The following is a 40,496-nucleotide window of genomic DNA, read 5'->3' as shown; positions in this document are numbered from 1 at the left end:
GCACTAGTCGTCGCCGGCGGGGGAAGGCGCCCCACCGAAGGTCATGTCGACCAGGGTGAGGTAGAGCCGGTCAGGCCGTGGCAGAAACCGGATCTTGGATAGGGCCTGGTCCTGCCCGGCGGACTCGACCACAAACTCGCCGTAGCCGAGCAGCCGCCCCAACGGATCCCGGTTGTAGGTCAGATCCGTGATCTTGGACAGCGGCATTGTCTGGACTTTACGGAAGAAGATCCCCGAAACTTTCAGCAGCCGCTTGTCGGTGATCATTAGATGATCGAACTGCCAGTCGGCGACCTTCCAGAGCATCCGCAAGATCATGAAGAGCGCGAAGTACCACAACAGTGTGGTGATGAAGCCCGCGTCGACGTCCTGCGTGGCGAACAGGACGTTCGCCGCCAGGGCGAGCAACACCGCACCCAGGGTCTGGAGGAGGACGGGAAGCAGGATGGCCCAGTGCAGCCGCACCATCATGACCAGACGTTCCTGCGACGCCAGGTACTTGGTGTCGCGCTGGGCCGGATCCGGGAGCTGAAGTCTCACCACGCCCGTAGTGTCCCAGACATCAGGGCCGCCTGGGCTGGCATTACAGGGCGGTGTCGGTGACGAACGTGGACACCCCGTCGGCCCATGACTGCAGCCAGCCGAACACACGGTCGATGATACTGGCGGCGCTGTTTGGTGCGGTCACCACGAAAAAGATGACGAACGCGATCGCGCCATACTTAATGATCTTGTCCACGGCGGGCCTCCGGGCCGATTGGTGAAGGGTGCGCACAAAGTATCGTCGCTGCGATCGGCCAAGGTCCCCGAATCGCGCCGATACGCTCAACCTCGTGGTCGGTGAGTGGTATGACGCTTCGGATACAGTCCGTCGGGTCTCGGAACGCCCGAAGGCTACACCTGTGCCACGGGCCCCGTTCGTACGGGACCGGGCTCGGGTGCTGCACTCCAGCGCGCTGCGCCGGCTGGCGGGAAAGACGCAGGTCGTAGGCCCGCTCGACGACGATTTCCCGCGTACTCGGCTCACCCATTCGCTCGAGACCGCCCAGGTGGGGCGGGAACTCGCGGCGGAGCTGGGAGCCGATGCGGACCTCGTCGATGCGGCGTGTCTCGCCCACGACCTCGGGCATCCCCCTTTCGGGCACAACGGTGAGCTGGCGCTGGACGAGGCGGCGGCAGCCTGCGGCGGGTTCGAGGGCAACGCACAGAGCCTGCGGGAGCTGACGAGACTGGAAGTCAAGATCGTTGACGAGGAGGGGCGCAGCGCGGGGCTGAACCTGACGCGGGCGAGCCTGGACGCCGCGACCAAGTACCCCTGGGCGCGCCGGTACGCCCCGCCAGAGCATGCGGGGAAGTTTGGCGCCTACGACGACGACCTGCCCATGCTGGAGTGGGTGCGCGAGGGTGCGCCGCCGGGGCGGCGGTGCTTCGAGACCCAGATCATGGACTGGGCCGACGACGTCGCCTACTCGGTCCACGATCTCGAGGACGGGGTCGTGGGCGGGCACATCGAGCTTGCCGCGCTCGACGACCCGGGGCACCGCGAGGAGCTGACCGCCGTCACCGCGCGGCGCTACGGCGTCTCGGCGGCGGCGGTGTCGGCGGCCCTGGACACGCTGTGTGCCCAGCCCTGGTGGATCCGCTCGGAGATCACGTCGGCTCGCGGCCAGGCGGCGCTGCGGGCGATGACGAGCGAGCTGATCGCACGGTTCTCCCGCGCGGCGGTGCGTTCCACCCGGGAACGCCATCCCACCGGGCCGCTGTGGCGCTACGGCGCGGACCTGACGGTGGATCCCGCCACGGTGGCCGAGTGCGCCGCCCTCAAGGGGGTCACCGCGTGGTACGTCATGGAGCGGCCGGGCGCGCGGACCCGGCAGGCCCGGCAGCGGGAGGTCGTCGCCGAACTGGTGGAACTGTTGCTGCGCGGCGCGCCGCGGTCATTGGACCCGTCGTTGCGCGCCTGTTTCGGAGCGGCACCGGACGACGCCGCCCGGCTGCGGGTGGTCGTCGACCAGGTGGCCCGCCTGACGGACGCGAGTGCCGGGCGGCGTCACGCCGCGCTGAGCGGACGGCCGGTGCATCGTGTGCTCTGAGCCCGTACGCCGGTCGGCGACAGTCCGCGGCGGGTGCGGGCGGCGCCGCCCCGGCTGGCGCGCGCCGCGGGGTGGCCCTGGGTCCCTCCGATGGGTGATCGTCGCTCCCCCGACCGGGGGAGCGACGCCGTCCCCGCAGGGGGTAGGGGTGCATCCCCCGCCGTAGGGAGGGCCGCCGCGGCCGGCCACGGGGCCGATCTTCCGCACAGGTATGCAGGTGGCGGCCATTGTCCTCAACATTCACGTGGCATGATCGGTACTGTCGTGCTTACGACACGTACCATCGCACCGGTAGGACCGATGCGAGCGGCGCCGTGTCCGCCGTCGCCGCCGACATCGGCCGGGGGTCCGGTGCCGGCGCGGTGGCGATCGGTTCCGCGGCGATGGGATGGCGCACTACTGGCGGGCGTTCTGCCCCGGGCGAGGTACCTCTCGCCCGACACGGACGAGGGGAGGGGCGGGTGGCCGGACGAATCCGTGACGCCGACGTCGCCCTGGTCCGGGAGCGCTCGCTGATCGCGGGCGTCGTCTCCGAACACGTCCAGCTTCGCCCGGCAGGGCGCAATGAGCTGGTCGGGCTTTGCCCGTTCCACGAGGAGAAGTCACCCTCCTTCTACGTCAACGTGACCACCGGTCTGTTCCACTGCTTCGGCTGCCAGCAGGGCGGCGACGTCTACTCCTTCGTCCGCGAGATCGACGGGCTGAGCTTCCGGGAGGCCGCCGAGCGGCTGGCCCGCCGCGCCGGGGTCACGCTGACCTTCGAAGGCGGTGGCACCACCGACCGGACCGTGTCCAGCCAGCGCCAGCGGTTGCTGGAGGCGCACCGGATCGCGGCCGAGTTCTACGCCGAGCAACTCGGCGGCCATCCCTCGGCCCGGGCCGGCTGGGACTTCCTCACCGCCCGCGGCTTCGACCTCACCGCGGCCCAGCGCTTCGGCGTCGGCTACGCCCCGACCGGCTGGGACGCGCTCACCCGCCATCTGCTGTCGCGCCGCTTCACCGGCGAGGAACTCGTGCTCGGGGGGCTGTCCAAACAGGGATCCCGCGGGGGCCTGATCGATCGATTCCATCACCGGCTCATGTGGCCGATCCGCGACCTCGCCGGTGAGGTGGTCGGCTTCGGCGGGCGCCGCCTCGCCGAGGACGACACGCCGGGCGCCGGTCCCAAGTATCTCAACACGCCCGAGACGCCGCTGTTCAAGAAGGCGAGCCTGCTCTACGGGGCGGAGCTGGCCCGCCGCGACATCGCTCGGCGTTACCAGGTCGTGGTGGTCGAAGGCTACACCGATGTGATGGCCTGCCACCTCGCCGGGGTCACCACCGCGGTGGCGACCTGTGGCACCGCCTTCGGCCCGGAGCACGTCGCCGTCGTGCGCCGGCTGCTCATGGACTCCGACGAGCGCCACGGCGAAGTGATCTTCACCTTTGACGGTGATACCGCCGGTCAGAAGGCGGCCCTGCGGGCCTTCGAGCACGAGGAGCGCTTCGCCACCCAGACATTCGTCGCGGTGGAACCCGCCGGGCTCGACCCGTGCGAGCTGTGGATGCGCGGTGGGGACGCCGCGGTGCGCGAGCTGATCGCGCGGCGCGTCCCGCTCGTGGAGTTCGCGATCCGTGAGGTTCTCGGCCGCTACAACCTCGACACCACCGAGGGCCGCCTCGCCGCCCTGGACGCCGCCGCACCGTTGATCAACAGGATCAAGGATGCCGGCCTGCGCCACGGCTACGCGGTGAACCTGGACCGCTGGCTGGGCTTCCTCGACGAGAGGTTCGTGGCGCGCCGGGTCGCCGAGCACCGGGCGCAGCAGGCCGGCGGCGGCCACTCCGCGTCCGTCGCGTCGGCCGCGGGCCGTCGGGAGCCCGCCGCAACCGATCCGGTCGTGATCGTGGAGCGTGAGGCGCTCAAACTCGCGGTCCAGTTTCCGGGACTTGTAGGGCCGATGTTCGACACGCTGGCCCCGGAGATGTTCACTGTTCCCGCGCACCGTGCCGTCCGCGAGCTCATAGCGGGTTTGGGTGGGGTGGGTGGGGGGCTGGCGAGGACCGGCGACGTCGCCGCGTGGGTGACGGAGCTGTCCGCGGCGGCGACGGAAGAGGGGCTGCGACGTTCCGTCACCGCCCTCGCCGTGGAAAGGGTGCTCTGCGACCACGATGTGGATGATCGTTATGTCGACGAACAGATGTCACGCGTACAGGAGTTGCATGTGACACGTCGGATCACCGACCTGAAGTCGCGGGTGCAGCGGCTCAACCCGGTGGCCGACGCCGAGGCCTTCAACCGTGTCTACGGTGAGCTGATCGCTTTGGAACAGCACAAGCATCAACTCCGGGAGCGGGGCGTAGGTGCCGCGTAACCTGGGTCGATCCCGAGAAGGAAGTGACGAGATTCCGCCCATGAGTCCTACCGTCCTACCCCGCGAAGCCCAGGTGGACGAGGTCAAGGACCTCATCACCCGGGGCAAGGAGATCGGTTTCCTCACCACCGAGGATGTCACGGTCGCGATCCAGGCGGCGGAGCTGCCCCCGGAGCAGGCCGAGACGGTGCTGCAGGTGCTCAACGACGAGGGCATCGAGGTTCTTGAGGCAGGGGGTGAGAACCCCGACGAGGCGGACCTGCTCGCCCGACGCCGCCGAGAGGAGGAGGAGCTCGCCCTCAAGGCACCGACCTCCGACCCGGTACGCATGTACCTCAAGGAGATCGGCAAGGTCCCGCTGCTCACCGCCGAGGAGGAGGTCGACCTCGCCAAGCGGATCGAGGCCGGCCTGTTTGCCTCCGAGAAGCTCGCGGTGGCGACGAAGAAGACCTCCCCGCAGATGCGGCGGGATCTCGAGGCCATCGAGCGCGACGGGCAGATCGCCAAGCGCAAGCTGGTCGAGGCGAACCTGCGCCTTGTCGTCTCGATCGCCAAGCGCTACGTCGGTCGCGGCATGCTGTTCCTGGACCTCATCCAGGAGGGCAACCTCGGCCTGATCCGCGCGGTCGAGAAGTTCGACTACACCAAGGGCTACAAGTTCTCGACCTACGCCACCTGGTGGATCCGGCAGGCGATCACCCGCGCCATCGCCGACCAGGCGCGCACGATCCGCATCCCGGTGCACATGGTCGAGACCATCAACAAGCTGATCCGCATCCAGCGGCAGCTCCTGCAGGACCTCGGCCGCGAGCCGAGCCCGGAGGAGATCGCCAAGGAGATGGATCTCACCCCGGACAAGGTCCGGGAGATCCTCAAGGTCTCCCAGGAGCCGGTCTCGCTGGAGACGCCCATCGGTGAGGAGGAGGATTCCCACCTCGGTGACTTCATCGAGGACTGCGACGCCGTCGTCCCGGTCGACGCGGCCAGCTTCATCCTCCTCCAGGAGCAGCTCGACTCGGTCCTGCACACGCTCTCCGACCGGGAGAAGAAGGTCATCCAGCTGCGCTTCGGGCTCACCGACGGCCATCCGCGCACGCTGGAGGAGGTCGGGCGTGAGTTCGGCGTCACCCGCGAGCGCATCCGGCAGATCGAGTCCAAGACGCTGTCGAAGCTCCGTCACCCGTCTCGCTCGCAGAAGCTCCGCGACTACCTGGAGTAGACGCACGAGGCACCCATCTCCGGTCGTTGACCGTAAGTGATGCCCTAGCTACTCTTGGCCAAAATGACGGCCGAGAGGACGACAGGCATGGCTGGCAGCAGATCCGCCACCGGTCAGCATGTGCGCCGGCTGGTGGCCATCACGGCGGCTTCCGCCGGTGAGCAGAACTTCCTGGGTGCCCGTTGGGTCCCGGTGGTGCTGGCCGCGACGCCTCAGCGCCTGCGGACGGACGCAGCGCTGCGGCTGCTGGCGCTGAGCCCGCACTACTTCGCTCCGGGTCAGCGTATCCGGCACAGCGAGGCGGAACGTAACCGCCAGACCCGGCAGGTGCTCGCTGACGAGGTTCTCGTCCGTTACCTGCACCCGGACGACGACGTCCTGGACGTCGGTTGCGGCCCCGGCTACCTTGCCGCAGCTGTAGCGCCGCGGGTTCACTCGGTTACCGCAGTCGATGTGTCGCGGGGAGTGCTCGCGTGTGCCCGGATCCTCAATCCGGCCCCGAACCTGGAGTACCGCACGGTCGACGAGTTCACCCGGACCCGGCGTGACGTCGACGTCGTCTACTCGTTCGCGGTGGTGCAGCACCTCACCGACGAGGTGTTCGCGCGGGCGCTGCGGGACTGGCATGCCGCTCTGCGTCCGGGCGGTCTGCTCATCCTCCACGTCGTGGTGGACGATCCGCAGTGGCGGACGGAGGCGCAGTGGCGCGCCGACCGGGGGCTCGTCGGGCGGGTCAAGTTCCGTTTCGGGCTCAACTGCTTCGGTCGGACCGCGGAGCAGGTGCGGGGCCTGGCGGCGGCGGCGGGTTTCGGCGAGCTGGAACTCGTCCCGATGGCGACGGTGGTCGACGTTGACGACGACGTGGCCCGCCAGCACCTGCTTCTCGCCCGCCGGATGGACGTCGCCCTCAGCGGTGATGCTCTCGCGCATGGGAAGCGGGCCGCCGGCTCAGTACCCGCCCAGCCTCGTACCCGCCCAGCCTCGTACCCGCCCAGTCCCGGGGGGCCCGCCGCGGAGCAGGCGGACCCGGCGGAGCTCAGCCCGACCTGAGTCCCAGCAGCCGGTCGAAGTAGGGGCCTCGGTCGAACAATCCGCTCCGGTACGGCTTCACCTCGGCGGTCAGCGCGTTGATCATCGCGATGGCGACCTCGTCGGGCTCCTCCCGCTGATAGGGCATCAGGGCGGCGCCGGCGATCTCGCGGTTATGCGGGGAGTCCGCAGCGATCACCGGCACTCCCATCACCCGGCCTTCGGCCAGAGGGTATCCGAACGACTCGAATTCGGAGGGGAAATAGACGGCGCTGCTGCGGGCGATCATGGACATGATCGCGGCCGGGGGCTGCTGCCCGATGAAGCGCAGTCGGGGATGGCCCGCCAGCGGGCGCGCCTCGGGGTGGTCGGCCGCTTCGGTGACCGCGAGAACGGCCTCGACATCGTGTGGTCGGCCCGCCAGCAGGTCGAGAGCATCGAGGGCGATGCGCAGATGGTCGGCCATCCGCTTGTAGGGACTGAACAGGATGGGACAGAGGATGGTGGTCGATGGGCTGTCATGGTCGTCCCGGTCGCGCGCGCTTCCCTGGCCACCACCCTCGGTGGCGTCAGGCGGGGTGACGGGGTTGAACGCGACAACAATCCGGTCGCGTACCGACGGCACGAGGTGGACGACCCGTTCCGCCATACTCGACGACGGGACGAAGATCAGATCGGCCCGGCGCAGCGCGGTGCGCACCACGGGCGCCTGCGCGTGGACGGACGGTTTGATCCGCCGGCCGAAGGCCCGCGCCTCGTCGAGGCGGAGGAAGTGCTGCGCTCCGTGCACCAGCACGTGGCGCTCGTCCCCGGCGATCAGGTGGCTCACATTGTTCAGGGCCACCGCCCGATCGAAGCGGCCGGTCGTGACCTCGCGGCGCAGCAGCCACGGCGCGGTCAGCGCCCGGTCCCGGCCGATCACCAGGAGCTGCGCGGAGCGACACTCCCGCAGGTAACGATCGAACTCGTTGAGCAGCCGCTTCGCTCCACCCATCTGCGCGCCGGCGCAGTCGACGAGGATCCTCATGATGCTCCCAGGTCTGTCGGGGCGCCGGGCCGTACTCCACCCCGCCGGGCGCCCGTCCCCGACGGCTGGTTCGGGATGCTCTGGTGGGCGTCGGTGGAGGAGTCGTGTCCGGTCGGGGGCAGCCGTCCGGCGAGGGTGGTGAAGACCGAGCGGGTGTAGTCCCCGGGCCGAGTGGCGGCCTCGGCCCATTCGGCGGCGCGTCTGCCGGTGCGGGCGAGTCGGGCCCGATCCGCCAGCATGCCGCGCAGGACGATTTCCAGCATCTGGGCCGATTCGTCCACCGGCGTCTGCCCCGTCACGCCCTCCTGGTATGCGTCGTGGCTGCCGCCCGAGGCGGGCCCGACCACGGCGCACCCGGCGAGCTGGGCCTCCAGCAGCACGATGCCGTAGCCCTCGCCACTGGCGTGTGGACCGCGCGGCAGGGTGCGGGTGCACAGGGCGAACAGGTCGGCGGTCGCGTAGAGCCGGGCGAGGTCCTTGTCGGTCGGGGACTCGTGCAACTCGGTGTCGGGATGGGTGGAAACGAGCTCGTGCAGCGCCCCCGGGGCCGGGCCCCGCCCGGCGAGCACCAACCGCACCGGGCCGAGGGTGGCCCGCACGGACTGCACCGCCTCCAGCAGCACCGCCGCACCCTTGCCCGCCCAGTCACCGAGCCGGAACACACTCAGGATGGTCGGCACGGGAGGCAACGGCCGGCGGCGGCTCGCCTCGGCCAGCAGGGTGGCCCGCCAGGTGGGGGAGATGCCGGGCGGCAGGATGGGGGCCGCGCCCACTGTCGACAGCGCGCCGGCGCTGTAGGAACTGATCGTGACCGGGCGCAGGATCGGGTCGGCGCGCAGAATCGCCCGATCCGTTCGCCGCATGCTCCAGATATCGGTGCCGTAGAACAGGACGGGACCGAGTCGGGCACGGGTCAGCCGGACGGCGGCCGCCGCGACGGGGATGAGGTTGGCGTGTCCGGTGATGACGCTGTCGGCATGGCCGAAGCGGCGCGCGGTACTGAGCGCGCGCAGCGCGAAGCGTGCCCGGTTCGCTGGGGTCAGCCCGATCCCCGGCTCGAGCATGTCCACCCGAAGAAGATCAGCTCCGCCGGCCCGCAGCGTCTCCTCGACCGCCGTCAGGTAGCGCTCGATCCCGCCGCCGAGCCCGCGGGAGTTGCACAAGAACAGGACCCGGGCCGGTTCGTCGAGGGGAGGTGCGGACCGGGTGAGGGAGCTGGGTCGCCGGAGGCTATTCACAGAAAGTGATATTAGTCGTTCTCTGTGAAGCGGTCTCGCGTCCTATCGCGTGTCATCGTGACGCATCGATTTTGAGATCTTACTTTTCGTGTGGATGGTGTTGCTGGGGGACGGTGACCCCGGGCCGCGCCGGCGCCGGTCGCTGGTGCCACGGCGGGCGCGGACGCACGTTTTTTCGACGCAGGCGCCGGCCGGCCCTTCCGTGGCGAACCAGCTCCCCGTGGCGAGCAGTGCCGTCACCGTCGAGGCCGCGGCAAGGTGGTCGACGGCGCCGAGTCGGTGCAGGCCGCGTACGGTCGCCAGCTGTTGGATCTCCCTGGCCTTCCGGCGAGAGGCTGGTGCGTGTCTAGCCGAAGTCAGGCCACGTCCCGTCTCATCAGTGTTACCCTATGTGCTCAATGATGCTCGCTCTGTACATGTCGAGAGATGTGGCGTGTGCGTCGGAGACAAGGAGTCGCGCATGGAAGGCGATCTGCGGTATCGCAACCGCGGCAATCCGGCTCTTCTTGACCTGATCGACATCCCGCAGGGCAGGGCGCTGGACTGCGGGTGCGGACCGGGGGACAACGCCCGGCTCCTGAAGAGCCGGGGCTGGCAGGTGACCGGGGTGACGATCGACCCGCTGGAGCTCGCAGCCGCGAGGACTGAATGTGATCACGTGGAGCTCGCCGATCTGACTGCCGGCCTGCCCTTTGCCCTCGACGGGGAGTACGGGCTCGTACTTCTCTCGCACATCCTTGAACACCTGGCGGACCCGACGCCGTTGCTGCTCGAGGCCCGGCGGGTGCTCGCCCCCGGTGGCCGGATCCTGGTGGCGTTGCCGAACGTGCTGCACTACCGGCAGCGCGCACAGTTCCTGCGTGGTCGGTTCGAGTACACCGAGACTGGTCTCATGGACTCCACTCACCTGCGCTTTTATACCGTCGACTCGGCCCGGCGCCTGATCGAGGACAACGGCCTGCGGATCGTGGCGGCCTCGGCGACCGGCGGCCTGCCGTGGTGGCGTACCCGCGAGTCGTTGCCGCAGGACCTGGTCCGACGGTGGGATCGCCGGGTTCTCGGCCGCTGGCCGAACATGTTCGCCTGGCAATCGCTGTTCCTGGCAGCACCCCATCCAGTGGATACGACAAACGACCCCGTGGGACGCCGGGTGGCGCCGCCGGCCCACACCTTCATGGCCGCCACGACGGGTGTCAGGACGCCGGCCCAGCGGGAGCCCTTGCCGGCTCCGGCCCAAGACGAGGTGGCCGCCGTCCTCGAGCGATATCGGAAACCCTGAACATCGGTATCCGAAAGATTATTTTTCCTACTGGTTCCGTACCGCACCGCCTTCCGGCCGTGTCGCCATCGCTGTCGGACGTTGCGTGAGGCGACGTGTGGTTCGCAGTCGCCTCCCGTGGCTCGGGACGATTTGAAGGGATATGGACCTATGCTGTCCCGCCGAAACCTGTCGCGGTATCGTAACGAGCGCGACCAGCTTTGGGTTAATGTCGCCTCTTCCTTCCTCGCGCAGGAGGGATTCGTCAACCTGGACCGTAGCGTCTTTCTGGCACTGACTCCGATGTATCCAGTGCTCGGCCGTCTTCTTTCGCCGGGCCATGCGGACCTTGTGCGCAAGCTGTGGAAGGGGCGACGGCGGGCGCCGTTGTTCTGGTTCGACTGTCGGAAACCGCTGCCATTTGAGGCCCGGAGCGTTGACCACATACTGTGCTCACACTATCTGGAACACCTGCCTCCGCCGACAGTGGAGCGTAGTCTCGCGGACTATGCCCGCGTCCTGCGTCCAGGCGGTACACTCCACGTCATCCTGCCCGACCTGCGCTACTCGATCGACCGGTACGTCACCGGTGAGATGGACGCGGACGAAATGCTGCAGTGGCAGCACATGCGTAAGGTGGAGGGGTTGCGATGGCGTACGAAGGTGGTGGATGCCGTCGCCGGTCTTGGTATCGAACATCAGTGGATGTATGACCGCCGGACGGCGGAACGCCGTATCCTTGGAGCTGGGTTCAAACTGACCGATCGAGCTACGCCAAGCAGCGATTTTCGGCGAGATGACCCCGAGTCGATGCACCTGTTCGGGTTTGTGCCCGCATGAGATACAAGCTGCCCGCTCGTGTGTATGCGGGCTCGCGGCCGAACTCGGAGGCCCCTGCGGTCAGCGCCACGCCGTCCAGCGGGCGGCGCGCGGCTCGTCAACGCGCGGCTCCCCCGGTGGGGGAATCGTGGCGAGGCCGTCGAGGAGACCGTGCAGGACGAGAAGTGAGCCTTCCGTGCCCCGCCGGTGAACGTGGTCCGCCACGGCGGTGCGCGGCAGGTCGACGGTCGCGATTGCGAGGGCGATCAGGGCGGTGCGCAGCCACCAGCCGTGGAGCCGCATGAACCAGAGCCGGTTGCGTACGAGGTAGTAGGTCTCACCGGGGGCCGGGAGCGCGGTGCTCCCGATACGCCAGGCACGGTGGGGACTGAGAACAACGCTCCATCCGGCTTCCCGCACTCGGTAGCAGAAGTCGATGTTCTCGAAGCCGACGAAGTAACGGCTGTCGAGGGAGACCCGGCGAAGGCACTCCGCCTTGATGAACATGACCGCTCCAGACACCCAGTCGGTCTCGTGGGGTCGGTCGCCCGGAGGTCGCCGGGCCCTCGACGCGGACCACAGGGGGTCGCGTCGGGTCAGACCGGACCGCGGCCTGACGCCGTCGACCAGGGTCGGCGCCACGACGCCGATATTCGTGCCCGCCAGCAGGTCCAGACAGGAGCTGATCGTCATGTCGTCGATCCTGACGCGGTTGTCGATCAGGAGGTAGGCGCCGGCGGCGGGATAGTCGCGGCTGGCGAGCTGGAAGCCTCCCCCCGTACCGAGGTCGCGGGGAGGCAGTATCCAGGCGACGGCGGCCGGCAGGTGGTCGGGCCGGGTCGAGCGATCGTTCGCGACGATCGTCACCTGGGCTACGGCGGGGCTGGCGTCGAGTCTCGTCGCGAGTTCGACGGTGGGGTGGTGCGGACCTCTGTGGACGATCACCGCCACGGTCTTCATCGCGAGCTCCCCTGCGTCGCGCGGACGGGAGCATCCGGTCCGACGGGATCTGGAACGTGCGGCGAGAGTAACAGAATGGCATCACACTATAACGCAGGGTGGTCGATGCGCCAGCCCGGTTCTCCGGGCGCAACCGGGCTCGCTGCTGCGCCGTCCTCGACGTGGACCGCGGTGTCAGTCCGGGCGGAGATTGGGATGCTCGGATCCGCTCCGCCCGTTGACTACTAGAAGTAGTAGCTCAATAACGTAGAGTGCTTCCATGGCTGGTGCATCTTCGGTCTCGGAGGCCGACGACGGACAGGACACCGAGTCGCCGGATCCGGCGGCGGACGTGCCGACCCTGTTCGCCGGGGGGGAGGCCGGCGTCACAGGGCGGGCGGGCTGGACGCCCCGCCCGTCCGGGTTTCGAACGCCGCGGCCGTCGCGGGTCGGCGGCGGCGTCGAACGGGCGCCCGGCCCGGCGGGCGCGGCCGGGCCGGACCACCCCGGTGGGGCCGGACGGCGGATGATCGTTGGCCGGGTCGCCCGCGGCCTCGGCGAGCTGCTGATCACGGCGGGCCTGGTCGTGCTGCTCTTCCTCGTCTACCAGCTCTGGATCACCGACATGTTCGCGGCCCGTACCCAGGACCGGCTTCATCACCAGCTCGACCAGGCCTGGGGGCATCCGCCGCCGCGGCAACCCGGCGTCGAGCGGGCCCGGCCGGCTCCGGCGTTGCCTCCCGTCGACCTCGGCGACGGACTGGCGATCCTGCGCGTCCCGCGATTCGGCCTGGACTATTCGCCGGTCATTGTGCAGGGCGTCTCCGCCGCCAACCTGCGCCGCGGGCCCGGCCACATTCCGGGCACCGCCCTGCCCGGCCAGCTGGGGAACTTCGTGGTTTCCGGGCACCGGACCACATACGGAAAACCGTTTAGTCGGCTTGATGAACTAAAGGTTGGCGATCCCCTCGTCGTCGAGGTACGGGACCGGTACTACACCTATCGCGTCACCGGGTCGGAGGTCGTCACACCGAACCGGCTGGACGTCACGTATCCGGTGCCGGGCAGACCCGGTGTGGTCCCGACCAGGGATCTGATCACATTGACGACCTGTCATCCCAAGTTCTCCGCGAGCCATCGACTGATCGTGTACGGGGAGCTGGCCGACACTACCGAGAAGTCGGCGGGCCTGCCGCCCGTGCTCAAGGGAGCGTGACCGTGTACGCCTGGATCTATCACCGGCTGCCGGGGCCGCCACCGGTCCGGTTGACGTTGGCCGTGTTGATCGCGCTCGCCGTGGTGGCACTGTTGATATTCGTGGTGTTTCCGGTGGTGGAAAGCGTGTTGCCGAACGGTCAGGTGACTCTGGGGCACTGAGCGTGCGGGTCGCCGGGGTGCGGTCCGATCCCCGCTCGCGCGACCGGTGCTGGGCCGTGGGGGACGACCCGGAATGGGCACGATGTGGTCCCGCCGGGTAGACGGCGTGGATTTCTCCGATACCCTCACCGTCATTAGGCTCCGGCGCGCGGTGGGACAGCGTCTACGACAACGGTGAACGGCGGAGCCGATGCCGGCAGAAAGTCGGGGATCGGATACCCTGCGAACCGGTGCACATTGCGCTCGGATAGCGCGGGGATGAACCGGACGCGTGCTGCCGGCGAAGCGTCGGCGGTGGGTGGGGTCGTGGCGGCCATCCCCGGCCGGCCATGGTGGGCCGTTCAAGGACATTGCGGGATCGGCTTCGGGGGAATTCGATGAAACGGCGGGACCGGGTCCGGCATGGATCGGCGATCTGGTGCGGTGGCGCGAGCCGCCCGCCGGCTGAGGGGCGTCGAGGGTCGTGTCGCAAGGCCGGGCGCCGGCTGGCGGGGGGCGTGCCGGCGCTGGTGGCCGCCGTCGTGGCGGTGGGCGCGTTGGCTGTGGTTCCCGTCGTCGGCACCGGGCGCCCGGTGCCCCCGCTCGTCGCGCTGTCCCTCGTGGCACCGACCGTCATTGCGGTCATTACGGTCATTGCGGTCCTGGCCATGGTGGTCATCGGGGTGAACCCGGCCGACCGACTGAACCCGGCCGACCGGGCTGGTGCGTTCGGCGTCGACGCCGCCGACCCGCCGGGGGATCCGGATTACCGGCCGGTCTCGGCCCGGCTCCGGCTCCGGCTGCGCCGCGGGGCCGTGGACGACCTGACCGGACTACCCGGCCGGCGGCATTTCGTCGACGTGGTCGGCCGGTGCCTGACGGGGGGCGAGCACCGCGCGCGGGGCACGACCTCCCTGGCGCTCCTGGTCATCGACCTCGACCGGATGCGTGACGTCAACGGCGCACTCGGGCACGAGCACGGCGACCGGCTGCTCGCCGCCGTGGGGTGCCGCCTGCGCGGCGCGTTATCCGGTTCGGACCTGCTCGCCCGGGTCGACGGCGACGCGTTCGCCGTCCTGCTGCGCGGCGTCGACCTGGCCCGCGCCGAGCAGGTGGCGCGGCGGCTGCGGGAGGTCCTGGAACGGCCCGTTCCGCTGGCGGACACGCCGGTTCGGCCCGAGGTGAGCGTGGGGATCGCGCACGCACCCGAGCATGGCCGGGACGCCCTGGAGCTGTTCGGCCATGCCGAGGAGGCGATGTACCTGGCCAAGCGCGGCCGCTGCGGACAGTCCGTCTATGCCGGAGGCCATCCTCCGATCAACCGGACCCGCCTGCGGCTGCGCGCGGAGGTGCGCCACGTGCTGGACTCGGGCCAGATAGAGCTGAGCTATCAGCCCAAGGCAGACCTGCGCAGCGGTCGGATCAGCGGGGTCGAGGCGCTCGTCCGCTGGCGCCACCCGGTCGATGGCGTACGGCCGCCCGACGCCTTCCTGGCGGAGATCGAGCGTGCCGGCCTGATGCCCAAGCTCACCGTGCACGTCCTCGATCAGGCTCTGGCGGACTGCGCGCGATGGCACGACCGTGGCGCTCCGCTCGCGGTGTCGGTGAACGTCCCCGCGTCGGTCATCGTCGACTGCGCCTTCGTCGGCGTGGTGCGGGCGGCGCTCGCCCGGCATCGGCTGCCCCCCTCCGCGCTCATCGTCGAGGTGACGGAGGACTCCCTCATCGTGGCCAGGGAACTCGCCTGGGGCACCCTGGCGGGGCTTCGCCGCTTCGGCGTGCGGGTCAGCCTGGACGATTACGGCACGGGCTTTTGCTCCCTGTCGTACCTGCGCGAGTTGCCGGCCGACGAGGTGAAGCTGGACCGGACCTTCCTGCGCGATCTCGACCGCGACCCGGCGGCGGCGGAGATCGTGCGCTCCACGGTCTCGCTCGCCCACGCGTTGCGGCTGCGGATCGTTGCCGAGGGGGTGGAGACCCAGCGGTCCTGGGTCTCGCTCGCGGCCTGGCAGTGCGACGAGGTCCAGGGATACTTCCTGTCCCGGCCGATGGCGGGCGATCGGGTCGTTGGCTGGTTGCGGGAATGGGGCAGCCGGCTTGCCGTCCGTCCCGACGCTGAGCCGTGGGCCACGCCGGGGCCGGCTGACACCGGCGCGGCTCATGTCCCGATCGCGGCGCCGATGGTGGCGCCCGGCGCGGCCCGGCGTGTGTCGGGGGTGGGAGCGGTCGGCACCCTCGTCGCCCCACCGCTGCGCCCCGGTCAGTGGTCGGCCGGCTTCCGGGGCGGCTCGCCCGCCTCCGCCGGCCAGAGAGCGGTCGACTACCGCGTGCAGGCCGACCTCGCGGCATCCTGATGCCTGCCAGGCGGACCCGACCGAGCGTCTGCTCGAAGACCCGGAGCCTCACCGCCGGGCCATCGCGCGGGGCCGGCGGGGCGTCGGGCCGGCCGAGGGGGGACCGGCAGCGTCCGGGACCGGCGGATCCGGGGATCTGCGAGCTGCCCGGGTGTCCCGGGCTCCTTCGGCAAGCAGCGCCATCGGGTGCGCTAAGGCCGTCCCGATGATCCGTGCGCACTCGTCGAACGCATGCAGGTCGCCGTTGACCGGATCGATCAGGTCGTCGGCCGCGACCGATGGAGCCTGCCTCGCCGCCCGCATCCGCCAGGCCACGGCGGCGAGGTACTCCCCGATCGCGCGGACCCCACCCTCCGGAAGGCTGGCGGAGCGCACGCTGGAGGTCAACCGGCCGAACTCGCGCATGGTGAAGGTGCGGCGCAGGGCCCGCGGCGTCAGGCCGACCACGGCCGAGCGCTGTGCCCGGGTCGCGCACAGCACGAGATCGTTCGCCAGGATCAGCTCCGGCGTCAACCTCCGCGCTCGAAAGCCGGCGGGATCCATGCCCCGCGCCGTCAGGATTGCCGCAGCGTGCGGATGCATCGTCCGATCCGCCCGTGCCTGCGTCCCCGCGCTGCTCACCAGGAGCCCCCCGGCGCATCCCGGCGGCTCCCACGCCCCGACCGGGTGGGTGTCGGCCTGCGCGAGCGCCGCGGCGAACCACGCGAGGGCGAGGTGTTCGGCCAGTGGCGAGCGGCAGAGGTTGCCGGTGCACACCATCAGCACCGCCCACGGTCGCTGCTGCATCGCCAGTTCCTCTCTCGCCGCCAGTTGACTCCGAGCCGGTCTCGGGTGCCTCATGTCGACGTCGACGGTGCGTTCTTGCGCCAGTAGATGCCCGTCCAGTCGATGCCGGTGATCGGGTCGGTCACCCGATGGGCCGCCCGGTAGTCCTCCACCGCGGTTCGGCAGCCGGGCACCGCGCCGTAGTCGTCGACGATGCAGAAACCGCCGTCGGAGAGCTTGGGATACAGCGCGGTCAACGCTTCGGTGGTGCTCTCGTACATGTCGCCGTCGAGGCGGAGGACCGCGAGCCGGTCGATGGGCGCCGTGGGCAGGGTGTCGCGGAACCAGCCCTGCAGGAAGCGCACCTGGTCGTCGAGCAGGCCGAAGCGATGGAAGTTGGCCCGCACCTGCTCGACGGAGACCGCGAGCTCGGTGAACTCGTGATGCCGATCGCCGGCGTCGGCAGCATAACGTTCGGAATCGGGTGCGGGCAGACCCTCGAACGAGTCGGCGACCCAGACCGTCCGGTCGGTCACCCCGTACGCCGCCAGCACCCCACGCATGAGGATGCAGGCGCCGCCCCGCCAGGCCCCCGTCTCGATGAGGTCGCCCGCGACGCCGTCCAGGATGACCCGCTCGGTGCACTCCTGGAGGTTGCGCATGCGGCGTTCGCCGGTCATCGTGTGCGCGAGCCGCGGCCAGTCCAGCCCGTCACGGCGGTCCTGCGGCGTGGCTCTCTTGACAATCTCCATGCCCGTCCGGCGTACGGCCCGCGCGACCACGCGTTTCGCGCCGCCGCGCGGCTCCCAGAGGCTGCCGTCCCCGCCGTCCCACAGCGAGCAGGTCAGGGCCGAGCGCAGCAGGTCGAGGTATCGCCGGGTGGTGTCGGGAAGATCGTCGGTGGCGACGGTCGACGTCGTGGTCATCATGGCTCCTGACGAGAGGGCGGATCGTGGGAAAGGGCCGGCGGGAACGCGTCGGTGGCGGAACTGCCAGATCATCGGCCCCGGACGAAGGCGAGTGCCCGTAGGAAGCCGTCGACTGAAGCGGCGAGCTCGATGTCGCCGGTGGCCTTCTCCGACTCCTGGGCCATCTCGGCCAGCAGGTCCGGGCTGCCACGCAGCTCGCCGAGGATCCCGGCGAGCGCGGTCACGTCGCCGGCCGGGTACACTCGGCCGTTGCGGCCGTGGCGGACGTCGTCGGTCGGCCCGACCGAGCCGACCCGGTCGCTGACCACCACCGGCAGCCCGGACAGCACCGCCTCCTTGACCGCGAGCGGATGCGGATCCCGCTGAGCCGGGTGCAAATACAGGTCGCTGGCCGCGTACAGGCGGGGGAGGCGTTGCTGGTCGGCGAACCCGACCAGCCGCAGCGCGCCGTCGAGTTCGATCGCCGCCGCTTCGAGAGCGGGGCGCAGCACCCCGTCCCCGGCCATGATCGCGACGACCTCGCGGTCTTGCGGGCCGCGGGGCTCGCGGGCGAGGGCACGTAGCGCGTCGGCGATGTCGAGCGGACGCTTGCGAGAGATCAGCTTTCCGGAGAACAGGGCGACGAGCGCCTCGGAATCGATACCGAGCTCGGTTCGGATGGCCGCCCGATGGGTGGCCCGCTGGGCCAGGGCCGCCCGCAGGGGTGCCTCGTCCGTGGTGAGGGGTACGCGGAACATCCGCGACCGGGGCACGTCATAGTGCGCCAGGTATGCCTCGTTGTTGTCGCCGATGGTGAGGAAGGCGTCCACCGAGCGCAGCAGGGGCGGCAGCGCGAGCCGCTTCACGATCCGGGCGCCGGCGGAGCGCCCGCCGAGTAGTTCGCTGTCGCTGGTCATGAGGGCGCTGACGTGCCGCCGCCGGCACCAGGCGAGCGCCGTGAGGGAGAAGGCGTGCCGGTAGCCGTAGATCAGCACGCACTCGGGCCGCAGCCGGTCGAGGGCGGCCCAGACGCGCCCGGCGGCCCGCCGGGAGGCGTCCGGCTGCTGCCAGTCCGGTCGCAGTGTGAGGTCGGCGATGAACTCGTGGCGGTAGCCGGCGGTGATGTCGGAGTTCCACCGGACCTGCGCGCCGAACCCGCGATCGTAGTAACGGTCCAGGCCCGCCCGGGACAGGAACAGGACCCGCAGGTCGACGTTGCGGTCGGTCACGGCCCGGTAGAGCGGCGCGAAGTGCTGGATCGGGTGCGAGACGACGACGGCCACCGTTGTCGGGGCGGGGGCGGACATCATGAGCCGGCTGAGCCTTCCTCGGGTGCGGCAGATCCTGCTGGGACAGGCCGCGTGTAGGTCCGAACGGAGGCCAGTCTTCACTAGAAGTAGTCGTTAATCAACGTAGTGTAAGAATGTGTCGCGCAGTGGCTGAGGTGTCAACCGCAACCGGGGTGACGCCAGGACTGGGCGCCAGGGTGGGCGGGGAAGGGTGCCGCGGGCGCGCGGAGGTTCCTTCGAGCAGGTAGGGGTTAGGTTGATCATGCGTGTCGTCGTCGCCGGCGGGGCCGGATTCCTGGGGAGTCACCTGTGTGATCGGCTGTTGGCCGAGGGGACGGAGGTGGTCTGCATCGACAACTTCCTCACCGGCGGGCCGGACAATGTCGACCGCCTCCGGACGCGGGACGGGTTCCGCCTGCTGCGTCGGGACGTGACCGAACCACTCGATGTCGCGGGCCCGGTGGACGCGGTGCTGAATCTCGCCTCGCCGGCATCACCGGTCGACTACCACGCGCTACCACTGGAGACCCTTGCGGCCGGTGCGTCGGGGACGGCACGACTGCTGGACCTGGCCCGTCGCAAGGACGCCCGGTTCGTGCTGGCCTCAACCTCCGAGGTGTACGGCGACCCGCAGGTGCACCCGCAGCCCGAGCGCTACTGGGGACACGTCAACCCGATCGGCCCGCGCAGCATGTACGACGAGGCCAAGCGGTTCGCCGAGGCGCTCACGACCGCCCACCGCGCGACCCGGGGCACGCGTACCGGGATCGTCCGGATCTTCAATACCTATGGCCCCAGGATGCGCGCCGAGGACGGGCGGGCGGTACCGACCTTCATCGTGCAGGCGCTGGGAGGAGAGCCGGTGACCGTCGCCGGTGACGGCTCCCAGACACGGTCCCTCTGCTACGTCGACGACCTCGTCGACGGTTTCGTGCGGATGATGTCCAATGAGGTGTCCGGCCCGGTGAACATCGGCAGTCCGTACGAGATGACGGTCCTCGAGCTCGCCCGGCTCGTCGTGCGGCTGTGCGGGACCGGGGCGCCGATCGAGTTCATCCCGCGGCCGCCGGACGATCCGAGCGTGCGTCGACCCGACATCACGCTGGCGCGCGAGACGCTCGGGTGGCAGCCCCGAGTGGACGTACGCGACGGGTTGATGCGCATCATCGCGTGGTTCCAGGGCCTGATCGGGCGGGATCCGGCCCCGTGGGTGCCGCGCCAGGAGTCGCCGGCCGGCTCGGACGCGCCCGGAGGCTGACGGGTGCACCGCGCACCGGACTGTCGGTGGAGATCCGTCGCTCTACCGACGCCGGTGATGGTGCGGGAGGGGAGACACGGCGGGTCTGCGCCGGCAATCCATCGCTGTAGGTAGCTCCAATGTTACTAAGTGTGCGTGACTCACGATGTAGCCGGAGCGCTCGGGACCGCCCCCGAGCATCGTGGCGGCCCACTTCGCTGGCGGCTGGCTGGACGACTGGCCGGGAACCTTCCCGACCTGCGGGGTCGTGACCGGCTGACCCGATGGGTGCATGGCCCCGGCGACGGCTACACCGGTCCACTGCGCGGTCGGCTCACCAACGGGATGACCTTCAGTGTGGACGACTGCCGGGATGGCTCAGCTCGCGATCTGGTTGCACTGCGTTACCGGCCGCCGGCGCTCGCCGCCGTGTTCGACACGATCCTCGCTCCCGGGGACTGTTGCTACGACGTCGGGGCGAACATCGGGATCTACACCCTGTGGGCTGCGGGCGCGGTCGGGCCCGACGGCGAGGTTCATGCCTTTGAACCGGTGCCGCAGACCAGGGCGACGCTGACGTCCCTGGTGGAGCAGAACGGTCTGACCCAGGTACGCCTGTCGCCGACCGCTGTCGGCGCGACGATCGGCCGCATCGGCCTGCGTCTCCATCCCGGCGCGTCGGGGCTCACCCATCAGGTGTCTGATGGCGCCACGCCCGACCTGACCGTCCCGGTCGTCACTCTGGACAGTCACGCGGCCCGGCACCGTCCGCCGACCCTGATCAAGATCGATGTGGAGGGATTCGAACTCGAGGTGTTGCGAGGTGCACAGGACCTGCTCCGAACACACCGGCCGGCACTTCTCCTGGAGATGTTGCCCAGCCACCTCGCCCGGCGCGGCAGCAGCTACCAGAAGGACCTGGTCTCGCTGCTGAGTGCGGTCGGTTACCGGATCTTCAATCTCACCAGGGACGGGCTGAGCGGGCAGGGTACCTTCTCGTCGAACGTGCTCGCCCTGCACGACGGCTGGGAGCGCTTCGCACGGGTGGCCGCCACCCTCAGGCGAACTCCACTGCCTCGTAACCAGACGACCTGAGAATGGGCCGGCACCAGTCGCGGCCTGTTGAACGCGGGTATCTCGCAACGGTCTGGAACACGGCGGCGGCCAGCATCTCCATAGCCGTGCTCAGCGCTGTCGGCGGTCTCCTTGTGTCCCGCTATCTTGGACCCGCAGGCCGTGGCACGTACACGGTGGTGACCTCCTATACGATGGCCGCCGCGACCATCGGGGACTGCGGTCTGACGGCCGCGATCTGTTATTTCGTCGCCCGGCACTCGACGGGGGCACCAGATGTCGTCCACACCGGCCGTGCGCTGTTGCTTGTGCTCGGACTCGTGGTCGGCGCGGCCGGCTTCGTGGCGGCCCCACTGGTGTTTCCGCATGACCATGCGGCCGCCACCGCCTTCCGGGCCGCCTTCGTGGCCCAGCCGATCTTCTATGTCTCCGCTGCTTGGATCTTCGCCCTCCAGGCGACCCGGCTGCCGGCCTGGAACCTGGTCCGCGCCGTGCAACCGCTGACCCAGACGGCGACCATTGTGCTGCTGGTTCTGGTCTCCGGCCTTACCGTCACGAATGCCGTGGCGTGCTTTCTGGGATCGACCGTGGTCCAGGCCATGCTGGCAGCCTGGTTCTGGCGGCGGGAATCCCGGTCGCGGGGCAGGATCCGCAGGAAGACCGCGGCGGATCTGTTCCGCTACGCCGGACCGGTCTTCCTGTCCTCGGTGCCGTTCCAACTGAGCTCACATCTGGACATGCTCCTGCTTGCACTCCTGGTTGCGCCTGAGAAGGTCGGCCTCTATGCCGTCGCGGTATCGATGAGTGGGCTGAGCCGACCGATCTGTGCGGCGTTCGGAAATGTGGCGATGCCACGCCTGGCACGGATTTCCTCGGCTGAAACCGACCGCGGTGCGGCAGGAATCCACGCGGCGAACTCGTCGAGCACACGCCGGGTCGCGCTCCTTGCCGTAGGTTTCAGCCTGGCCGCCGGAGTGCTTGTCGTCGGATTGATGTGCCTTGCAGCGCCGCTCCTGGTCCCCGCCGTTCTGGGCGCGGGCTACGCGCCGAGCGTCCACCTGCTGTGGTTGCTTGCCCCAGGCGCGGCGCTACTCGGATGCAACTGGGCGATGGACGATGTGCTACGCGGCCTCAACCTGTCGATGACGGTCGCGCGTTGCGAGGGCGCGGGCGCAGTGGCGACGCTCATCGGGCTTGCGGTGCTGGCGCCGACCGTCGGAATCGCCGGCGCCGCGATCGCATCCAGTATCGCCTATCTGGTGGCGTTCGTTCTGCTGGTACAGGCGGTCCTACGCGTTGTGGGGGTGCCGATGCGTATGGTCCCGCATCACGCCCGTGGACTGCTCCTTCCCTGGGCGGCCCGGGCCCGGATCGCGCTGCTGCCCAACGTCGAAAGAAGGTGATGTCAGATGATCGACAAGGCGTCGACGCCGAGCCGACCGGCGAGTATCGGGGGCGCACCAAGGATCGGAGTGATCGGTCCCACCGGGAACGACGATTTTGCCGAGAACATCGTGGACTGCCTGCCCGACCTCGGGGTGCATGCGGTGCCGCTCGGCCCGGCGATTCCCGCCCCCCGCAACCGTGCGCTCGGGCGGGCGGTGCATGCGGTGCGTGCCGCGACCCAGCAGCCGGACCTGGTGTATCAGCGGCGCCTGGTCGCGAGGGCCGAGCGCGAGAGCCTCGACCTGGTGGTGTCCACGGACTCTCGGCTCCTGCCCACGACGGTACGTGCTCTGCGACGGTCGGGTACCCGGGTCTGCCTGTGGTTCCCCGATCCGGTGGACAACCTCGGCCGCCAGTACATGCTCATGGGCGATTACGACGCGCTCTTCTTCAAGGATCCGTTGCTGGCTCGCCGCCTGGCCGACGTGGTGAATCTCCCGGCGTGGTACCTGCCCGAGGCCTGCAATCCGGCTCGCCATCGGCCACCCGCAACGGCGGGCCAGGACCCCTATGTGGTCTTTGTTGGCAACACCTACGGAACCCGACTCCGCCTTATTCACAAATTGCTCGAACACGGGATTAAGGTACGAATGTTCGGCCCCCCGGTGCCGCGCTGGCTACGCGACCCGCTGCTGATGGGCCTTCATGCCGGACGGTATGTAACCGGTGAAGACAAGGCGCGGGTATTCCGGGGCGCACTCGCTGTTATTAATGCCCTTAAACCGGCGGAGATGGAGAGTGTCAACTGTCGGCTGTTCGAGGCGACCGCCTGCGGTGGCACCGTACTGTGCGAGCGGCGCACGGCGCTCGCGGACCTGTTTACCGAGGATAAGGAGATCCTCGGATTCACGGACTTCGACGAGCTGGTGGCACACCTGAGGGCCTGCGCCGCGGACCGGCCCGCAGCCCGTGCCCTGGGCGACGCGGCCTCCCTGCGCAGCCACAGCGAGCATACCTACCAGCAGCGACTCGCGATGCTGCTCGGCGTGATGCTGTGAAAATCTCCGATCTTTCTGCTTCCCGGGTGGCGATGCCACCGCCTCGAACCGCCTCGCGTCGTCCGGTTCGGTGAAACCTCCATCATCAGACCCATACGGAGATCGAATATGACGAGAAGATTCGATTCGTGTCAGCCACACTAGCTCTGGGACTTTTCCTGCAGGCATGTGCCGTCGTAGTCATGGTTCGTGGCCGGCGACGCCGCACGGCGACAGGCATCGGGCTGATGTTTGTCGCCATGGCCGTCGTCTATCATGGCGTGACGGAAATCCTTCAGCTTACCGTGCAATCGTACAGCGATAATCGGCTGTTGACCACGGACTCTAATGTTGCTGCCTACACCGTTCTCGTTGGATTTTCTCTTCTCGCGTTCGCCGCCGTATATCAGGCAGTGGCTTTGCGTGGACCCGCCAGAATGGTTCTCGATCGCGAAGGAATTGCGAACTTCTTCGAGTGGAAGCTCCTTTCCCTGGTGGCCCTTTTTGCAGTAGCTGTGAGCGCCGCTGGGAAAGGATTTGGGGCGAGTGTCGAGGCTAAGTCTGAAATAACCGGAAGTCCCTACCTTGTCGGTGGTTTCGCAACCCAGTTCCTAGATATCAGCCTCACCCTTGGAAGCTTTGCAATACTCGTCCGTACCAAGGGGCGCGGCCTCTTCGTTGTTCTCTTCGTTCAATGTGCGATACACACGCTGACGGGTCAGCGCTCATCGGTACCGATTTCGGCAGGAATGGTTATCTATCTACTCTCGTTGGTCGGCATCCGCGCACGGCGATGGGAGTCTGTCTCGATTGTGGTGCTGGTGGTTCTATCCTATCTCGTCATCGGTGGGGCTCGTGCCGATTTTGGGCGGGAAGCACTTTGGTATGGTTCCGGAGTTGATCGGCGCCTTACTGCTCTAGGTGCTGGGCTAGCGCATCCGGAGCGGGGAATCAGCCGGAGCGGTATTGGTGATCTGGGGGTGCGTCTGGATGGCAACTCTTTTCCGTCAATAATCCTGCAGAGGCTCGAACATGGTGCGTCGCCAATTGGTCCGGTAACGCTTGGCGACGATCTCAGGATTGCCGTTCCTCGATTCCTTCAGCCTGGGAAGCTAAATTCTGACGAGAGCTCAAGATCACTCAAGCTGAGGCTTTGCGAGGTCTATGGGATCACTACCGAATTCGACCGGCTGCCAACTCAGCTCGGCGAACTACTACCCGTAGGGGGGCCGGTGTGGATGGTGTTTCTGGCGGGGGTGTGGGGATTTCTTCTCGCCTCGCTGGAGCGCATTCTCCTGGGATGCTGCCACCCAGCCGGACTCCTGGGGATCCTTGGTGTCGCCGTCGGAACACTGCAGTATAGTGGCGGGTTCGGGTTCATCGTCATCTGCGTTCGAAGTGCTATCGCCCTCGCGATCGTGCTGCTTGGGTGGCGGATGCTGCGGGCCGCGTGGAAGGGTCGCTTGCGCACATTCTGGAAAGGCGCCTCCGGTGTCGTCGACACGTCTCGGCCGAGGCGGCTCTGGCCGGCCAAGTAGCACTACAGCCCCAGTGGTTCCGATGTGGCTCCTGTCCGATGATTTTCTATCCCCTCCAAATGAGATGAGGATTCAATGAACCGCGAGGAGGTCTTGCTCGGTACGAAGATCGCGGTTGCGAGTATTTTGACATCGCCGCCGGCCGGGATCGTCATCGTGGCGGCCACGCGTAACCGCGTCCCCAACCATGGGCTGCGGTTCGACGTGAGCGATCGCGCCTTCTCCCCGCGGACCCGCGCGGCGCTGTTCCGGCGGCTCTACCAGCAACGTCTTGCCACGCTGCCGGACATGGTCCGGTGAAACAGCTCGATCCCACCTTGGCGGTGGCGACGCGGCAGCGTCGGACAGGCCGGCGGCATCCGCCCCTACTATGGCTGGCGATCGCAGCGGTCAGCCTGATGCCCAGGGTCGTCGAGGCGTGCACGGCGTCATCGGATTCGGATCGGGTGGTACTGGGTTCCCTCGCGTTCGCGATCGAATGCGTCGCGGCCATGACCCTGGTTGGCGCGGTTGCGTCACGCCGTTTCGGCTTGACGGTCTTTCGGCTCGGCCCCTGGTATGTGCTGTGGACCTCGGTGTCCTTCGGCCTGGTGACGATCGCCTGGCGGCATCCGCCCGCGGACGCCTTCTCTGGCATCACTCTTGTCGGTGTGTCGCGGGCCCTCACCGTCGCCAGTCTCGCGGTGCCCTTGTGGGCCTGCGGATACCTTCTGGGCCCGGGCCGAGGCATGGTGAATGCGGCTACCCGGTTCATTGCATCGGCGGTGCCCGGCGGCGGTGTCGGACTACGGAACAAGTCTGTGCCCTGGGTTCTTTGCGGTGTCTCCATAGTCGCTCGCGTGGTGGAGATCGCGCTTGGACATTATGCCTACCTGGGTGACGCCTCCCAGGTGGTCGCTGGATCGACCCCCTATGCCCAACCACTCTCCCTGCTCGGAGAATGCGGTCTGTCGGCGCTGTTGATCGCTGCGGTCGACCTGGTGCGACACGAGGATGGCCGGCGATGGCTGGTCTTCATCGCACTGCTGTCGGTCGAGGTTTCCTTCGCCGTGGTGAGCGGTATGAAGGGGATCTTCGTGACGACCATAGGTGGTGTGTGTATCACATTTGCCATCGGCCGCGGTCGAATGCCGACAGGGTCGATCGTAGCAGGAATTGCTGTACTGATATTCATGATCATGCCCTATAATGCCTCCTATCGTTCGTTGGCGCGTGGTCAAGGCTGGGCCCTGACTCCGCGAGACGCGGTGGCTATGGCGCCGACGGTTCTGAATGACACGCTGTCCGGGGAGAATACGGCGGGTGCGGAAGGTGGTGCCGAGGAATCGCGGCTGGGGTACCTGACCTCTCGCACGCGGGCGATCGACAGCTTGGCCATCGTCGTGCAGATGACGCCAGACGCCGTGCCATACCGGCATGTTGACGAAATATTGCTGGCTCCCGTCCTCAGTATTATCCCTCGAGCCGTCTGGCCGGATAAGCCGATCGCGACCACCGGCTACGATTTCGGGCAGCAATACATGTCGCAGAACTCCGCAATCTATTCTGCGTCCGCCATCTCACCGCTGGCCGATCTCTATCGGTACGGGGGTCTGATCGCGGTACTGGTAGGCATGGGGCTGCTGGGCGCCGGCCACCGTCTGATCGATGAGGCATGGAGTCCGATAAAGGACTTGAGCTATGTTGTCATCTTCGTCCCACTCTTCTTTTCCATGGTCATGTCGGAGGAGGGTGTGCGCGATATGCTCGCCTCGCTGCTCGTTCGGTTGATAGTTCTGTTCCTCGTGATGCGCTTCGCCTACGGCGGTTCGCGGTCCCGCCGGCTGAGGGGTAGCACGGATCTGGATCTCCGGGAATGCGGCGATGCCGATTTCCCCGCGCCGGCGACTGCGTGATTCTGAAATAGCTCGACCTCAACTCCTCGAGCCGAAGAAGTCGAGATCCGACGTGAGAGATCGTTCTCTAGGGAGATGATGGCGAATGAGTCGCAGCGAGGTACTCCTCGGTACGAAGATTGCAGTTGCGAGTATTCTGACATCGCCGCCGGCCGGGATCGCCATCGCGGCGGCCACGCGTAACCGCGTCCCCAACCACGGGCTGCGGTTCGACGTGAGCGATCGCGCCTTCTCCCCGCGGGCGCGTGCGGCGCTGTTCTGGCGGCTCTACGAGAGAGCCGAGATCCGGATGATCCGCCGATATCTGGGGACCTCGACCACGGTGGTCGAACTCGGCGCGAGCCTGGGAGTCACCAGTGCCCATATCGCCTCGAGGGTGGCGCGTGGTTCACGTCTGGTATGCGTCGAGGCGAATCCCCACCTTGCCGACGGGCTCGGGCGACGCCTGATTCCGTATACCTCGCATGTCGCTGTTGAGGTCGAGAATCTGGCCATCAGCGGCGAGGTCGGTCCGGTGGGCCTCGCCCTCATCCAGACGAACCTGGACTCCCGGCTGCAGGATGACGCATCGGCGCGCAGTGTGACCGTTTCGGGCACGACGCTGCGCACCCTGCTGAGCGACAAGCTGATCGGTGAGTTCGACCTTGTATGTGACATCGAGGGGGCGGAGGCCTCGTTCCTGTTGGGCGACCCGGGGGCCCTGGACGGATGCCGGCGAGCGGTGTTCGAACTGCACGACACGACCTTCGCCGGCCGGGCCGTCACCGCCGCCGAGCTGCTTGACGCCGCCTGTGGTCTGGGCTTCCGGGTCATCGAGCGCCACGGCGTGGTCGCGGCGCTCGCCCGGGACCTCTGACGGATTCGCGGTTCCCGTCTCCTCGGGCGGCCTGACGGGTCTGTCCTACGCCGGCCCGGGGCGACGGGCTACCGCCTGCTGACCACCGAATGCTGTCCCGCGCGGGGATGCGGCGGTCGGGCGACGCCCCCGGCGGTCGATGCCCATCGGGCCGTGCGGGGCTCGTCGGCAAGCATGCTGTCCGCGTCGGGCATCGGACCGATACCGTCGACGGCTCCTCGCAGAGCATGGCGGAGCTGGGCGATCGAACGCGCCTCACGCCGGTGCACCAGCCTGGAGAAGGCGGACCGCGGGAGTTCCGCGAGGAACAGCCAGGCGGCCGCCAGCGCTACCTGGCGCGGTCGCCCATGGGTGCGGGCGAACCACAGTCGGTTGCGTGCCGGGTAATAGGCGGAGACGTCGCTGGGGACTGATCCTCCACCGGTGTGCCAGGCCTGAGCCGGGCTGATGAGGACGCGCCAGCCCGCCCTCCGGGCCCGCAGGCACAGATCCAGATCCTCGTAATACAGGAAGTACCGGATATGCATCGGCACCTGCTGATGGCATTCGGCCTTGATGAACATGATTGCGCCGGTGACCCAGGGCACGTCGTCGGCGTGATCGGTCGGAGTTCGCCGCCTGCGGGGAACGGCGAAGACGGAGGTGAGTCCGGTGACGCCGGGATACAGGCCGCCTGCGTTCACCAGGGTCGGGCCGACGATGCCGACGTCTGGCCGGGCCAACAGGTCCAGGCAGGCGTCGATGGTGGCTGATTCCAGGCGGACGTCGTTGTTGAGAAGGAGGTAGCAGTCCGGCACGGAGACGGTGCCGCAGGCATGCCGGAAGCCGCCGCCGAATCCGAGATTGCGCGAGGGGACGATCCAGATCACTGTGTCGTCGACGTCATCGGGGCGCTCCCGCAGGTCATTGGCGACCACGATGACATCGTTGATCTGAGGCAGCACCGAGAGCCGTCGGGTGAGGTCCACCGTCGGCGCGACCGGTCCCCAGTGCACGATGACCGCACTGGTCCTCATGTGCGTGCCATCCGCTCGGAAACCTGCCGGGCTGCGGGTGGAGCGGAGCCGGGGAGGACCTCCGGCACGGCCAAGGTGGACCAGGGCGCCATGCTGAGCGGCCGGCGGGCCGACCGGGGGAGCTCCGCGTCGACGATCTGGTAGCCATGCGCCCGCAGCAGTGCGCCCACGGCGTCCGAGTTCGGTGCGGAGACCTCGCAGATGACGGTCGGTCGCACCTCGGCCAGCATCCGCGACCCACCGTGCAGGACCAGCTGTTCGGCCCCCTCGACATCGATCTTCAGCACGTCCGGACTGGGGAGCTGGGTGAGTAGGTGATCCAGGGTGAACGTCGCCACGAGCTGCGCGGATCGGGTTCCACCGGTCTGGTTGCCACCGAATCCGGCGAGATGGCTGGTTGCTCGACTTCGGCTCGCGATGTGGAATCTCTGCACCCCGACCGAGTCGCAGATCGCGGCGGGCACGACCTCCACCGTGGCGCGATCATCCGACTCGCCGGCGAGCCGCGCGGACCGGCGGAGCATCTCGACCAGCCAGGTGTCGGGTTCGAAGGCCACGACGGTTCCGGTCGCCGTCGCGGAGCTTGCCGCGGCGAACGTGAACAGTCCGACGTTCGCACCGACATCCCAGACGACGCTACCGGGCTGGACCACCTCGCCGACCAGGTCCGTCAGAACCGGGTCGACGTCGGCGAGGCGGGGGCGCAGGTACTTCAGCCCGCCCTCGCTGGAGACGTAGATCCGGGTCTGCTCGAACGGGGGCGGCAGCCGGCGCGCCAGGACCAGGCGGTGCGTAAGCCGCTCCGCGAGACTGCGGACGGCTGGCCGGTTGGGCACGGTGCGCTCCTGTCGGACGGTCGGATCGGACACGGACTGGGCGACGGGCATCGGGTGGATGCTTTCCGTTCAGGCTTGCGGCCTGGGTGGCGCCGCGATGTCTACGCGGGGCCACCCGCTGAGGTGGATCCACGATGCGAGGGGCACAGGGTGAGCTCGCTGCGCACGCGGACGGGGAGGCGGGAGTCGAGTACGTATCCGGCGCAGTACGCGGGCGCGATCTGGCCCCAACCGGTGGCCCGGTCGGTGGTCCGGATCCGCCACGTGCCCGAACCGGCCACCCGCAGGAGCAGGCGGTGGCCGCGAGGTGTCGTCACCTCGACCGCATCGGACCCGACCGCGCTCTCGGGCCCACCCGACGCGACGTGCACCCCGGATGCGAAGTGGAACAGCACCTCGACGCGGTGGCGGCCGTCGCCACTGATCCGGTCCTCGAGGCTCAGCCCGGTCGGGTCGAGCCGCCAGGTTCGCCAGTGTGTCGGCCGTCCGGGCAGGTGGCGGAAGCCGTCGTGGCCCGCTGCCAGCGTGGCTGTCTCGCCGAGGTGGCTCATGGTGACGAGGGTCGGATGGGCCCGGCGGCCCGCCCGGAACGCCCCCCACACCTCGGTCGAATCCGCGTCGTCGATCGTGACTGTCGAGTGGGCGGCGGTGCCGCGTTCGGCGGTGCGCCGCGGCCCGGCCTCATAGGTGGAGGTGCCGGTGTCCACCAGGAGCGGCTGGCCGTCGTGCCACAGCAGAAACGCGAGCGTGTCCGCGTGTGCGTGCGCCGGCAGGTTCGCAGGGCACGGCAGGCCGACGTCGGCGAGGAGATGCCATGGACCGGCCGTCAGCACGGCGAGACCGGTGTCGGCCAGGAGAAGGCCATCTGCTGGTGCTGGTGCCGGTGCCGGTGCCGCGGAGGCCGGAAGGAGGAACCGCACCTCCTCGGCGCGGACACCGAACCCGTCGTTGAGAGAGGGAACCGTGCCGTCCGGACCGAGCACTGCGGCCAACCAGGCGCGCATTCGGGTCGTCGCATCGGGTAGCTCGGGGGGCACCGGGGCGGCCGCCGCGGTGAGCAGGCCGACGACGTCGTCGACGTCGGCGAGGACCTGACAGTGATAGGCGGGGGACCGTTCGTAGTGACCGCCGTCGCTGAGGATCTGCCGGCCGATCTCACGCCGCAGCGCGTCGACCCATCGGTCCCGGCCATGGCCGTCGCCATCGGCGACCGCCAGCCCGATCAGGGCCTTGTAGTTCTTCAGCAGGTGATTCCCCCCGACGTCGGTCTCCAGATGGGCGCGGAGAAAGGACCGGCACACGCCGAGGTCGGCGAGGACGGCATCCTCCGCGGGCGTTGCCCGGGCGAGTCGTGGCCACAGGCCACACAGGGTCCAGGCCCGCAGCGACACGACATAGGGCGACCAGGCCACCGGATCGCCCATGGGCACCGACCTGTGCCAGTCCAGGTACAGCCGGGCGAACATCGTTCGCCCTCGTTCGCCCTCGGTGGCGAGAGCCCAGGCCCAGTCCCAGTAGTGCAGGTGGTAGCGCCACAACAGGGGGGCGTCGGTCTGCTGCCAGTCCCAACCTTGGTGCGCAGACTCGACGGTCGGGTCGGCGTGGACGATCGCGGCTCGGCGGACCGCGGAGCTGGCAGCGAGCGTGGACACCGCGGGGCGCCGCCTGCGCAGGTCGCGTGAGTGGTCGAGCAGGGTGAGTCGTCCGTCGGCGAGCTCGTCGAAGGTCGGCCTCGCGGGCGGGCACCGGCCGTCGAAGGGCAGGAAGCCGATGGGCCAGAAGCTTGCCGGCGGGTCGCCGCGCAGCAGCCGCGCACCGATCTGCGGGCGCAGGCGCAGGACGGCCCGCTGTCCCCGCAGCCGCAGGCGGGTGCCGACCTGACCTGGCCGCAGACCAGCCGCGGTGCGCAGGTAGGGGCCGAGGGGAGCTGGAATGATCACGACCGGACGGGTTGGAGCTGGTCGGTGACCGGTGAATCGCCCCTGCGCCGCTCGGACCGCATCAGGGCGTCTATGGTGAGTTCGTACCAGGCGTGGTAGAGACAGAACAGCAGTCCGTTGCGGCCATCCCGCCACCCGCTGCGTACCAGGTACATGTAGATGAACAGCATCACTGGTTTTCCCGGTAGCAGAGGGAAGACGAGTTCGCTCGCGACGATCCGGGACACCGGCCGCGTGGAGCCGCCCGGGCGGCGCACCGCCGCCCATGTTCGTGCCAGGCGGCGCCGCGTGGCGGGATGCGCCGACTGGCGTTCGGCCTTCAACTCGGCGTAGCCGACGTGCTTGTGCAGCCAGGCTGCCAGGCCTTTTCGATCTTCATCGATCAGATCCGCGGACAGCCGTTCGACTTTACCAATAACACTTGGTCGCTCACCATAGGTGACGGCATCGTCGAAGGAGGCCGTTCGACGGTCGAGAAGTCGGGCCTGCCAGCTGTTGGTGTACCAGCCGCAGTGCGCGATCCAGCGGCCCTCGAACACCAACCGGCGCCGATGCGCGTAGGCCACGCAGTCGTCGGAGCCCAGCCTGGCCGCGATTTCGGCGGCGAGGTCCGTCGAGACCCACTCGTCGGCATCCAGAAAGTACACCCAGTCATGTGCGATGCCGGCATGGCGCATGGCCCATTGGCGCTGACCGGCGAATCCCCGCCAGGGTTCGTGCCAGACGGTCGCGCCGGCGGTGCGGGCCAGCTCGACGGTGTCGTCGGTGGATCCGGAGTCGACGACGACGATCTGCCGGCTCCATCCCGCGGACCTGACGGCCCGGACGATGTTCGGGGCCTCATCCCGCGTCAAGATGATCGTGGTCACCGGGACCGACCCCGGCGTGGGCCATACGGTGCCGTCGGTAGGGGACTGCGCGCTGTAGAGGACCGGCCAGGTGTCAGGTCGGGGCGTGGCCACCTGACCCGACGGTGTGCTCCGCCGGATCGGCGACGTCAGTCGCAACAGCGTTGCCATGGTGCACCCTCCGGCGTGCCGGTCCGTAGCCGAAGCACTGCCTCGGGTACGGCGGACTGTCCCGCCTCACCCCGTGCCGGCATCACGTCGACGTCTCGTCTGGCGCCCCGATGATGGGGGCGAGCACCGCACGGCGGTGGGTCCTTCCGCTGTCGCCACGGCGCTCGGTGGTCCGCCGGGCCCGCGGTATCGGGGTCCGGCGGCGGGCGTAGAGGTATCCCGAAGGCGCGTCGCCCAGGTGGGTGGTCCGCATCAGGTTGTTGTCGACCAGAGTGGCCTCGAAGCCGTGCTGGACCAGCAGATCGAGGAGAACGCGGGGCTCACCGAACTCGGTGTGCACCTCCATTACGACTCGGCTGACAGCGTCCAGCCACCCGGACTCGTCGAACAGCGCGAACTCGGAGCCCTCGATATCAATCTTGATGAGATCGACCTTGTCGACGCCGCCAGCCTCGAACACCTCCGCCATGGTCAGGACGTCGACGTCGCCGTCCCAGTGGCTCGCGGTCTGCCTGGCGCGCGGATCGGCGAGTACGCCGGTTGCCGGGCCGACGAGGGCGTGCAGCAGCTGGATGCGGTTCGACACGCCGTTGCCGGCGGCGTGCTGGGTGAATGCGGAGGCGAATCCGCGCTGGGCCTCGACTGCGATGACGTCGGCTCCCGCCCTCGCCGCGAGCGTCGAGAACAGGCCCTGGTTCGCCCCGAGGTCGACGACGACCTCGCCGGGGGCGGGGGCGTAACCGGGGATCGCGTGATAGACCCCGCGGCAGTACATCTCTCGGGCGCCACCGAACGCGGTCCCGGGCAGCGTCACCTGCACTCCGGGCAGCGGTTGGAAGGTGTGACTGCGGGTGGCCATCGCCCCGTCGGCCGCGTCGAGGGTGCCCGTACGCTGGATGGTGCGAGCATGCCGGATCACGGCGGCACCGAAGCGCAGCGCCGTCGGGGCACCGGCTACCGCGGCGATCCGTCGAATGTCCTGGAGAAGCTGCGTGGCCTGGTGGGTTCGGGTCATCCGGGTCTCCGTTCGGCGAGAGGAGCGGCCAGGGTGGCCCGCCGCGGCGGCCTGCTCGGCGATGCCGATCCCGAACGGCCGCGGTCGATGGTCGAGGTCGTGCCGGGCTGCGCTGATGTCGAAGGCCTTGTCTTCGACGAGCCGAGCGATCTGCTCGGCCCTCAGCCACGGCGTGTCGGCGCGCCGTTCGTAGGCGCGGGCGGCGGCGAGGACCGGGCGGACCGGGACCGGGATGCAGTACACCCGACGTCCGGCGGCCGCCCCGGCCGCGGCGACGACCTCCCGGAAGGGCAGTGCCTGCGGTCCGGCGACGTCGTAGCTGCGCCCGATCGCCGCGTCGGCGCTCAGCGTCCGCAGCACCGTCGCGGCCAGGTCGTCGACGTGCACCGGTTGATGCAGCCGCCGCCCCCCGCCCGGCAGCGGCAGGACACCGACCCGGCGTACCAGCGCGAGCAGGCGGGCCATGTTGCGGTCGTCCGGCCCGCCGTAGATCATCGTCGGGCGGATGATCGTCCAGTCCAGCTCGCTGGTCCTGATCGTGTGCTCGGCGGCGATCCGCACCCGCTTCGACGGCGGGTCGAGCGAGGTGAAGATCCCGGTGGTGGACAGGAACACCGCTCGGCGGATGCCCGCCGCCAGGGTCGCGGACACGATTGCATCGGTGTGGCCGAAGCCGAGGGAGGCGAGGTTGAGCAGGGCTGCGCAGCCCGCCTCGGCGAACGCCGCGGTCAGCCCGGCCGGATGGGTGAGGTCGCCGGCGACGGTCGCGGCCCCCTGCCGGCGCAGCGCCGCCGCGGCGATGTCGCTGCGCGCCAGCCCGATGACCTCGTGCCCCTGCGCGAGTGCGCGTGGCACCACCCTGCTGCCCAGGAAGCCCGTCGCGCCGGTGACCAGAATCTTCACGTCAGTGCCTCCGGTCCGGGTGCCTTCGCCGTCTGCCGGGTGGCCGGGATCGGCGTCGATTTCGGCCGTGCCGGGACGGCCGCGGCCGGCCGCCCGGGGGTTTGCCCGTCGCCGTCGGGGCGGGCCGGTTCGGCGTCGTCGAACAGCAGCCGGCGGTAGTGCCGGGCCAGCTCGTCGCGGTCGAAGTGCCGCTCGACGTGCGCCCGGCCGGTCCGCCCCATCCGCGCCCGCCGGTCCGGGTCGGTGGCCAGTTGCGCGACGGCCGCCGCCAGTGCCTCGGGGTCCTGCGGGGGGACGACGACCTGCCCGGCGGCGGTCAGGATCCGGGCGGCCTCGCCGCGGACAGCGCCGATCACCGGCCGCCCGGCGGCGAGCAGTTCGAACATCTTCGACGGGATGAACGTGTCGAACATCGGCACGTCGCGCAGCGGCACCACGCAGATGTCGGCGGCCGCGACGACGCCCGACACCTGCTCGCGAGGCACGCCGTCGTGCAGCAGCGTGTTCGTCAGCCCCAGGCTGCGGACGTGCTCGGCGAGCCGGCGCTTGTCGGCGCCCTCACCGACGAAGGCGAACCGGATCCGCGTCTCACCGGGCTGGGCGTCGCCGAGGCGGGCGGCGGCGTCGGCGACCGAGGCCAGGCCGTGCGAGATGCCGTGGGCGCCGATGTAGAGCACGAGCGTCTCCGGACCCGGCGCGCCCAGCCGCGCGCGCAGGCCGGCCGGCGTGGGGGTGTCGGGGCGGAACCGGTCGAGGTCGACGCCGTTGCGCACGACGTGCACTTTGTCCGCCGTGATGCCGCGGCGGACGATGTCGTCGCGGAAGCCCTCGGTCACCGTGACAACGGCGTCGGCGGCCCGGTAGGCGGCCAGCTCGAGGCGTTCGAGCAGGCCGAGGACGCGCGGGTCGGTGATGACGCCGAGCTGTTCGAAGATGGCGGGCCACAGGTCGCGCACCTCCACGACGAGCCGGGCCCGCCGCAGCCGGGCGAGCAGCCACGCCGAGCCCAGCGGAAAGAAGGTCGGTGAGGACACCACCACCACGTCGCACGGGCCGGCCCGCCAGCCGCCGAGCAGGACGCTGGAGACCATGAACGACAGGTGGGACAGCGTTTTGCGGACCACGCCCTCGTTGGGGGTGGCGTACAGCCGGGTGCGTACGACGCGGTAGCCGTCGATCCGCTCGGTGCGCAGCCAGCTGCCGCGGTACTCGGGCGGGATCACCCCGGTGGGATGGTTCGGCATGCCGGTGAGCACGGTGACGTCGAGGCCGTCGGCCGCCCACGCCCGGGCCGTCTCCGACAATCGCGCCTGTGGTGCCCCGATCTCGGGCGGAAAATAGTGCGTCACCACCAGGACACGGCTGCCGAGTAGGGAAGACACCTGGTTCGACCTCCAGCCGTCAGCGTCAACGCCCATCACTAAAAGTAGCGTAGACCTCACTTGAAGTGATTAGCGGTAGTGCGGTCGTCCGCGTGTCGCTGCGGAGACCTCGTCCCAGGCGGACTGCCCGAGCGGCAGCCGGAAGCCGCGCGCGTCGAGCCAACCCCGCTGCTGTCCCTGGCCGAACAGCAGCAGCTCCGCTCGCCGGCACACCGCGCTCAGCGGCGGCAGCCACTGCCCGGTCGGCTCGGCGGCGCGCAGCAGCCGCCGGACCGCCCGCGTCGGCAGCGGGCGCAGTGGGCGGCCCGGGGCGAACGTCTCGTAGAGGGTGCGCACGGTGTGCCCCTCGTACGGATGCGAGACCACCAGGGGCACGCTGTCCGCCGCCAGGATCGCGGCGACGGTCGCGCCGACGTTGCCGATCAGCGCGACCGGCACGGGCTGGTCACCGTCCCCGCATGTCACCAGGGGCCAGCGCTGGCAGAACGCGGCGAAGGCGGTCGTCATCCGCCGTCCTGGGCCGTGCACGGAGGGAGGTCGGTAGAGGGTCACTTCGACGCGGCCGCCGGCCGTCGTGTCACGAAGCAGCTGCTCGCCGAGGGTCTTCGAGCGGGCATAGGGGGTCACCGGCGCGTAGCGGAGGCTCTCGTCGAGCCGGTCCGTCCGGCCCTGCACCGCCGCGGTGCTGACGTGGACGAACCGGGAGACCCCCGCCTGCTGACAGGCGTCCGCGAGCAGGCGGGGCCAGGCGGCGTTACCCCCGACGAGCCCGGGTGACATCCTGGCCGCGGAGACCGCCACCCCGGCGGCGTTGACGACCGCCCCGACGCCGTCGAGCTCGGCCGCGAGCCCCGCCAGGTGGGGCCGGTACGCGCGCTGGGGGGCTTGGGTCAGGGTCTCGTTGTCGGCCCACAGGCGGCGCGCCGGACGGGGCAGCACCTCGTGGCCGGCATCGGCCAGCGCGGCCGCGCACGCGGCGCCGATGAAACCGGTGGCGCCGAACAGGGCGATCCTGGTCATCGGGCGCTCCCCGGCGCGGTCCGGCGGTCCGGGGAGTCGTCGGTCGGGGCCGGCCGCCGCTGCGCCGGCAGTTGGGCGGGCTGGCCGGACTCGCCGGACTCGCCGGGCTGGCCGGGCTGGCCGGGCTGGCCGGGCTGGCCGGGCTGGCCGGGCTGGCCGCGCCGCGCAGCCCACCGGGGTGCGCGAAGGTAGGCCAGCAGCACCAGCCCCGCGGCGGCGTCCGCGGCGAACCGCCCGGCCGGCGGGCCGAAGGCGGCCAGGGACAGCGCGATGAGCAGTGCCGTCGTGGCGGCGACCAGGCCGGTGACCCGCACGTGCGACCAGCCGGCGATGATCAGCCGCTGGTAGGCATGCGAGCGGTGCGGGGAGTACCACTGCTCCCCGGCAAGGATCCGCCGCGCCAGCGTCGTGCTGGTGTCCGCGAGGTAGAGGGCGGTCGGCGCGAGCGCCGGCTCCGGCGGGATGCCGGCCAGCACCGCCTGGACGGCGAGCACGGCGAGCACGGCGCCCAACGCGTAGCTGCCGACATCGCCGAGGAAGATCCGGGCGTGGGGGAAGTTGAACGGCAGGAAGCCGAGTGCCGAGGCCGCGACGAGCATGCCGCCGACGGTCAGCGTGGGTAGGTCATGCGTGGCGCCCAGGGTCGTGCAGGCCCCGCCGGCCAGCGCCGCCGTGACCGCGGAGATGCCGTTGATCCCGTCCATGAAGTTGAAGACGTTGACGAAGCCGGTGATCCAGAGGGGCGCCGCGACGGTGACCAGCAGGACGATGAGCAGGCCCGGCGCCGGGTCTCCGAGCAGGGCGCCCAGCACCGCCATCGCGGCGATGACGAACGATGTCGCGGTGTGCAGGGCCAGTCGCCGCTTCGCGGTGACCCCGCCGATGTCCTCGGCCAGCCCGATCAGCCCGAACAAGGCGGCCGCGGCGGTCAGCGGCAGCAGGTCGGGGGAGTCGGCGCCGCCGCGGGTGAGGACGGTGACGACCACGCCCGCGAACAGGCCGAGCACCACGGCGATGCCGCCGCCGCGCGGGGTCGGTGCCTGGTGCGAGGAGCGCGCCGTGACCTCGTCGATTGCGGCCAGTCGATGCATGCAGACGGTGACGATCGGGGTCGCCGCCAGGGTGACGATGCACGCGGCGGCCGGCGCTCCCAGCACGGGCGTTCCTCCGGACTCTGACACGTCGGGTGGAGTACGAGCGACGTTCATTGCTGAATGTAATGCATCAACTACACTGCGCAGCACGATGCGGGTGCGGGTGTCCCGCGCGGCCGCCCGTCGGCCGCCACCGGCCGGGGCCGGGCTCGCCGACGCTCACCGGAGGTTCGCGCGATGAAACAGGTGGTCCAGGCGGCATCCGGGGGAGCGGTGCGGGTGCTCGACGTGCCCGTGCCGATCATCGGTCCGACCGAGGTGCTGGTGGCGACGGCGGCGACGATCGTGTCGGCCGGCACCGAGCGGGCCGTCACCGAGCTCGCCCGATCCGGGCTGCTGGCCAAGGCACGGGCCCGCCCGGACCTGGTGCGCAAAGTGGCGGAGAAGGCCCGGACCGACGGCCTGGTGCCGGCGGCGCGCTCGGTCCGCGACCGGCTCGGCACCGACGTGCCGCTGGGCTACAGCGGCTGCGGCCGGGTCGTCGAGGTCGGCTCCGCGGTCGCCGGCATCCGCCCCGGTGACCTCGTTGCCACCGGCGGCGCGGGTCGGGCCAACCACGCCGAGTTCCAGGCCGTTCCCGGACTGCTGTGCGCGCGGGTGCCCGACGGGGTGGAGCCCGGGGCGGCGGCGTTCGCCACCATCGGGTCCATCGCCCTGCACGGGCTGCGCCTCGCCGAGGTCGGGCCTGGGGCGAAGGTCGTCGTCGTCGGCCTGGGCCTGGTCGGCCAGCTCGCCGCCCGGCTGGCGCTGGCCAGCGGCTGCGAGGTGGCCGGCATCGACCTGGCGCAGCTGCCGCTGACCACCGCCGCGGCGGTCGGGGTGCACGCGCTCGCCGAGGTCGGCGAGGCCACCACCGCCGCGGTGCGAGCCTGGAGCCGGGGCCGTGGGGCCGACGCGGTGCTCATCTGCGCGGCCGGCCGCTCGGCGGAGCCGGTGATGCGGGCAACCGCGCTGGCCCGCGACCGTGCGCAGCTCGTCGTCGTCGGCGACGTCGGCCTGGGCCTGCTGCGTGCGCCGTTCTACGACAAGGAGCTCACCCTGCGCTTCGCCCGTTCCTACGGGCCGGGGCGCTACGAGCGTGGGTATGAGGACTGGGGGGTGGACTACCCGGCCGGGCAGGTGCGCTGGACCGAAGGGCGCAACCAGGAGGCCGTGCTCGACCTGCTCGCCGCCGGCCGGCTACGGGTGGACGACCTGGTCACGCACGCCTTTCCCATCGACGCCGCGCCGCGGGCCTACGAGCTCGTCGCGGACCGCAGCGAGCCGTACCTCGCCATCCGTTTCGACTACCCGGCCGCGGTCCCGACCCTGCCGGCGAGCCGCCAGCCCGGGCAGGTCGCGGGTGGGCAGGTCGCTGACGACGCGGTCCAGCTTCCCTCGCCGCGTCCCCGTCCCCGTCCCTGGCTGCCGCGCCAGCGTGGAGCCGCGGCGGGGCGCCGCGGCAGCAGGGTGGGCTGGATCGGCGCCGGGGCGTTCTCCGGGTCGGTGCTGCTGCCCGCGTTCCGGGCCGCCGGATTCGACCAGTTCGTCACGGTCGCCTCCGCCGGCGGCCGCTCGGCGCGGTCGTTCGCCGACCGGCACGGCTTCGCCGGCGCGGTGGCCGGCGCCGACGCCGTCCTCGACGACGACGACATCGACGTCGTCGTGATCGCCACGCCGCACGCCACGCATGCCGAGCTCGCCGCCCGGGCGCTGGAGCGGGGACGGAACGTGTGGTGCGAGAAGCCGATCGCGCTGACCTTCGACGAGCTGGACCGGGTGGAGAAGGCGGCGGCGGCCGGCGGCGGCGTGCTCGTCGTCGGCTACAACAGGCGGTTCTCGCCCGCGGTCGGCGCCGCCCGCACGGCCCTGGCGGCGCGGACGGGGCCGCTCACCATCATCTATCGGATCGCGGCCGGCGGGGTGCCGGCCGGCCACTGGTACAACGACCGGGTCCAGGGGGGCCGCCTGCTCGGCGAGGTGTGCCACTTCGTCGACACCTGCGCGGCGCTCGCCGGCAGCGAGGTCGAGGCGGTCGCGGCGCTCGCCGGGCGGGAGGCCGAGCTGCTGCTCGCCTCCGACCTTGCAGTGTCGTTGCGGCACGCCGACGGGTCGCTGTCGACCGTGGCCTACAGCTCCGCCTGGCCCCGCGGAGCCCGGAAGGAACAGGTGGAGGCTCTGGCGGGGACCCGCCACGCCCGCATCGACGACTACCGGGAGCTCGTCGTCGACGGCCGGTCGGTATGGAAGGGGGCCCAGGACAAGGGGCATCGCGACGCCGCGGCCGCCTTTCTGCGGATGTGCCGCGGGGGCGACACGGCGGTGACCGCGGAGCTGCTCGCGTCGAGCCGGGCGACACTCGCCGCGGCCGACGCGCTCGGTGTCGAGGCGGTGTGCAGCTCCGGCGCCCCCCGGGCTTGATCGGAACCGTTTCCCGCGACGACGAACGCCGCCGCCGGCCCGGCCGGCGAACGAAAGGATGACGACGTGCCGCGTGCGCTGATTACCGGGATTACCGGTCAGGACGGGTTGTATCTGGGTGAGTTGTTGACCGCGAAGGA

At 69.8% G+C, this 40,496-nt stretch carries 34 protein-coding genes; 18 read left to right on the top strand and 16 right to left on the bottom strand.

Going from position 1 to position 40,496, the window contains the following annotated elements:
- Positions 1-3 precede the first annotated feature (3 nt).
- Both G6R25_RS04235 and G6R25_RS24930 read right to left on the bottom strand, forming a co-directional pair.
- Positions 4-543, bottom strand: a complete 540-nt coding sequence (locus G6R25_RS04235) for a PH domain-containing protein (RefSeq protein WP_136446737.1) — start codon at positions 541-543, stop codon at positions 4-6.
- Between the two features lie 40 nt (positions 544-583).
- Positions 584-739 carry a hypothetical protein gene (locus G6R25_RS24930; RefSeq protein ID WP_173402683.1) on the bottom strand — a complete coding sequence of 52 codons (156 nt, stop codon included), beginning with the start codon at positions 737-739 and terminating at the stop codon, positions 584-586.
- Positions 740-833: 94 nt separating this feature from the next.
- On the opposite strand from G6R25_RS24930, the gene G6R25_RS04230 reads away from it, so the two are divergent.
- The 4 genes from G6R25_RS04230 to G6R25_RS04215 all read left to right on the top strand — a co-directional run bounded on the left by G6R25_RS04230 (position 834) and on the right by G6R25_RS04215 (position 6,716).
- Positions 834-2,093 (top strand): deoxyguanosinetriphosphate triphosphohydrolase, encoded by a 1,260-nt coding sequence (locus G6R25_RS04230; RefSeq protein ID WP_163551935.1) that lies wholly within the window; start codon positions 834-836, stop codon positions 2,091-2,093.
- 461 nt (positions 2,094-2,554) lie between these two features.
- A complete protein-coding gene (dnaG, locus tag G6R25_RS04225; RefSeq protein WP_163551934.1) occupies positions 2,555-4,447 on the top strand; it encodes a DNA primase in 1,893 nt (630 codons plus the stop codon).
- Between the two features lie 40 nt (positions 4,448-4,487).
- On the top strand, positions 4,488-5,666 hold the full coding sequence (locus tag G6R25_RS04220; protein WP_009739720.1) for an RNA polymerase sigma factor: 1,179 nt from the start codon (positions 4,488-4,490) through the stop codon (positions 5,664-5,666).
- 87 nt (positions 5,667-5,753) lie between these two features.
- Entirely contained in the window at positions 5,754-6,716 is a 963-nt protein-coding gene (locus G6R25_RS04215) for a class I SAM-dependent methyltransferase (RefSeq protein WP_163551933.1), read from the top strand.
- Here the strand turns inward: G6R25_RS04215 and G6R25_RS04210 are convergent.
- Positions 6,703-7,722 carry a glycosyltransferase gene (locus G6R25_RS04210; RefSeq protein WP_163551932.1) on the bottom strand — a complete coding sequence of 340 codons (1,020 nt, stop codon included), beginning with the start codon at positions 7,720-7,722 and terminating at the stop codon, positions 6,703-6,705. The genes G6R25_RS04215 and G6R25_RS04210 overlap by 14 nt on opposite strands.
- Positions 7,719-8,960, bottom strand: coding sequence for a glycosyltransferase family 4 protein (locus G6R25_RS04205; protein ID WP_163551931.1), 1,242 nt, complete (start codon positions 8,958-8,960; stop codon positions 7,719-7,721). Before G6R25_RS04205 ends, G6R25_RS04210 begins: the two co-directional genes overlap by 4 nt.
- 460 nt (positions 8,961-9,420) lie before the next feature.
- Between G6R25_RS04205 and G6R25_RS04200 the strand changes: the two genes are divergently transcribed.
- Both G6R25_RS04200 and G6R25_RS04195 read left to right on the top strand, forming a co-directional pair.
- Positions 9,421-10,239 carry a class I SAM-dependent methyltransferase gene (locus G6R25_RS04200; RefSeq protein ID WP_163551930.1) on the top strand — a complete coding sequence of 273 codons (819 nt, stop codon included), beginning with the start codon at positions 9,421-9,423 and terminating at the stop codon, positions 10,237-10,239.
- Positions 10,240-10,389: 150 nt separating this feature from the next.
- On the top strand, positions 10,390-11,058 hold the full coding sequence (locus G6R25_RS04195; RefSeq protein WP_163551929.1) for a class I SAM-dependent methyltransferase: 669 nt from the start codon (positions 10,390-10,392) through the stop codon (positions 11,056-11,058).
- A 60-nt stretch (positions 11,059-11,118) separates the two neighbouring features.
- On the opposite strand, the gene G6R25_RS04190 is transcribed toward G6R25_RS04195, so the two are convergent.
- Entirely contained in the window at positions 11,119-11,997 is an 879-nt protein-coding gene (locus tag G6R25_RS04190; protein ID WP_163551928.1) for a glycosyltransferase family 2 protein, read from the bottom strand.
- A 259-nt stretch (positions 11,998-12,256) separates the two neighbouring features.
- Here G6R25_RS04190 and G6R25_RS04185 point away from each other — a divergent pair, with 259 nt between their 5' ends.
- The 3 genes from G6R25_RS04185 to G6R25_RS04180 all read left to right on the top strand — a co-directional run bounded on the left by G6R25_RS04185 (position 12,257) and on the right by G6R25_RS04180 (position 15,686).
- Positions 12,257-13,192, top strand: coding sequence for a class E sortase (locus G6R25_RS04185; RefSeq protein ID WP_205446852.1), 936 nt, complete (start codon positions 12,257-12,259; stop codon positions 13,190-13,192).
- A 2-nt stretch (positions 13,193-13,194) separates the two neighbouring features.
- Complete coding sequence (locus tag G6R25_RS24925; RefSeq protein ID WP_205446850.1) at positions 13,195-13,353, top strand: hypothetical protein; 159 nt, start codon at positions 13,195-13,197, stop codon at positions 13,351-13,353.
- Positions 13,354-13,850: 497 nt separating this feature from the next.
- Positions 13,851-15,686, top strand: a complete 1,836-nt coding sequence (locus tag G6R25_RS04180) for a putative bifunctional diguanylate cyclase/phosphodiesterase (protein WP_419469300.1) — start codon at positions 13,851-13,853, stop codon at positions 15,684-15,686.
- 48 nt (positions 15,687-15,734) lie between these two features.
- Here G6R25_RS04180 and G6R25_RS04175 read toward each other — a convergent pair whose 3' ends face one another.
- From G6R25_RS04175 to G6R25_RS04165, 3 genes are all read right to left on the bottom strand, one after another.
- Positions 15,735-16,472: an arsenate reductase/protein-tyrosine-phosphatase family protein gene (locus tag G6R25_RS04175; protein ID WP_235947374.1), complete on the bottom strand. Its 738-nt coding sequence runs from the start codon at positions 16,470-16,472 to the stop codon at positions 15,735-15,737.
- A 50-nt stretch (positions 16,473-16,522) separates the two neighbouring features.
- Positions 16,523-17,377, bottom strand: coding sequence for a TylF/MycF family methyltransferase (locus tag G6R25_RS04170; RefSeq protein WP_163551925.1), 855 nt, complete (start codon positions 17,375-17,377; stop codon positions 16,523-16,525).
- A gap of 71 nt (positions 17,378-17,448) precedes the next feature.
- Positions 17,449-18,666 (bottom strand): glycosyltransferase family 4 protein, encoded by a 1,218-nt coding sequence (locus tag G6R25_RS04165; protein WP_235947371.1) that lies wholly within the window; start codon positions 18,664-18,666, stop codon positions 17,449-17,451.
- Positions 18,667-18,910: 244 nt separating this feature from the next.
- On the opposite strand from G6R25_RS04165, the gene G6R25_RS04160 reads away from it, so the two are divergent.
- The 8 genes from G6R25_RS04160 to G6R25_RS04125 all read left to right on the top strand — a co-directional run bounded on the left by G6R25_RS04160 (position 18,911) and on the right by G6R25_RS04125 (position 27,671).
- Positions 18,911-19,906, top strand: coding sequence for a UDP-glucuronic acid decarboxylase family protein (locus G6R25_RS04160; protein WP_163551923.1), 996 nt, complete (start codon positions 18,911-18,913; stop codon positions 19,904-19,906).
- Positions 19,907-20,041: 135 nt separating this feature from the next.
- On the top strand, positions 20,042-20,980 hold the full coding sequence (locus G6R25_RS04155) for an FkbM family methyltransferase (protein WP_205446848.1): 939 nt from the start codon (positions 20,042-20,044) through the stop codon (positions 20,978-20,980).
- A 2-nt stretch (positions 20,981-20,982) separates the two neighbouring features.
- On the top strand, positions 20,983-22,362 hold the full coding sequence (locus tag G6R25_RS04150) for an oligosaccharide flippase family protein (protein ID WP_235947370.1): 1,380 nt from the start codon (positions 20,983-20,985) through the stop codon (positions 22,360-22,362).
- A gap of 6 nt (positions 22,363-22,368) precedes the next feature.
- Positions 22,369-23,403 (top strand): CgeB family protein, encoded by a 1,035-nt coding sequence (locus G6R25_RS04145; protein WP_163551921.1) that lies wholly within the window; start codon positions 22,369-22,371, stop codon positions 23,401-23,403.
- 128 nt (positions 23,404-23,531) lie between these two features.
- Positions 23,532-24,920, top strand: coding sequence for a hypothetical protein (locus tag G6R25_RS04140; RefSeq protein WP_163551920.1), 1,389 nt, complete (start codon positions 23,532-23,534; stop codon positions 24,918-24,920).
- 75 nt (positions 24,921-24,995) lie between these two features.
- On the top strand, positions 24,996-25,220 hold the full coding sequence (locus G6R25_RS24920) for a hypothetical protein (RefSeq protein WP_205446846.1): 225 nt from the start codon (positions 24,996-24,998) through the stop codon (positions 25,218-25,220).
- The gene (locus tag G6R25_RS04130) at positions 25,217-26,815 is read left to right on the top strand and encodes a hypothetical protein (protein WP_163551919.1); all 1,599 of its coding nucleotides are present in this window, start codon (positions 25,217-25,219) and stop codon (positions 26,813-26,815) included. Before G6R25_RS24920 ends, G6R25_RS04130 begins: the two co-directional genes overlap by 4 nt.
- A gap of 85 nt (positions 26,816-26,900) precedes the next feature.
- The gene (locus G6R25_RS04125) at positions 26,901-27,671 is read left to right on the top strand and encodes an FkbM family methyltransferase (protein WP_163551918.1); all 771 of its coding nucleotides are present in this window, start codon (positions 26,901-26,903) and stop codon (positions 27,669-27,671) included.
- Between the two features lie 68 nt (positions 27,672-27,739).
- On the opposite strand, the gene G6R25_RS04120 is transcribed toward G6R25_RS04125, so the two are convergent.
- From G6R25_RS04120 to G6R25_RS04085, 8 genes are all read right to left on the bottom strand, one after another.
- Entirely contained in the window at positions 27,740-28,687 is a 948-nt protein-coding gene (locus G6R25_RS04120; RefSeq protein WP_163551917.1) for a glycosyltransferase, read from the bottom strand.
- Complete coding sequence (locus tag G6R25_RS04115) at positions 28,684-29,574, bottom strand: FkbM family methyltransferase (RefSeq protein ID WP_136446463.1); 891 nt, start codon at positions 29,572-29,574, stop codon at positions 28,684-28,686. Before G6R25_RS04115 ends, G6R25_RS04120 begins: the two co-directional genes overlap by 4 nt.
- A gap of 50 nt (positions 29,575-29,624) precedes the next feature.
- Complete coding sequence (locus G6R25_RS04110; RefSeq protein WP_163551916.1) at positions 29,625-31,463, bottom strand: heparinase II/III family protein; 1,839 nt, start codon at positions 31,461-31,463, stop codon at positions 29,625-29,627.
- Positions 31,460-32,332, bottom strand: coding sequence for a glycosyltransferase family 2 protein (locus G6R25_RS04105; RefSeq protein WP_235825540.1), 873 nt, complete (start codon positions 32,330-32,332; stop codon positions 31,460-31,462). The genes G6R25_RS04110 and G6R25_RS04105 overlap by 4 nt, the downstream gene beginning before the upstream one ends.
- A gap of 232 nt (positions 32,333-32,564) precedes the next feature.
- Entirely contained in the window at positions 32,565-34,400 is a 1,836-nt protein-coding gene (locus G6R25_RS04100) for an FkbM family methyltransferase (RefSeq protein ID WP_163551915.1), read from the bottom strand.
- Positions 34,397-35,782, bottom strand: a complete 1,386-nt coding sequence (locus G6R25_RS04095) for a glycosyltransferase family 4 protein (RefSeq protein WP_163551914.1) — start codon at positions 35,780-35,782, stop codon at positions 34,397-34,399. Before G6R25_RS04095 ends, G6R25_RS04100 begins: the two co-directional genes overlap by 4 nt.
- Positions 35,783-35,851: 69 nt before the next feature.
- On the bottom strand, positions 35,852-36,802 hold the full coding sequence (locus G6R25_RS04090) for an NAD-dependent epimerase/dehydratase family protein (RefSeq protein WP_163551913.1): 951 nt from the start codon (positions 36,800-36,802) through the stop codon (positions 35,852-35,854).
- A complete protein-coding gene (locus G6R25_RS04085; RefSeq protein WP_163551912.1) occupies positions 36,799-37,959 on the bottom strand; it encodes an MraY family glycosyltransferase in 1,161 nt (386 codons plus the stop codon). The genes G6R25_RS04090 and G6R25_RS04085 overlap by 4 nt, the downstream gene beginning before the upstream one ends.
- Before the next feature lie 174 nt (positions 37,960-38,133).
- Here G6R25_RS04085 and G6R25_RS04080 point away from each other — a divergent pair, with 174 nt between their 5' ends.
- Positions 38,134-40,356, top strand: coding sequence for a bi-domain-containing oxidoreductase (locus tag G6R25_RS04080; protein ID WP_163551911.1), 2,223 nt, complete (start codon positions 38,134-38,136; stop codon positions 40,354-40,356).
- Positions 40,357-40,496: the final 140 nt, after the last annotated feature.

The sequence above is a fragment of the Candidatus Frankia alpina genome (genome assembly GCF_902806485.1).
In the GTDB taxonomy this organism is placed as follows: Bacteria; Actinomycetota; Actinomycetes; order Frankiales; family Frankiaceae; genus Frankia; species Frankia alpina.
This window is presented reverse-complemented; position numbering and strand designations above follow the sequence as displayed.

Excerpts from the sequence above, each read along its gene's own strand:
- G6R25_RS04220 (WP_009739720.1), top strand. The coding sequence starts at position 4,488 with ATGAGTCCTACCGTCCTACCCCGCGAAGCCCAGGTGGACGAGGTCAAG.
- G6R25_RS04215 (WP_163551933.1), top strand. The coding sequence starts at position 5,754 with ATGGCTGGCAGCAGATCCGCCACCGGTCAGCATGTGCGCCGGCTGGTG.
- G6R25_RS04210 (WP_163551932.1), bottom strand. The coding sequence starts at position 7,722 with ATGAGGATCCTCGTCGACTGCGCCGGCGCGCAGATGGGTGGAGCGAAG.
- G6R25_RS04200 (WP_163551930.1), top strand. The coding sequence starts at position 9,421 with ATGGAAGGCGATCTGCGGTATCGCAACCGCGGCAATCCGGCTCTTCTT.
- G6R25_RS04195 (WP_163551929.1), top strand. The coding sequence starts at position 10,390 with ATGCTGTCCCGCCGAAACCTGTCGCGGTATCGTAACGAGCGCGACCAG.
- G6R25_RS04190 (WP_163551928.1), bottom strand. The coding sequence starts at position 11,997 with ATGAAGACCGTGGCGGTGATCGTCCACAGAGGTCCGCACCACCCCACC.
- G6R25_RS04185 (WP_205446852.1), top strand. The coding sequence starts at position 12,257 with ATGGCTGGTGCATCTTCGGTCTCGGAGGCCGACGACGGACAGGACACC.
- G6R25_RS04175 (WP_235947374.1), bottom strand. The coding sequence starts at position 16,472 with ATGCAGCAGCGACCGTGGGCGGTGCTGATGGTGTGCACCGGCAACCTC.
- G6R25_RS04170 (WP_163551925.1), bottom strand. The coding sequence starts at position 17,377 with ATGACCACGACGTCGACCGTCGCCACCGACGATCTTCCCGACACCACC.
- G6R25_RS04165 (WP_235947371.1), bottom strand. The coding sequence starts at position 18,666 with ATGTCCGCCCCCGCCCCGACAACGGTGGCCGTCGTCGTCTCGCACCCG.
- G6R25_RS04160 (WP_163551923.1), top strand. The coding sequence starts at position 18,911 with ATGCGTGTCGTCGTCGCCGGCGGGGCCGGATTCCTGGGGAGTCACCTG.
- G6R25_RS04150 (WP_235947370.1), top strand. The coding sequence starts at position 20,983 with ATGGGCCGGCACCAGTCGCGGCCTGTTGAACGCGGGTATCTCGCAACG.
- G6R25_RS04145 (WP_163551921.1), top strand. The coding sequence starts at position 22,369 with ATGATCGACAAGGCGTCGACGCCGAGCCGACCGGCGAGTATCGGGGGC.
- G6R25_RS24920 (WP_205446846.1), top strand. The coding sequence starts at position 24,996 with ATGAACCGCGAGGAGGTCTTGCTCGGTACGAAGATCGCGGTTGCGAGT.
- G6R25_RS04125 (WP_163551918.1), top strand. The coding sequence starts at position 26,901 with ATGAGTCGCAGCGAGGTACTCCTCGGTACGAAGATTGCAGTTGCGAGT.
- G6R25_RS04120 (WP_163551917.1), bottom strand. The coding sequence starts at position 28,687 with ATGAGGACCAGTGCGGTCATCGTGCACTGGGGACCGGTCGCGCCGACG.
- G6R25_RS04115 (WP_136446463.1), bottom strand. The coding sequence starts at position 29,574 with ATGCCCGTCGCCCAGTCCGTGTCCGATCCGACCGTCCGACAGGAGCGC.
- G6R25_RS04090 (WP_163551913.1), bottom strand. The coding sequence starts at position 36,802 with ATGACCAGGATCGCCCTGTTCGGCGCCACCGGTTTCATCGGCGCCGCG.
- G6R25_RS04080 (WP_163551911.1), top strand. The coding sequence starts at position 38,134 with ATGAAACAGGTGGTCCAGGCGGCATCCGGGGGAGCGGTGCGGGTGCTC.